General features: G+C 62.1%; 49 protein-coding genes, 3 tRNA genes and 1 pseudogene (1 of these 53 running past the window's edge). 40 read left to right on the forward strand and 13 right to left on the reverse strand.

The window, feature by feature from the left end; translation table 11 throughout:
- Positions 1-186: 186 nt before the first annotated feature.
- A complete protein-coding gene (locus AC1AV0_RS08390; RefSeq protein WP_476573004.1) occupies positions 187-1,200 on the reverse strand; it encodes a LacI family DNA-binding transcriptional regulator in 1,014 nt (337 codons plus the stop codon).
- A gap of 280 nt (positions 1,201-1,480) precedes the next feature.
- Here AC1AV0_RS08390 and AC1AV0_RS08395 point away from each other — a divergent pair, with 280 nt between their 5' ends.
- The 18 genes from AC1AV0_RS08395 to pstB all read left to right on the forward strand — a co-directional run bounded on the left by AC1AV0_RS08395 (position 1,481) and on the right by pstB (position 19,828).
- Entirely contained in the window at positions 1,481-2,503 is a 1,023-nt protein-coding gene (locus tag AC1AV0_RS08395; protein ID WP_476573005.1) for an L-rhamnose/proton symporter RhaT, read from the forward strand.
- 61 nt (positions 2,504-2,564) lie between these two features.
- Positions 2,565-3,662, forward strand: a complete 1,098-nt coding sequence (locus tag AC1AV0_RS08400; protein ID WP_476573007.1) for a Gfo/Idh/MocA family protein — start codon at positions 2,565-2,567, stop codon at positions 3,660-3,662.
- Positions 3,663-3,692: 30 nt separating this feature from the next.
- A complete protein-coding gene (locus AC1AV0_RS08405) occupies positions 3,693-4,574 on the forward strand; it encodes an amidohydrolase family protein (protein WP_476573009.1) in 882 nt (293 codons plus the stop codon).
- 63 nt (positions 4,575-4,637) lie between these two features.
- Positions 4,638-4,967 carry an L-rhamnose mutarotase gene (locus tag AC1AV0_RS08410; RefSeq protein WP_476573011.1) on the forward strand — a complete coding sequence of 110 codons (330 nt, stop codon included), beginning with the start codon at positions 4,638-4,640 and terminating at the stop codon, positions 4,965-4,967.
- Between the two features lie 54 nt (positions 4,968-5,021).
- Positions 5,022-5,894, forward strand: a complete 873-nt coding sequence (locus AC1AV0_RS08415; protein WP_476573013.1) for a dihydrodipicolinate synthase family protein — start codon at positions 5,022-5,024, stop codon at positions 5,892-5,894.
- A gap of 86 nt (positions 5,895-5,980) precedes the next feature.
- Entirely contained in the window at positions 5,981-7,120 is a 1,140-nt protein-coding gene (locus tag AC1AV0_RS08420; protein ID WP_476573015.1) for an extracellular solute-binding protein, read from the forward strand.
- A gap of 6 nt (positions 7,121-7,126) precedes the next feature.
- Positions 7,127-8,317: a CaiB/BaiF CoA transferase family protein gene (locus AC1AV0_RS08425; RefSeq protein ID WP_476573017.1), complete on the forward strand. Its 1,191-nt coding sequence runs from the start codon at positions 7,127-7,129 to the stop codon at positions 8,315-8,317.
- Complete coding sequence (locus AC1AV0_RS08430; RefSeq protein ID WP_476573019.1) at positions 8,314-9,441, forward strand: CaiB/BaiF CoA transferase family protein; 1,128 nt, start codon at positions 8,314-8,316, stop codon at positions 9,439-9,441. The genes AC1AV0_RS08425 and AC1AV0_RS08430 overlap by 4 nt, the downstream gene beginning before the upstream one ends.
- Positions 9,442-9,524: 83 nt before the next feature.
- Positions 9,525-9,974 (forward strand): MaoC/PaaZ C-terminal domain-containing protein, encoded by a 450-nt coding sequence (locus AC1AV0_RS08435; protein ID WP_476573021.1) that lies wholly within the window; start codon positions 9,525-9,527, stop codon positions 9,972-9,974.
- Between the two features lie 132 nt (positions 9,975-10,106).
- Complete coding sequence (locus AC1AV0_RS08440) at positions 10,107-11,237, forward strand: 3-deoxy-7-phosphoheptulonate synthase (RefSeq protein ID WP_476573023.1); 1,131 nt, start codon at positions 10,107-10,109, stop codon at positions 11,235-11,237.
- 159 nt (positions 11,238-11,396) lie between these two features.
- Positions 11,397-12,590: a 3-deoxy-7-phosphoheptulonate synthase gene (locus AC1AV0_RS08445; protein ID WP_476573025.1), complete on the forward strand. Its 1,194-nt coding sequence runs from the start codon at positions 11,397-11,399 to the stop codon at positions 12,588-12,590.
- Between the two features lie 32 nt (positions 12,591-12,622).
- Positions 12,623-13,330 carry a 5'-methylthioadenosine/S-adenosylhomocysteine nucleosidase gene (gene mtnN, locus AC1AV0_RS08450; RefSeq protein ID WP_476573027.1) on the forward strand — a complete coding sequence of 236 codons (708 nt, stop codon included), beginning with the start codon at positions 12,623-12,625 and terminating at the stop codon, positions 13,328-13,330.
- A 201-nt stretch (positions 13,331-13,531) separates the two neighbouring features.
- Positions 13,532-14,995 carry a sensor histidine kinase gene (locus tag AC1AV0_RS08455; RefSeq protein WP_476573314.1) on the forward strand — a complete coding sequence of 488 codons (1,464 nt, stop codon included), beginning with the start codon at positions 13,532-13,534 and terminating at the stop codon, positions 14,993-14,995.
- A complete protein-coding gene (locus tag AC1AV0_RS08460; protein WP_476573029.1) occupies positions 14,992-15,705 on the forward strand; it encodes a response regulator transcription factor in 714 nt (237 codons plus the stop codon). The genes AC1AV0_RS08455 and AC1AV0_RS08460 overlap by 4 nt, the downstream gene beginning before the upstream one ends.
- Before the next feature lie 103 nt (positions 15,706-15,808).
- Positions 15,809-16,930: a phosphate ABC transporter substrate-binding protein PstS gene (gene pstS, locus AC1AV0_RS08465; protein ID WP_476573031.1), complete on the forward strand. Its 1,122-nt coding sequence runs from the start codon at positions 15,809-15,811 to the stop codon at positions 16,928-16,930.
- Positions 16,931-17,080: 150 nt separating this feature from the next.
- Positions 17,081-18,034 (forward strand): phosphate ABC transporter permease subunit PstC, encoded by a 954-nt coding sequence (gene pstC / locus AC1AV0_RS08470; protein WP_476573033.1) that lies wholly within the window; start codon positions 17,081-17,083, stop codon positions 18,032-18,034.
- Positions 18,034-19,023 (forward strand): phosphate ABC transporter permease PstA, encoded by a 990-nt coding sequence (gene pstA, locus AC1AV0_RS08475; RefSeq protein WP_476573035.1) that lies wholly within the window; start codon positions 18,034-18,036, stop codon positions 19,021-19,023. The genes pstC and pstA overlap by 1 nt, the downstream gene beginning before the upstream one ends.
- 25 nt (positions 19,024-19,048) lie before the next feature.
- Positions 19,049-19,828: a phosphate ABC transporter ATP-binding protein PstB gene (pstB, locus tag AC1AV0_RS08480; RefSeq protein ID WP_476573037.1), complete on the forward strand. Its 780-nt coding sequence runs from the start codon at positions 19,049-19,051 to the stop codon at positions 19,826-19,828.
- Between the two features lie 693 nt (positions 19,829-20,521).
- On the opposite strand, the gene AC1AV0_RS08485 is transcribed toward pstB, so the two are convergent.
- The 3 genes from AC1AV0_RS08485 to AC1AV0_RS08495 all read right to left on the reverse strand — a co-directional run bounded on the left by AC1AV0_RS08485 (position 20,522) and on the right by AC1AV0_RS08495 (position 24,811).
- Entirely contained in the window at positions 20,522-21,904 is a 1,383-nt protein-coding gene (locus AC1AV0_RS08485) for an NCS2 family permease (protein ID WP_476573039.1), read from the reverse strand.
- A gap of 231 nt (positions 21,905-22,135) precedes the next feature.
- Positions 22,136-23,182 carry a LacI family DNA-binding transcriptional regulator gene (locus AC1AV0_RS08490; RefSeq protein ID WP_476573041.1) on the reverse strand — a complete coding sequence of 349 codons (1,047 nt, stop codon included), beginning with the start codon at positions 23,180-23,182 and terminating at the stop codon, positions 22,136-22,138.
- Between the two features lie 72 nt (positions 23,183-23,254).
- Positions 23,255-24,811 carry a glycoside hydrolase family 31 protein gene (locus AC1AV0_RS08495; RefSeq protein ID WP_476573043.1) on the reverse strand — a complete coding sequence of 519 codons (1,557 nt, stop codon included), beginning with the start codon at positions 24,809-24,811 and terminating at the stop codon, positions 23,255-23,257.
- A 406-nt stretch (positions 24,812-25,217) separates the two neighbouring features.
- Here AC1AV0_RS08495 and AC1AV0_RS08500 point away from each other — a divergent pair, with 406 nt between their 5' ends.
- Together AC1AV0_RS08500 and AC1AV0_RS08505 are read left to right on the forward strand one after the other, a co-directional pair.
- Positions 25,218-26,507: a family 43 glycosylhydrolase gene (locus AC1AV0_RS08500; protein WP_476573045.1), complete on the forward strand. Its 1,290-nt coding sequence runs from the start codon at positions 25,218-25,220 to the stop codon at positions 26,505-26,507.
- A 74-nt stretch (positions 26,508-26,581) separates the two neighbouring features.
- The gene (locus tag AC1AV0_RS08505; protein WP_476573047.1) at positions 26,582-27,550 is read left to right on the forward strand and encodes an aldo/keto reductase; all 969 of its coding nucleotides are present in this window, start codon (positions 26,582-26,584) and stop codon (positions 27,548-27,550) included.
- A gap of 199 nt (positions 27,551-27,749) precedes the next feature.
- Here the strand turns inward: AC1AV0_RS08505 and AC1AV0_RS08510 are convergent, their stop codons facing one another.
- Positions 27,750-28,793, reverse strand: coding sequence for a LacI family DNA-binding transcriptional regulator (locus AC1AV0_RS08510; protein ID WP_476573049.1), 1,044 nt, complete (start codon positions 28,791-28,793; stop codon positions 27,750-27,752).
- A gap of 63 nt (positions 28,794-28,856) precedes the next feature.
- Positions 28,857-30,416, reverse strand: a complete 1,560-nt coding sequence (locus AC1AV0_RS08515) for a glycoside hydrolase family 31 protein (protein ID WP_476573051.1) — start codon at positions 30,414-30,416, stop codon at positions 28,857-28,859.
- 280 nt (positions 30,417-30,696) lie between these two features.
- On the opposite strand from AC1AV0_RS08515, the gene AC1AV0_RS08520 reads away from it, so the two are divergent.
- The 4 genes from AC1AV0_RS08520 (at position 30,697) to AC1AV0_RS08535 (ending at position 35,635) form a co-directional block, all read left to right on the forward strand.
- Complete coding sequence (locus tag AC1AV0_RS08520; RefSeq protein WP_476573053.1) at positions 30,697-31,941, forward strand: ABC transporter substrate-binding protein; 1,245 nt, start codon at positions 30,697-30,699, stop codon at positions 31,939-31,941.
- A 175-nt stretch (positions 31,942-32,116) separates the two neighbouring features.
- On the forward strand, positions 32,117-32,980 hold the full coding sequence (locus AC1AV0_RS08525; RefSeq protein ID WP_476573317.1) for a carbohydrate ABC transporter permease: 864 nt from the start codon (positions 32,117-32,119) through the stop codon (positions 32,978-32,980).
- An 11-nt stretch (positions 32,981-32,991) separates the two neighbouring features.
- A complete protein-coding gene (locus AC1AV0_RS08530; RefSeq protein ID WP_476573320.1) occupies positions 32,992-33,825 on the forward strand; it encodes a carbohydrate ABC transporter permease in 834 nt (277 codons plus the stop codon).
- A 34-nt stretch (positions 33,826-33,859) separates the two neighbouring features.
- Positions 33,860-35,635: a glycoside hydrolase family 36 protein gene (locus AC1AV0_RS08535; protein ID WP_476573056.1), complete on the forward strand. Its 1,776-nt coding sequence runs from the start codon at positions 33,860-33,862 to the stop codon at positions 35,633-35,635.
- Positions 35,636-35,721: 86 nt separating this feature from the next.
- Here the strand turns inward: AC1AV0_RS08535 and AC1AV0_RS08540 are convergent, their stop codons facing one another.
- From AC1AV0_RS08540 to AC1AV0_RS08550, 3 genes are read right to left on the reverse strand one after another with little or no spacing between them, the layout of a single operon-like run.
- A complete protein-coding gene (locus tag AC1AV0_RS08540) occupies positions 35,722-35,979 on the reverse strand; it encodes a hypothetical protein (protein ID WP_476573058.1) in 258 nt (85 codons plus the stop codon).
- Positions 35,976-36,362: an addiction module antidote protein gene (locus tag AC1AV0_RS08545; protein ID WP_476573060.1), complete on the reverse strand. Its 387-nt coding sequence runs from the start codon at positions 36,360-36,362 to the stop codon at positions 35,976-35,978. Before AC1AV0_RS08545 ends, AC1AV0_RS08540 begins: the two co-directional genes overlap by 4 nt.
- The gene (locus AC1AV0_RS08550) at positions 36,359-36,703 is read right to left on the reverse strand and encodes a type II toxin-antitoxin system RelE/ParE family toxin (RefSeq protein ID WP_476573062.1); all 345 of its coding nucleotides are present in this window, start codon (positions 36,701-36,703) and stop codon (positions 36,359-36,361) included. The genes AC1AV0_RS08545 and AC1AV0_RS08550 overlap by 4 nt, the downstream gene beginning before the upstream one ends.
- A 402-nt stretch (positions 36,704-37,105) precedes the next feature.
- Here AC1AV0_RS08550 and rplJ point away from each other — a divergent pair, with 402 nt between their 5' ends.
- The 5 genes from rplJ (at position 37,106) to AC1AV0_RS08575 (ending at position 43,643) form a co-directional block, all read left to right on the forward strand.
- The gene (gene rplJ / locus AC1AV0_RS08555) at positions 37,106-37,627 is read left to right on the forward strand and encodes a 50S ribosomal protein L10 (protein ID WP_476573065.1); all 522 of its coding nucleotides are present in this window, start codon (positions 37,106-37,108) and stop codon (positions 37,625-37,627) included.
- 111 nt (positions 37,628-37,738) lie between these two features.
- On the forward strand, positions 37,739-38,119 hold the full coding sequence (gene rplL, locus AC1AV0_RS08560; protein WP_476573068.1) for a 50S ribosomal protein L7/L12: 381 nt from the start codon (positions 37,739-37,741) through the stop codon (positions 38,117-38,119).
- Positions 38,120-38,296: 177 nt separating this feature from the next.
- The gene (locus AC1AV0_RS08565) at positions 38,297-39,805 is read left to right on the forward strand and encodes an FHA domain-containing protein (RefSeq protein ID WP_476573070.1); all 1,509 of its coding nucleotides are present in this window, start codon (positions 38,297-38,299) and stop codon (positions 39,803-39,805) included.
- Between the two features lie 8 nt (positions 39,806-39,813).
- A complete protein-coding gene (locus AC1AV0_RS08570; RefSeq protein WP_476573072.1) occupies positions 39,814-43,428 on the forward strand; it encodes a helicase in 3,615 nt (1,204 codons plus the stop codon).
- 2 nt (positions 43,429-43,430) lie between these two features.
- Positions 43,431-43,643, forward strand: a complete 213-nt coding sequence (locus AC1AV0_RS08575) for a hypothetical protein (protein WP_476573074.1) — start codon at positions 43,431-43,433, stop codon at positions 43,641-43,643.
- A 528-nt stretch (positions 43,644-44,171) separates the two neighbouring features.
- Here the strand turns inward: AC1AV0_RS08575 and AC1AV0_RS08580 are convergent.
- From AC1AV0_RS08580 to AC1AV0_RS08590, 3 genes and pseudogenes are all read right to left on the reverse strand, one after another.
- Positions 44,172-44,513 (reverse strand): annotated as a pseudogene (locus tag AC1AV0_RS08580) (SAF domain-containing protein); the annotation flags it as partial.
- A gap of 115 nt (positions 44,514-44,628) precedes the next feature.
- Positions 44,629-44,826 (reverse strand): FmdB family zinc ribbon protein, encoded by a 198-nt coding sequence (locus AC1AV0_RS08585; protein WP_094637341.1) that lies wholly within the window; start codon positions 44,824-44,826, stop codon positions 44,629-44,631.
- 49 nt (positions 44,827-44,875) lie between these two features.
- Positions 44,876-45,619, reverse strand: coding sequence for a 5-formyltetrahydrofolate cyclo-ligase (locus tag AC1AV0_RS08590; protein ID WP_476573076.1), 744 nt, complete (start codon positions 45,617-45,619; stop codon positions 44,876-44,878).
- 131 nt (positions 45,620-45,750) lie between these two features.
- On the opposite strand from AC1AV0_RS08590, the gene AC1AV0_RS08595 reads away from it, so the two are divergent.
- The 5 genes from AC1AV0_RS08595 to AC1AV0_RS08615 all read left to right on the forward strand — a co-directional run bounded on the left by AC1AV0_RS08595 (position 45,751) and on the right by AC1AV0_RS08615 (position 53,944).
- Entirely contained in the window at positions 45,751-46,365 is a 615-nt protein-coding gene (locus tag AC1AV0_RS08595) for a GNAT family N-acetyltransferase (protein ID WP_476573322.1), read from the forward strand.
- A gap of 331 nt (positions 46,366-46,696) precedes the next feature.
- The gene (locus AC1AV0_RS08600) at positions 46,697-47,662 is read left to right on the forward strand and encodes a magnesium transporter (RefSeq protein WP_476573078.1); all 966 of its coding nucleotides are present in this window, start codon (positions 46,697-46,699) and stop codon (positions 47,660-47,662) included.
- Between the two features lie 268 nt (positions 47,663-47,930).
- Positions 47,931-48,224, forward strand: a complete 294-nt coding sequence (gene groES / locus AC1AV0_RS08605) for a co-chaperone GroES (RefSeq protein WP_476573080.1) — start codon at positions 47,931-47,933, stop codon at positions 48,222-48,224.
- Between the two features lie 188 nt (positions 48,225-48,412).
- Positions 48,413-49,372: an AAA family ATPase gene (locus tag AC1AV0_RS08610; RefSeq protein WP_476573082.1), complete on the forward strand. Its 960-nt coding sequence runs from the start codon at positions 48,413-48,415 to the stop codon at positions 49,370-49,372.
- A 156-nt stretch (positions 49,373-49,528) separates the two neighbouring features.
- Complete coding sequence (locus tag AC1AV0_RS08615) at positions 49,529-53,944, forward strand: transglutaminaseTgpA domain-containing protein (protein ID WP_476573084.1); 4,416 nt, start codon at positions 49,529-49,531, stop codon at positions 53,942-53,944.
- 40 nt (positions 53,945-53,984) lie between these two features.
- Here the strand turns inward: AC1AV0_RS08615 and AC1AV0_RS08620 are convergent, their stop codons facing one another.
- The gene (locus tag AC1AV0_RS08620; protein ID WP_476573086.1) at positions 53,985-55,238 is read right to left on the reverse strand and encodes a trans-sulfuration enzyme family protein; all 1,254 of its coding nucleotides are present in this window, start codon (positions 55,236-55,238) and stop codon (positions 53,985-53,987) included.
- A 117-nt stretch (positions 55,239-55,355) separates the two neighbouring features.
- On the opposite strand from AC1AV0_RS08620, the gene AC1AV0_RS08625 reads away from it, so the two are divergent.
- The 6 genes from AC1AV0_RS08625 to AC1AV0_RS08650 form a co-directional block, all read left to right on the forward strand.
- Entirely contained in the window at positions 55,356-56,435 is a 1,080-nt protein-coding gene (locus AC1AV0_RS08625; RefSeq protein ID WP_476573088.1) for a histidinol-phosphate transaminase, read from the forward strand.
- A 101-nt stretch (positions 56,436-56,536) separates the two neighbouring features.
- A tRNA-Tyr gene (locus tag AC1AV0_RS08630) sits at positions 56,537-56,618 on the forward strand.
- Between the two features lies 1 nt (position 56,619).
- A tRNA-Thr gene (locus tag AC1AV0_RS08635) sits at positions 56,620-56,691 on the forward strand.
- Between the two features lie 4 nt (positions 56,692-56,695).
- Positions 56,696-56,769, forward strand: a tRNA-Met gene (locus AC1AV0_RS08640).
- Positions 56,770-56,821: 52 nt separating this feature from the next.
- On the forward strand, positions 56,822-56,989 hold the full coding sequence (gene rpmG, locus AC1AV0_RS08645) for a 50S ribosomal protein L33 (protein ID WP_476573090.1): 168 nt from the start codon (positions 56,822-56,824) through the stop codon (positions 56,987-56,989).
- Between the two features lie 246 nt (positions 56,990-57,235).
- Positions 57,236-57,671 carry the 5' end (the start) of a UDP-N-acetylmuramate dehydrogenase gene (locus tag AC1AV0_RS08650; protein WP_476573092.1) on the forward strand. Its footprint extends 836 nt past the window's final position, so the window shows 436 of its 1,272 coding nt (coding positions 1-436); it begins with the start codon at positions 57,236-57,238; the stop codon falls past the right edge of the window.

Consider the following 57,671-nt stretch of genomic DNA (forward strand, 5'->3'; position numbering starts at 1 on the left):
CTGGCCACGCCCGGGATCTCCTGGATCGCGCCGCGACCGAAATACGCCGTCTGGTTGAAAATCATCCGATAGACCATTACATGCTCTCCTTTGAAGCTAGTGGTTGTGTGACTACGGCTTATGCCGCTAACTTCAAGCATAGCGCATGGATGGAAAATTGAAGAAGAAAAATGGAAAATATCTTCCTTATCGCGTCGGCGTCATTGTGCTTTCGCGGCGAACGATCTGCGTGGGGAGAATGATGTAGCGGTCCTCAAGCGCGTTGTCGCGGGCCTCGCAGACCATCTTCAGCGCCTTGCGGGCGATCAGGTCGAAAGGCTGCCTCACAGTGGTCAGCGCCGGAGAGAGGTAGGGGGAGGGGTAGGTGTCGTCGAAGCCGATGACGGAGAGGTCGTTGGGGATCGAGATGCCTCGCTCCTGCGCGGCCTTGTATAGGCTCACCGCCATCAGGTCGTCGAAGCAGAACACAGCCGTGGGCGGCTCGTCGAGTTCGAGCAGTTGGATGGCCGCGTGATAGCTGGTCTGCGAGGTGTAGTCGCCCTCCACCACCAGCCGCCGGTCCACCGGCAGTCCGGCCTTGCCCAGCGCGGCCTCGTATCCCGACAGTCGCGCGGTGGAGGACTGGCGGTCGGAGGGGCCGGTGATGGCCGCGATGCGGGTGTGCCCCAGATCGATGAGGTGTTGCGTGGCGTCGAACCCTCCTCGCCAGTTGTCGATGTCGATGCCCAGCAGGTCGTCGTTGATCTGTCCGTAGGAGTTGATGATCACATAGGGGATATTGCGTGATTCCAGCAGTTTCGCCCCCTCCTGCGGCATGGTGGACAGCAGTGTGATCACGCCCATGGGGTTGCGGTCGATGATGTCGCGGAAACACTCGTTCACATCGCCGCTTCCCTCGAGGCGGGTGACGGTGATGCCCACATGGAATTCACGCGCTTGGTAGACCAGTTCTTTGGCCAGTTCGAAGGATCCGTTGTTTTCCAGCGAGGCGATAACGAATTCGATGGAACGCGAGGTTTTGGTGCTGGCGAGGGATTTGGAATAGCCGTACTTGTCCAGCAGCTTCTCGATGGTTTTCCGCGTCTGCTCGGCGACGCCGCTTCTGCCGTTGACCACTTTGGAGACGGTGGAGAGCGAGACGTCGGCCTCTTCGGCGATCTGCGCCAGTTTGGCTTTGCGTGTGATGGTGTCCGTGCTCATATCCTCATCCTCTTCTCGTCTGCCGGTGCCGCATTGCTGCCGGAAGCTTTCGGATCGTGATGGGCGGATGCGGTGCCGTGTGGTTCCCTGTGAGTCTGGGAGATGTTCACATCATACCCGAGATTTGCGACACGCGCTTGAAAGTTTCTAAAATTGTGTATAAAGTTTAGCTGTGACCTGGCTCACACTTGGGCAGCAAGGAAGCTACGCCTCTGAAGCAAGAAAAGAGGAGCCAGGAGCAAGCGACAACTGAGTACCACACTTACACAAGGAGAAAGCAATGGTAGCTGTCGGTTTTCTTGTGCTTCTGATTGCAACGGTGTTCCAAGGAAGCTTCGGAATCTGTTTCAAGAAGTACCAGCCATTCTCATGGGAAGCCTTCTGGGCCTTGTTCTCGATTATCGGCGTGCTGCTGATGCCGCATATCTGGTGCGCCATTCTAGTGCCCGACTACTTCTCGTACCTGACCTCGACCCCGATGGTCACGCTGGTCACCGGAGCGGCCTGCGGCTTCTTCTGGGGAATCAGCTCCATCTGGTACAGCCTGGCCATCAACTACATCGGCGTTTCGCTGGTCACCGGCATCAACCTGGGCCTGTCGAACCTGCTGGGCTCGCTGATTCCGATGTTCGTGCTGGGCACGTTCCCCTCCGCCTCCTCGCTTATCCTGCTGCTGGTCGGCCAGGCCATCCTGCTGGGCGGCGTCGCCGTGCTGTCCAAGGCCGGCTTCATGAAGAACGACACTGTCAAGGTTGAAGACAAGCAGGACGCGAAGTCCAAGACGAAGTCGCTGTTCATGGTCGGCTTCATCATGGCGCTCGCATCCGGCGCCGGCTCCGCGGCCATCAACATCGGCGGCTCCTTCTCGAATTATCCGGTCAACCTCGCCACCGAGGCGGGCGTGACCCCGATGTACGCCAATCTGCTGCAGTGGCCCGTCGTGTTCTTCGGTGGCTTCCTCGCCAACTTCGGCTACGCCGTCTACAAGCTCATCAAGAACAAGACCTACACCGACTACACCAAGCCCGGCTGCCTCAAGGCGTACGGCAAGGTGCTGCTCACCTCCTTCGTCTGGTTCGCCGCCCTCGGCGTCTACGCGATGGCCACCGCCCTGCTGGGCGACTTCGGACCTGTGGTCGGCTGGGTCGCGTTCAACGGTCTTGCCCTGATCATCGCCAACCTCTGGGGCTTCAAGGACGGCGAATGGAAGGGCCATCCGAAGGCGCGCAACGTGGCGCTTATCGGCAACGCGATCATCATCGTCTCCCTGTTCGTCGTAGGCATCGCCAACGGCATGGCCTAAGCGCCGCGGCGACGCATCATCCAAACGCATACAACGCAGTATCCAAGAAAGGACCATCCACATGGCAGTCGATAACGTCTCCGCCCTCGAAGAGCTCAACTACGTTCCCGAAATGCCCGCCCATCCGCGCCCGATCGTATCCATCGCCACCGGCGGCATCGTCACCGGCTCGCATTATCCGGCCTACAAGCTCGCGGGATATCCGGTGATCGGCACCTACGACGTCAATAAGGAGGCCGCCGTCAAGGCCGCCGAAATCGCAGGCGCCGACTTCGTGGCCGACACGCTGGAAGAGATCATCGAATACGGTGAGAAGCACGACGCGGTCTACGACATCGCCGTTCCCGCCAACGCCACCGCCGACATCCTCGAGAAGCTGCCCGATGGCGCGGGCGTGCTCATGCAGAAGCCGATGGGCGAAAGCATCGAAGAGGCCCGTCGCATCCTCGAGATCTGCCGTCGCAAGAACCTCACCGCCGGCGTCAACTTCCAGCTGCGGCAGGCCCCCTACATGCTGGCGGCGCGCAAGCTGGTCAACGACGGCGTGATCGGCGAAATCGTCGACGTCGACCACCGTCTGGTCGGCACGCAGCCGTGGAACCTGTGGCCCTTCCTCTTCCCGAAGGACCGCGTCGAGATCAACTACCATTCGATCCACTACATCGACAACATCCGCAGCTTCGTGGGCGACCCGACCACCGTGTACTGCAAGACCATGCAGCACCCCAAGATGCGCGACCTCGCGCAGACCCGCACGTCGATCATCATGGACTACGGCCCGGATCTGCGCGTCAACCTGCACATCAACTTCAACCATGACTACGGCAAGAAGTACCAGGAGTCGATCCTCAAGCTCGAAGGCACCAAGGGCGCGATCCGCATCAAGCTCGGCCTGATGTACGACTATCCGGATGGCGAGCCCGACAAGGTGGAGCTGTACACCTACGAGACGGGCGAATGGCAGGACGTCCCCGTGCGCGGCAGCTGGTTCAACGAGGCCTTCATCGGCACGATGGGCGGTCTGATGAAGAAGCTCGACGATCCGTCGTACGAGTACATGAACTCCGTCGAGGACGCCTACCACACCATGTGCGTGGTCGAGGCGGCCTACCGTTCCAGCGCCGACGGCGGAGTGGCCGTGGCCGACTACGAAATCTGATCCCCTCACCACCCGCGAAAGGCACATGACATGCGTATCGTCGACACCCACGTCCACGTTTGGAACACCGATGAGTACCGGCTGCCTTGGCTCGACGGCGAAGGCCCGACGCTGAACCGCGTCTGGTCGGCCGCCGACTACCAGGCCGAGCAGCAGGGCCAAGGCGACTATTCCATCGACAAGGCCGTCTACATCGAGGTCGATATGGCCGCCGACGAGAGGCCTCGCGAGAACGCCCTCGCCGTGGAGCTCGTCGACGATCCCGTCACACCTTTTGCGGGCGCCTGCATCAGCGGCGACCTGAGCGATCCGGGATTCGCGGACTACATCCGCCCCTGGGCCGAACATCCGCAGATCAAAGGCGTGCGACAGGTGCTGCATGTGCCCTCCGCGGCACCGGGCACCTGTCTGGGAGAGACGTTCACCGACAACGTGCGTCTGCTCGGCGAGCTGGGATTGGTGTTCGAGGGATGCGTGCGCAATCCCGAACTCGCCGATCTGGCCACGCTGGCCCGCCGTTGCCCGCAGACCACGGTGATCGTGGACCATATGGGCATCGTCGATGCCGACATCGCCGGACTCGAACATCCCCAAGACGGCGACGCGGCGTATCTGGACGCTTGGAAGCGCAATATGGACGAACTGGGCAGGCTGGACAACACGGTGTGCAAGGTGTCGGGACTGAACCCGGCGCAGCCGTGGAGCGTACAGACGCTCGGCAGGGCCGTGAATGTGGCGTTCGCGTCCTTCCCCTCGGACCGGCTTATGTTCGCCTCCAACTTCCCCGTGCTGAACGTGGCGCTCACGCTCGATGAGTGGATCCGCGCCATGCTGGACATCACCGCCGATCTGGAACCGGGCGCGCGCGAGGCGTTCTTCGCATCCAACGCCGAGCGCGTCTACGGCCTGTAACCTCGTCACCCTTCCCTCCCCACCACCCATTCATCACACGACAACATCCACAAGGAGAACCCCATGAGCAACACCATCCAACGATTCGGCAGCGTGTCCCGAGCCGACGGCCCCGAAGGATACGCCAAATACAAAGCCTTCCACGCCAACCCCTTCGCGGGCGTCAACGAGATGATCAAGGCCTGCAACCTGCAGAACTACTCCATCTACTACTACGACGGTCTGCTGTTCTCCTACTACGAGTACGTCGGCGACGACTACGAGGCCGATATGGCCAAAATGGCTGCTGACCCCACCACGCAGGAATGGTGGGCGGCCGTGGTGCCGTGCATGAAGCCGTTCACCGAAGACGGGCCTTGGGTCGATATGGAGCAGGTGTACCACCTCGACTAGGTCCGCGGGCGGTAAGGACATCATTGCGCAATGTGCAAGAAAGGAGCGCACGACATGGAAGGGCTGTATGTGGCGGCCATCGTGCCATACGACGACAACGGCGCCATCGACGACGAACTCATCCGTCGGCTGGTGGAAAGGAATCTCGATGAGGGGGCGGCGGGCTTCTTCGTGGAGGGATCGAGCGGAGAATGCTTCCTGCTAACCCCCGAGGAGCGACTGCACCTGTTCGAGGTGTTCGCCGAATACAAGGACCGGTGCACACTGTTCGCCCATGTCGGCTCCTGCGGCACCGACGAAGCCGTGCGATACGCGACCGCCGCCAAGCAGATGGGCTACCAGCGCGTGGCCGCGACTCCGCCGATCTATTTCGGCTACTCGCCGGCCGCGGTCGCCTCGTACTACGACGACATCGCGTCGGCCATCGGCGAAGGCGTCTACTACTACAACATTCCGATGAACACCCATCGCACGTTGGACTTCTACAACGCGGACACCCGCGCGATGTTCGCCAGCGGGTCGATCGCCGGATTCAAGCACACCAACCTCGACCTGTATGAGATGGACCGCCTGCGCGCCATCAACCCGGATCTGAAGATCTTCGGCGGGTTCGAGAACCTTATGGTCGCGTTCCTGGCCATGGGCTGCGACGGATTCGTCGGGTCGACCTTCAACTTCACGCTGCCGCACTTCAACGCCATCATACGGGCCTTCGAATCCGGCGACCTCGACACCGCGCGCGACCTGCAGATCAGAGCCAACAACTTCATGGAAGTCATCATGCGTGAGGGACTGTTCCCCTCGATCAAGCACGCGATGACGGCGCGCGGATTCGACGTGGGCGAAGTGCGCAAGCCGTTCCTGCCGCTCGGCGCCGAAGCCGCCGCCCGAGTGGACCGCGCGATCGCCGACAACCTCATCGGCTGACCTCGCGACCATCATCAACCATCCGCGCCGGCGGAGTCCTGGCTCCGTCGGCCTCCAACCCACAGACATCCAAGAAGAGAGGCGATATGTCTGTACAACTCAAAGGCATCACGTGGGGCCACAGCCGTGGCTTCACCTCCATCGTGGGCATCACCCAGCGCTACGCCGAACTGCACCCCGGATTCGACATCACCTGGCACAAGCGGTCCCTGACGGAATTCGAAAGCAAACCCATCGACCAGTTGGCCGCCGAATACGACCTGCTGATCATCGACCATCCATGGGCGGGATTCGCCGCGGCACACAATGTGCTGCTCCCGCTCGACGAATGGCTCGACGCCGACTACATGGCCGACCAGCGCGCCAACTCGGTCGGCCAGTCGTGCGCCAGCTACGACTTCGACGGATTCCAAAGCGCGCTCGCCATCGACGCCGCCTCGCCGGTGGCCGTGTGGCGACCCGACCGACTGCCGGCCGGCGATGTTCCGTCGACCTTCGACGACGTGCTTGAGCTGGCGAAGCAGGGCGTCGTGGCCTTCGCCGGCACCCCGCAATACCTGCTGATGGATTTCATCGGATTGTGCAACACCGCCGGCGGCCGTCTGTTCGCGCCGGGGGAGGAGCATGTCGTGGACCGCGCCACCGGTGTTCAGGTGCTCGAGGACATGCGCCGTCTGGCCAGGCTCTGCGATCCGGCCGTGTTCGAATGGAGCACCATCGAACTGCACGAGCAGCTCGCCAAGTCGGACACGCTCAGCTACTGCCCGTGGGTGTACGGCTATGTGAACTATTCGCGCCGCGGCTACGCCGACCATGCGCTCAAAGCGGGCAACGTGCCGACATACGCCGGCAGGCTGGTCACCGGCGTGCTCGGCGGCACCGGCCTGGCCATCTCCGCCGGCACCCAACATCCGCGCGAAGCCGCCGATTTCGTCGCATACGCGGCGTCCGGCGAGGTGCAGCGCACCCTGTTCGCCGATAACGGCGGCCAGCCCGGGCACCGCGCCGCATGGCTGGACGAGGAGTGCAACCGCACGACGCTCGGTTTCTTCGCGGACACGCTGGAAACCTTGGACGCGAGCTACATGCGTCCACGCTACAGTGGATATCTCACCTTCCAAGACAACGCGGGCGGGTTCATCCAGGACTTCGTGCGCGGCGACGGCGCCGCCGAGGCCGTGCTCGACCAGTTGGATGCCTTGTATGTGCGTTCGCGCGAGCAGTAAGGAGCAATGATGAAACCGCTTGAGGGCATGGTGGTCCTCGACTTCTGCCAGTATCTCGCCGGCCCGTCCGCCGCGATGCGTCTGGCCGACCTCGGCGCGCGCGTGATTAAAATCGAGCGTCCCGGAGTGGGAGACGGATCCAGGCGTCTGGCGTTGGAGGGACTGTGGTCGGATGGCGACGCGGTCAACTTCCACGCGATCAACCGCAATAAGGAAAGCGTCGCGCTGAACACGAAAGATCCGGATGACCTCGCCAAAGTGAAGCGGCTGATCGCCCAGGCGGATGTGCTGATCGAAGCCTTTCGTCCCGGTGTGATGCAGAAGATGGGACTGGGTTACGACGATGTCAAGGCGTTGAATCCGCGTCTCGTCTACGGTTCGGTCAGCGGCTACGGCGCGGTGGGCCCTTGGGTGGGCAAACCCGGACAGGATCTGCTGGTGCAGTCGCTGTCCGGTCTCGCATGGCTTAACGGCGATGACGGACAGCCGCCTATGCCCTTCGCTCTGTCCCTCGCGGACTCCTACACCGGCGTGCATCTGGTCGAAGGCATCCTCTCCTGCCTGATTCGCCGTGAGACCACCGGCGAGGGCGGTCGCGTGGAAGTCAGCCTGCTGTCGTCGATTCTCGACATGCAGTTCGAAGTGCTCACCACCTACCTCAACGACGGACGCCGCGCGCCCCAACGCAGCGCCTACCACAACGCGCATGCCTATCTGGCCGCGCCGTACGGCATCTACGAGACGGCGGACGGCTATCTGGCGCTCGCCATGGGGTCGGTGAGCCGTATCGGCGAGCTGATCGGCTCCGCCGCGGTGGCAGCCCGCACCGACGAGGCCGAATGGTTCACCAAACGCGATGAGATCAAACGCGAGATCGGCGAGGCGCTGCTGGGCGACACCACCGACCATTGGCTGTCGCTGCTGGAGCCGGCCGGCGTCTGGTGCTCCGACGTGTACACCTGGGAGCGGCTGGTCGCCTCCGATGCGTTCAAAGCTCTCGACTTCATCCAGGATGTCGCGCGCGAAGGCGACCCCTCGCTGTTCACCACACGCTGTCCGATACGCTTCCTCGGCGAGGAGCGTCCGTCCTCGAAGCCGGCTCCGCGGTTGGGCGCCGACACCGAACGGATCGTCGCCGAATTCGGACTCGACACGAACGTGAAGGACGCGAACGCGCAGGAAGGAGCGGTGCGATGAAACCGTTGCAAGGCGTCAAAGTGTTGGATCTGAGCCAGTTCCTTTCCGCGCCCTCGGCCACCCTGCGACTGGCCGACCTAGGTGCCGAGGTGCTGAAAATCGAACGGCCCGGAGGCGGCGACATCTGCCGATCGCTGTATATCTCCGACTGCGTGATCGACGGCGACAGTTCGCTGTTCCACGCGATCAACCGCAACAAGAAGGCCATCGCGCTCGATCTGAAGGATCCAAACAGTCGACCCGTGCTGGAGAGGCTGGTGCGCGAGGCCGACGTGATGGTCGTCAACTACCGCCCGGGCGTGGCCGACCGCATCGGCGTGGGATACGACGCCATGACGGCAATCAATCCACGTCTGGTGTACGGCGAGGTGAGCGGCTATGGCGAAGACGGGCCGTGGAACAGTAAACCCGGGCAGGATTTGCTGGCCCAAGCGCTGTCGGGAATCTGCTGGCTGAACGGCAACGCCGACCAACCGCCAACCCCGATGGGACTGTCGGTGGCCGACCTGTTCGCGGGGCAGCTGCTTGTCCAAGGCGTGATGGCCGGCCTGTTGCGCGCCAAACGCACCGGCATCGGCGCGCATGTGCACGTCAGCCTGTTGGAGGCGTTGCTGGACATGCAGTTCGAGGTGCTCACCACCTACCTCAACGACGGACGTAAGCTGCCGCAACGCAGCGCCGTCAACAACGCCAACGCCTACATCAGCGCCCCATACGGCATCTACGCCACGGCGGACGGCTATCTGGCGCTCGCCATGATCCCCATTCCCCGGCTCGGCGAGCTGATCGGATGCGAGCAACTGCTCGGATACACGGATCCGGACGACTGGCATCGCAAGCGCGACGAGATCAAACGGGTGCTGGTCGATCACCTCGCGGGCGAAACCACCGCCCATTGGCTGTCGATTCTCGAACCCGCGGATGTCTGGTGCGCGGATGTGTACACCTGGGACACACTGATGGGCACGGAGGCGTTCCAGGCGCTCGACATGGTGCAGGAGGTGCGTCGTCCCAACGGTGTCACCATCGCCACCACCTGCTGCCCGATCCGCATCGACGGCGAACGATACAAGGGCGGTCCGGCGGCTCCGACCATCGGGCAGAACAACGCGGAATACCTGTGACGGCGCGGCATCGCCGCACAGCATCCCAATAGAACGCATGGGCGGGGTGTTCCCGCCCACACCATTTTAAGAAAGGAAGCATCATGGCAGAACAGACATTGTATTTCGAGGATTACGAGCTGGGCAGCACGCGCGTGACCGGCGCCCGCACCATCACCGAAGCGGATTTCGTGATCCACGCCGGGCAGACCGGCGACTTCTTCCCCCACCATATGGATGCCGAATTCGCCAAAACCACCGAATTCGGGCAGCGCATCGCCCACGGCACACTCACCTTCAGCGTGGGCGTCGGCCTGACCGCATCGTTCGTCAATCCGGTGGCCTTCTCCTACGGCTATGACCATTTGCGCTTCATCAAGCCGGTGTTCATCGGCGACACCATCCACACGGAGGTGACCATTCACGAGAAGAAGGACTCGCCCAAGCACGCGGACCAAGGCGTCGTGACCGAGCGTCTCGCCATCATCAACCAGCGTGGGGAGACCGTGATGGTGGCCGACCATCTGCTGATGTGCCAGAAGAAAGCCGCCTGACGCCGCGTGCAGCTGGGCGACGTTCCACGTAACGGGCACCGGTTTCGCGTATCGCACCCCATCCATTAAGGTGGGGTGTTCGTATACGCCCGTGCGTATTCCATACATTCGCAAGCAGAGAGGAGAGTCGGCATGGCAGCATTGCGCGGTCCGGATAGTTCCGAAGACGATCGTCGCTTGGGGGAGCAGGCCGTCTTTCCGGAGACGGTGGACGTCAACATCCGTCAGCTCGACCCGATTCCCGCGCCCCGCGCGTTTCTGAAGGAGCTGCCGCTCACCGACGAGATGAGCGAGCTGGTGCTGCATTCTCGCCAGGAGATCCGCGATGTGCTGCACGGCCGCGACGACCGTCTGCTGGTGATCGTCGGCCCCTGTTCGATCCACGACCCCAAGGCGGCGCACGAATACGCCGAAAAGCTCGCCGCCGTCAAGCGCGAGCTTGAGGATCGTCTGGTCATTGTGATGCGCGTGTATTTCGAAAAGCCGCGCACCACCATCGGTTGGAAGGGCCTGATCAACGATCCCGACCTCGACGGCCGCTTCAATATCCGCAAAGGCATGTGGATGGCGCGCAAAGTGCTCACCGACGTGCTCAGCCTGGGCCTGCCGACCGCGACCGAATGGCTCGACCCGATCACCCCGCAGTACATCTGCGATCTGATCAGCTGGGGCGCGATCGGCGCGCGCAATACGGAAAGCCAGGTGCACCGCGAGCTCGCCTCCGGCCTGTCGATGCCGGTGGGATTCAAGAACTCCACCGACGGTTCCATCAAAGCGGCGGCCGATTCCTGCTTCGCGGCCGCGTTCGAGCATCATTTCCTGTCGATCAACCTCGACGGCCGTGTGATCTCCGCCGAAACCAAGGGCAATCCCGACTGCCATCTGGTGCTGCGAGGCTCCAGCCACGGCCCCAACTATGACGCCGCGTCCGTGGCGGAGGCCTTGGAGTCGCTGAAGGCTTCGAAGGCGGGCGGTCCCAGCGAGCATGGTTTGGTGATCGACGCCGCGCACGGCAACTGCGGCAAGGATGAGGTGCGCGAGGCCGAGGTGGTCGAGGAGATCGCCGAGCGCGTCGCCACCGGCGAGCGGGGCATTCTCGGCGTGATGATGGAAAGCTTCCTGGTCGCCGGCAATCAGAAGCCCGCGCCGCTCGACCAGCTGGTGTACGGCCAGTCCGTTACCGACTCCTGCGTGCCGTGGGATCGCACGTCCGAACTGCTGTACAAGCTGGCCGACGCCGTCACCGCCCGTCGCGCCCTCTGATCTGCGGTTCTCCACCGAAAGCGCTCCGGCCCATCCGCCGCGCCCTATGCCGGCCTGCGGATGATGATTCGCCGCCTGGCTTGAGTTTGAAAACCGACCCCGTTTCCCGCGCGGAACGGGGTCGGTTATTCTTGGGAGAGAACCAAGGAGAGTAAGACTATGCAGCCGAACGACAAGCCTCGCGACATCGCCGAGGACCTTCGCGTCATCAAGCAGGCGATGGACGAAGGCAAGAATCCGCTAGTCGCCACCGACGTGCCCCGCTGGGAGGATATGGTCGGCGTCAACCGCATTATCAACCGCCGCGTCATCGAGCTCGAGCCGCTGCCCACGCCCGCGCAGGTGCTTACCGACATGCCGTTGGACGAGGCCGCGCAGCAGATCGTCTCGTATTCGCGCGACGAGATCCGCGCCTGCCTGACCGGCATGGACGACCGCCTGCTGGTGATCGTCGGCCCCTGCTCCGTGCATGATCCGGCCGCCGCGCTCGACTACGCCCGCCGGCTGGCCAAGCTGAAGGACGAGCTCGACGAGCATCTGCTTATCGTGATGCGCGTGTATTTCGAGAAGCCGCGTACCACGGTCGGTTGGAAGGGTCTGATCAACGATCCCGACATCGACGGCAGCCACAATATTCGCAAAGGCCTGTTGCTGGCCCGCCGCATCCTGCTCGATGTGCTGGGCTGCGGGCTGGCCGCCGCCACGGAATTCCTTGAGCCCACATCGCCGCAGTTCATCGCGGACGCGGTCAGCTGGGGTGCGATCGGTGCGCGCAATACGGAAAGCCAGATCCACCGCCAGCTCGCCTCCGGCCTGTCGATGCCGGTGGGATTCAAAAACGCGACCGACGGCTCGGTCAAGGCCGCGGTCAACGGTTGCTATTCCGCCGCGCAACGGCATGCGTTCTTCGGCATCGACCATAAGGGACGCGCCTGTTCGATCCAGACGCTCGGCAATCCCGACTGTCATGTGGTGCTGCGCGGCTCCATCCACGGTCCCAACTACGACGCCGCGTCCGTGGCGGCCGCGATGGACGACATCCGTGCGATGATGCCGGCCGACTGCGCCGCCTCGCATGGCGTGATCGTGGACTGCTCGCACGGCAACTCCGGCAAGGACGAGCATCGTCAGGCCGAAGTGGTGCGCGACATCGCAGGCCGCATCGCCGCCGGGGAGCGCGGCATCACCGGCATCATGATGGAAAGCTTCCTCGAGGGCGGCAACCAGCCCGCCGCGCCATTGAAGGAGCTGGTGTACGGCAAGTCGATCACCGACAAATGCATCAGCTGGGCCGACACGGCAGACCTGCTGCGCGAACTCGCCGAAGCCGTCGCCACCCGCCGCTGGAGCTGACGTTGCGCGATTACATGGAAGGAGCACAGAGTATGAAGACGATCGCGATTATCGGCGCGATGGATGAGGAAGTGGCGCTGATCGCCGGCGCGCTGGATAACGTCGAAGTTGACAAAGCCGCGAGCCTGACCGTCTCCCGCGGCACCATCGCCACGAACGCGGGCGAAACCGTCGCCGTGGCGGCCACCGTCGGCGGCATGGGCCTGGTGAACGCGGCCGCCACCACGCAGCATCTCATCGACGTCTACCGCCCGGACGCGCTGATCTTCACCGGCATCGCCGGCAACCTCAACCGCGACCTGCACATCAACGACGTGGTGCTCGGCGGCACCCTGCGCTACCTCGACACCGACATGCGTCTGGTCGGCCAGTGGAAGCCCGGCACCGCCACCGAACCGGTCGAGGAATTCCACTCCGACGAGCATCTGCTGCGCGTGGCCGATGAGGCGCTCACCGCCGCGGGCGCCACGCATATCACCGGTATCATCGCCTCCGGCAACTACTTCGTCGACAGCCCCGCCAAAGTGATGGAGGTGGTGAACGCCACCGGCGCCGACGCCGTGGAGATGGAGGGCGCGGCCGTGGCCCACGTCGCCGCACGCAACGATGTCCCCGCGCTGGTGATCCGCGCCATGAGCGACAACGCCGACACCGACTACGAGGTGTTCAAGGAGTTCGACATCTCCGAATACGCCGACACCGCCGCCCGTCTCGCCGTCGACATCGTCAAACGTCTGTAGCGAGCGTCCGCGAGCCAGTTGTTCGTGGAATCCGCCCCTCACCTGCCCGCCGCAAGGCAAGACGCCGGTGAGGGGCGTTGCATTTCGCACTGGTACGTCCGGAAGCCAAAGTGAATTCCAGTTGAACTTCTGCGGTCCAATGGCCATGTTTTGCGTGACCGGCGATAGTCTGGGAGGGCGAATGGACGAAAGGATCGCATGATGCAATGGTGGCAGATCGCACTGCCGGCGCTGGTCGCCGTGGCCGTGCTGGCGATGGCGGTCGCGCTCGCCTATATGCGCGGCCGTGACGCGGGCGAACGCGATGCCCGTTCCCGATACGCCGGCGGGGGAGCGGTCGGTCCGATTGGCTCGACTGGTTCGGCTGGTGCCGGCTCGCCACAGAACGCCGACGCATCGCTGTTCGGGCCCAATCTGCCTGTGCGCGCCGCCGAGGAAGGCTTTATCCAAGTGATGACGGACGCCGTGATTATCACGGACGCCCACGGCCGCGTCCACTATGCCAGTGCCGATGCGATGCCGCTCGGTCTGGTCGAGGCGTCCCGTCTCGTCTCGCCGGAGGTGGGGGACATCCTCGCCCAAGTTGTGAGCGACGGCGAAACCCGCGAACGCGAGGTGCGCATGCCCATCGACCCTGCCGCCGCCGAAGCCGCCGAACCCAGCAGCGGTCGCGGCGTGCGGGCCGGGCAATCCGCCCCCTCGCATACGCGATACCTCAACGTGCGTGTGGGCGCGATCTCTCCCACGCGCTTCACGATCCTCTTAAGCGATATGAGCGAGCAGCGCCGCTTCGAGGCGATGCGCCGCGACTTCGTCACCAACGTCTCCCATGAGCTGAAAACCCCGGCGGGCGCGATCGCCCTGCTTGCCGAAACCATCGCCGACGCGGCCGACGATCCGGACGCCGTGCGTTACTTCTCCGGGCGCGTCTCCAAGGAATCCGAACGGCTCACCGAACTGGTGCATCGGCTGATCGACCTGCAGAAAGCGCAGGACAACACCGCCCTGCCCGCAGCCCAACGGCTGTCGGTGCTCGCCGTGGCGCGCGAGGCCATCGCTGAGAACCGTGTGCAGGCCGCGGCCAAACATATCGACCTGCGGCTTTCCTGCGCGGGCAAGCCCGTACCCACGGACGCTGGAATCGCCGGCGAAGACCTGCGGAGCGCGGAACCCACGGGTGCTTCGGATGGCACGGAACTCGATACAGACATCGCGCGCGATTCCGCGGACCTCGCGCAAGGCATGGCGGATTCCGACGCGCAACACGACGTGATGGTGACCGCGGACGAGGAATCCCTCACCACCGCGGTCAAAAACCTCATCGAAAACGCGATCCGATACTCGCCCGAACACACCACCGTCAACGTAGCGGTCTGCGAACAGAACGGCACGGCGACCATCCGCGTCATCGACCAAGGCATCGGCATCCCGCAGGCCTCGCTCGGCCGCATCTTCGAACGTTTCTACCGCGTGGACCCGGCGCGCTCGCGGGCCACCGGCGGCACCGGACTGGGGCTGGCGATCGTCAAGCATTGCGTTCAGGACTGCGGCGGCACCATCAACGTGTGGTCGCGCGAAGGCGAAGGCTCCACATTCACCATCGAACTGCCAGCCGCCGAAAGGCAGGGGCAAGCCACCCAAGAGATTCAAGAAAGGGCGAAATGACACGCATTCTGATCGTCGAGGACGAGGAATCCTACCGCGAGCCGCTGGTCTACCAGCTCACCCGCGAAGGCTACGACGTCTCCGCCGCGGCCACCGGCGAGGAGGGACTGGAGCTGTTCACCCAAGGCGGCATCGACCTGGTGCTGCTCGACCTGATGCTGCCCGGCATCGACGGCACCTCGCTGTGCCGTCGTATCCGCGAGCAAAGCCACGTGCCGATCATCATGCTCACCGCCAAAAGCGCGGAGATTGACAAGGTCGTCGGGCTGGAAATCGGGGCGGACGATTACGTGACCAAGCCGTACTCCTTCCGTGAGCTGCTCGCGCGCATCCGGGCCGTGCTGCGCCGCAACCAAGACGTCGCGCAGGCTTCGGGTAACGCGGACGCCGACCTGCCGCTGGTCTGCGGCGATATCGCCATGCAGATCGGGCAGCATGAGGTCACCGTGCGCGGCGAGAATGTGTTCTTCCCGCTCAAGGAATTCGAACTGCTTGAATATCTGATGCAGCACAAGGGGCGCGTGCTCACCCGGCATCAGCTCATCGACCGCATCTGGGGCTCGGACTATGTGGGCGACACCAAAACCCTCGACGTGCATGTCAAGCGCGTGCGCGCCAAAATCGAGGAGGATCCTGCGCATCCGCAGTATCTGACCACCGTGCGCGGTTTGGGATATAAAATTGATGATTGTTCATCTTCCGTTCACTGATTTCGGCGCGGAACCCCGCTGAAATCCCATAGGCTGGTATGTGTCAAGCAATGACACAGCGGCTTCGGCCGCGAAAAACATTGATAGAGGGAAAATAAGAATCATGCGTAAGAATGCTCTCGTGCGCTCCCTTGCCGCGCTGTCCGGCATCGCCATGCTCGCCTCCGTCGCCGCCTGTGGCGACAACGTCGCCATCGACGACGGCTCGAATTCCGGTTCCTCCACCTTGTCCGGCGAATTCGCCGGCGCGGGTGCCTCCTCTCAGCAGGCCGCCGTCGACGCGTGGATCTCCGGCTTCACCTCCGCCCACCCCGGCGTGACCGTGGCCTACAATCCGACCGGATCCGGTGCCGGCGTGAGCTCCTTCCTGACCGGCGCGATCGCTTGGGCCGGCTCCGACAAGGCCCTCTCCGACGACGAGGTCGAGCAGTCCAAGGACGCGGCCTGCGCCGACGGCACCACCGCCTTCGACGTGCCCGTCTACATCTCCCCGATCGCCGTGGTGTTCAACTTGAAGGGCGTCTCCGACGAGGGCGAGCACATCAATATGGACGCCTCCACCATCGCCAAGATCTTCGACGGCAAGATCACCAAGTGGAACGATTCGGCCATCGCCGACCAGAACCCCGACCTCGACCTGCCCGACACCGCGATCACCGTGGTGCACCGCTCCGACAAGTCCGGCACCACGCAGAACTTCGTGAGCTATTTCAAGGACGTGGCTCCGAACGACTGGACCTACGACCTGTCCGAAAACTGGCCCAACGAGGTCGGCCAGGGCGCCAAGGGCACCTCCGGCGTGATCAGCACTGTCAAGCAGGCCGACGGCACCATCGGCTACGCCGACTTCTCGCAGGTGGGCGACCTCGGCACCGTGGCCGTCAAGGTGGGCGACCAGTACACCGAAATCTCCGCCGACGCCGGCTCCAAGGTGGTCGAGGATTCCGAGCTCGACGAAACCGTCACCGGTGAGAACCGCGTGGTCGTCAAGCTCAACCACAACACCGAGGCCGACGGCGCCTACCCGATCGTGCTGGTCTCCTACGACATCGCCTGCCCGGCCTACGCCGACGCCGACACCGCCGAATTCGTCAAGGAATGGCTCACCTACGTGACCTCCGACGAAGGCCAGCAGGCCGCGCAGAACGCCGCCGGCACCGCTCCGCTGCCGAGCAGTCTGAGCGAGAAGGTCGCCGCGTCCATCGAGGCCATCCAGACCAAGTAGGACCCCAAGTAGTGACCGCCATCCATCAGACGAACCCGAGCGGACGGGCATAGGCGCTGCAGGCACGGGCCGGAATCATCCCCCGTGCCTGTGGCGCGCCCGCCTCTTGGGTTACGATGGTTGCATCAGATTCGCAATGAAGGAGAACCTGTGAGTTCGCAACGCACAACGGCCGAACAGGCGGCCGGCGGCAAAACCGCGGATAAGGTGTTCAAAGGTGTGGCCTACGCCTGCGGCATCCTGATCCTCGCGGTGCTCGCCGCGGTGTTCCTGTTCCTGTTCTTCCGCGCCTGGCCGCTGATCGGCGGCGACCAACAGGCCAACAGTGAGACCATCGCCAGCTTCACCGGCGGCAAGGCCACCAACTTCTGGCAGTATGTCGGGCCGCTGCTGTTCGGCACGGTGCTCGTTTCGCTGCTGGCGCTGGTGATCGCCTTCTTCATCTCCATCGGCATCGCGCTGTTCATCTCGCATTACGCGCCGAAGAAGCTCGCCACCGCTTTGAGCTACGTGGTCGACCTGCTCGCCGCCATCCCGTCGGTGATCTACGGCCTGTGGGGCGGCCTGATTCTGGTGCCCGCCATCTACCCGTTCTGGAATTGGGTGGCCACCTATCTCGGCTGGATTCCGCTGTTCGAAGGCCCCGCCGCCAACCCCTCGCGCACCGTGGCCACCGTGGCCGTGGTGCTCGCCGTGATGATCCTGCCGATCATCACCTCGCTGTCGCGCGACATCTTCCTGCAGACCCCGCGCCTGCATGAGGAGGCGGCGCTGGCGCTGGGCGCGACCAAATGGGAGATGATCAAGCTTGCCGTGCTGCCGTTCGGCAAGTCCGGCATCGTATCCGCCTCCATGCTGGCGTTGGGCCGCGCGCTGGGCGAGACGATGGCCGTGCTGATGATTCTCTCGCCCGGACTCAACTACTCCATCAAACTGCTGCAGGCCTCGCAGAACCAGACCATCGCCGCGAACATCGCCGCGCAGTATCCCGAAGCCAATGATCTGGGCGTCTCCACGCTGATCGGAACCGGTCTGATCCTGTTCCTCATCACCTTCGTGGTCAACTTCATCGCCCGCAAGATCACCGAGAAAGCGAGTGCGTGATGAGTGCCGCTGAGAAAACCCCGATGAGCGGCGCGCCCGTCATCGACTTCGACAAATTCAAGCCCACCCGTTCCTCCGAGCAGGCGCGCAAAACCAAGGACCTCGCCATGCGGGTCATCATCGCGCTGGCCTTCGTGGTGGCGCTGGTGCCGCTGATCTCCGTGCTGTGGACCACCATCGCCAACGGCGTCAAGCGGCTCAACCTCAACTTCCTGAGCTACAACATGACCAACGTGATCGGCGGCAACCAGACGCCGTCCGGCGGCTACGGCGGCGTGCAGCACGCCATCATCGGCACGCTGGAGATCACCGCGGGCGCGATGCTCATCTCCATCCCCATCGGCCTGATGTGCGCGGTGTATCTGGTGGAGTACTCCAACCGAGGCAAGCTCGCCCAGGTGATTTCGCTGCTGGTCGACGTGATGAGCGGCATCCCTTCCATCGTGGCCGGCCTGTTCGCCTTCTCGATGTTCACGATTCTGCTCGGCCCCGGCACCATCAACGGTTTCGAGGGATCCGTGGCCCTGTCGCTGCTGATGATCCCCACCGTGGTCAAGTCCAGCGAGGAGATGCTCAAGATCGTGCCGAACGATCTGCGCGAGGCCTCCTATGCGCTGGGCGTCACCAAGCAGCGCACCATCACCAAAATCGTGTTGCGCACCGCGCTGCCGGGCATCGTCTCCGGCGCGATCCTCGCCATCGCGCGAGTGATCGGCGAAACCGCGCCGCTGCTGATGACCGCAGGCTTCATCTCCTCGACGAACTTCAACCTGTTCTCCGGGCAGATGACCACCCTGCCGGTGTACGTCTACCAGGAGTATTCGAAGCTGAACGCCAACTGTCCGGCGGGCGCCGACGCCACCTGCGTGACCACCATCCCGATGGAGCGCGCCTGGGCCGCCGCCCTCGTGCTCATCATCATCGTGCTGCTGCTCAACCTGATCGGCCGCGTCGTGGCGAAGATCTTCGCCGTCAAGTCGGAACGCTAGACCCTAGGAATCAGAAGGAACCATCATGGGACAACGTATTGACGTCATCCACGAGAACATCTACTACGGCAACTTCCTGGCCGTGGAGGACGTGAACATCAACATCGAGCCGAACAAGGTCACCGCGTTCATCGGCCCCTCCGGCTGCGGCAAGTCGACCGTGCTGCGCACGCTCGACCGCATGCACGAGATCATCCCCGGCGCGCGCGTCGAGGGCGAGGTGCTGCTCGAAGGCAAGAACCTGTACGGCAAGGACATCGACCCCGTGGCCGTGCGCCGCGACGTGGGCATGGTGTTCCAGCGTCCGAACCCGTTCCCCACCATGTCGATCCGCGAGAACGTGCTCGCCGGTGTGCGCCTGAACAACAAACGCCTCGCCAAGTCCGACGCGGATGACCTGGTCGAGTGGGCCCTGCGCGGCGCGAACCTGTGGGAAGAGGTCAAGGACCGTCTTGACAACCCTGGTATCGGTCTGTCCGGCGGCCAGCAGCAGCGTCTGTGCATCGCCCGCGCCGTGGCCGTGCACCCGCAGGTACTGCTGATGGACGAGCCCTGCTCCGCGCTCGACCCGATCTCCACGCTCGCCGTCGAGGATCTGATCAACGAGCTGAAAAGCGACTACACCATCGTGATCGTGACCCACAACATGCAGCAGGCCGCCCGCATCGCCGACTACACGGCGTTCTTCAACCTGAAGGCCGTGGGCCAGCCGGGCCATCTGGAGTATTTCGCGGACACCGTCACGATGTTCAACAACCCCCAAAACGCCGAAGCCGAACGATATATCTCTGGACGCTTCGGCTGATCCATCAGCCGAAGCGTTGCGACAGCCCAGTGGGCTGTCGCAGCCGAGCTTCAGCTCGGCAGGAACTTGAGCCCCGCCCTTGGCGGGGCTTCCTGTTTTGATCGGCTGATCCAGCCGAAGCGTTGCGACAGTCCAGTGGGCTGTCGCAATCGGGCTTCAGCTCGGCAGGAACTTGAGCCCCGCCCCATGGCGGGGGTTTCCTTGTCTGAGTCGGCTGATCCAGCCGAAACGTAGCGGCAGTCCAGTGGGCTGTCGCAATCGGGCTTCAGCTCGGCAGGAACTTGAGCCCCGCCCCATGGCGGGGCTTCCTGCTTTGGGCGGCGCAAACCATCAGCGTGGATGATTCGCCCCCAACTAGCAATTCGTCCACGTTTAGGCACCTCTCAGCGTGGACGATTCGACGGTAACAGTCAATCCATCCACGCTCAGAACAGTCAGCGTGGATGAATCGCCACCAACTATCAATCCATCCACGCTGAGAGGTGTCTAAGCGTGGATGAATCGCCGCCAACCAGCAAATCATCCACGCTGAGAGGCATCTAAGCGTGGATGAATCGCCACCAACTGGCAGATCATCCACGCTGATGCCGCATTCCGACGGCGCACAGTCGAAAAAGGACCTCGCCCAATGTGTGGACGAGGTCCTTATATCAGTAGAGCATCCCGCGGCGAATCGCCGCGTTCAGCCAAGTGTCACAGCACGGCCATCAGCACGAAGTCCAGAATGAACAGCACGGACACGGTCCAGATGATCGGATGGACGTTCTTGGCCTTGCCCTTGCAGGTCATCACGATGCAGTAGGTGATGAAACCGCCGGCGATGCCGTAGGAGATGGAGTAGGAGAACGCCATGAACACCGCGGCGAAGAACGCGGGAATCGCCTCGGTGATGTCGGCCCAGTCGACCTCCTTGAGGGAGGCGGCCATCATGCAGCCGACGATAACCAGCACGCCGGCGGTCGCGGCGGAAGGCACGGCGGAGATCAGCGGGGCGAAGAACGCCGACAGCGCGAAGCAAGCGGCCACGACCACGGAGGTCAGGCCGGTGCGGCCGCCGGCTGCGATGCCCGCGGAGGACTCCACGTAGGTGGTGGTGTTCGACGTGCCGCAGATCGCGCCGATCGAGGTGGCGACGGAATCGGCGAACAGCGCCTTGTCCATCTTGGAGGAGAAGCCGTGGCCATTCTCCAGAGCCTTCTCATCCTCGGCGGAGAAGATACCGGTACGGCGGCCGGTGCCGATGAAGGTGCCGAGCGTGTCGAAAGTGTCGGACATGGAGAACGCGAAGATCGTCACGATCACCAGCGGCAGCTTGGTCGGGTCGGAGAACAGCGCGGGGAAGCCTTCGGCGGAGAAGATCGCGCCGAACGTGGTCGGCAGCTCGCTGAAGGTCTGGGCGATGGACTGAGAGTCGGACCAGGTGGTCACGCCGAACGGAATGCCGACCACGGTGGTGATGGCGATGGCGAGCAGCATGCCGCCCTTGACCTTAAGCACGGTGAATGCGATGGCGAGCACCAGTCCGATGAGGAACACCCACAGCACAGGATTGTTGAACGTGGCCAGACCGGGGGTCGCGCCGGTAGCGGCCGTGGTCTCCTCGTCGGGGGTGAAGGTGATGAGGTCGACGTTCAGCATGCCGACGTACGCCACGAACAGGCCGATGCCGCCGCCGATGGCGTGCTGCAGCGGCTCCGGGATGGCCATGATGATCATCTTGCGGATTTTGGTGACGGTGATGAAGATGTTGATCAGGCCGCACAGGAACACCATGCACATGGTCTGCTGCCAGGTGAAGCCCAATCCGAAGCACACGGTGTAGGTGAAGAACGCGTTGAGGCCCATGCCGGCGGCCTGGGCGTACGGCACGTTGGCGAACAGGCCCATGATGAGCGTGCCGATGATGGCCGCGATGATGGTGGCGAGGAACACGCCGCCCCACGGCATGCCCGTCTGCGACAGGATCTGCGGGTTGACGACGATGATGTACGCCATGGCGAAGAACGTGGTCAGGCCGGCCAGCACTTCGGTTGACACGGTGGTCCCGTTCTCCTTGAGATGGAAGAACTTCTCCATTAATCTCTTCTTTCCTGGGTTGTGCGGGGTTTACGATCCCCGGCGAGAATTGCGACTCGCCCCGCCGGTGCCGCCAGATGCGGCATGCCGGCCAGAACACAGGCGATTATAGCGCGCGCCAGGTAAGTCGCTCCGGGGCAGGCGCGAGGCAGGCGCGAGGACGCGCGGATGCGCGGATGCGCGGATGCGCGGATGCGAACGGTCGGATACGTGTCGAGGTGGCGGATGCGATTAGCCCCGCGTGTTCCAGTCGATGGTGGTGCCGCGCCTCACCACACCGTTCGGTTGGATGAGATCGAAATGCGCGGGGGAGTCGTCTCCCTCCAAGCGGTTGAAAAGAATTGTTGTGGCGGCACGGGAAAGCTGTTCGGGCAACGTGGAAATATTGCTGACCGGACGGCGGAATGATGTGGCGGTGTCGTCCGGGCAGTGCGACACCAGTGAGACGTCGCGCCCCGCGACCAGTCCACGCTGTTCCAGCAGCCGTATGATCCATTCGGTCATACGCGGCTGCCTGACGACGATGCCAAGTCGGTCGTCGGCATGCGCCAGCAGTTGATCGCCGATGGCGGCGAGCCCCTGCCAATCTCCGGTGACACGCGGCACTATCGTAAGATCGATGCCAATCTCCTCGGCGCGGCGGCGGGCGCCATTGTAGAAATCCTCTACGAATTGAAAGCGTTGCGGACTGGGAAGCGTGGCGTCTCCGACCACGACGATATGGTGGTGTCCGGTATCAGCCAGTTCGTCGACCATCAGAGCCGCTGTGGTGGCGGTGTCGAAGTCCACCACGTCGAGTCCCATGGGATCATTAGGGCGGCCGACGAGCACCGATGGGATGCGCAATGATGCAGCGACCGGCACTCGGGCGTCATCCGGTTTGACGTCCATGAGAATGAACGCGTCGCAAATGGATTTGCCCGCCATGCGGTTCAATCCTTCCGCTCCCTCGTTCATGGTGCTGAGGATAACGTCGTAATCGTGGTTGCGGGCTTCGGTCACGACGGTGTCGATATATGGGGTGGCTTCGTTGGCGTCGGCGACTTTGTGGAGTTCCACGAATAGGGAGATGATGTTGGTTCTGCTGGTGCGAAGCGTGCGTGCTCCGGCGTTGGGCCTGTAGTTCAGCTTGCGCATGGCGTCTTCGACGCGTATGCGGGTGGATTCGGAGACGCTTTGTTTGCCGTTGATGACGAATGACACGGTGCTTTGCGAGACGCCAGCCAGTGCAGCCACGTCTTTGCTTGTGGGAGGCTTGGTGGTGGTTTGTCGTGTCATGGAGCTTCCTGTGGTGACGGCGGGTATCCCCTTAAGAATACCCGCCATGGTTGCGTTTGGGTGCCGTTGCCACTATTCCATCTTGTGGAATCGGGGAATGCGGTCAATGGGCGTATCCACTTCGACGGTGGCTGGTCCCCGAACGATTTCGCCTAGGTCAGACCGCCATATGCCGTCTGGAATGGCGATGGTGCGCGAAGTGGCGCCGCGTGCGGTCGCCGGCGCTACGATGATTTCGTTTCCCAGCATGAACTGATCGGTGATGTCCTCGAGGTCGCCATTCTGATATGACATCGGTCGGATGATGGGCTCGCCGGTGGCCGCCGCTTGCCGCGCGAGATCAACGATGGTGGGCAATAGCGATTCCCGGATGCGTAGAGCCTCTCGGACCGCATGCAAATGAACATCGTCAAGCACTCGCGACGGCGCTATGGAAAACTGCATCATTGGGGAGAGCGCGGCGATTTGGGCATAGCGGACGAAGAACTCCTGGTCGACGCCGTCGTGATTGGTCGAGTTGACCTCTCCGCCTCCAATCATGTCAGGGCAGGAGAACGCGTGCCCGATCATGCCTTGGGCCAGCATCTCGGGGATGAGCGAACCGATGCCGTACTCGTTCCATACGGGTGGTTTGTCTTGCAGTCGCTGCGCCAATGGCTGAGCGCCCATTTTCCAACAGGCACGGAACTCGTTAAACGGATAAGCGGAACCGATGTGTGCCCACTGTTCGCACATGTCGTTTGAGTTCATCGGGTGCAGGGGCCGGTCATCGGGGTGGAAATCGTACAGATCGGCACCGTCGAATTTGAATCCATCCACACCCATCGCAAGAAGAGCGTCAAGCTGTTCGTGTATCCAGTCGTGGGTATCGGGGTTGCTGAGGTCGAGCACCGCGCTCAGACCATTCCACCAACGGCGGATGGCTATGCGCCCGTTCTTGTCTTTGAGGAGCAGATTGCGTGCCTCGAGCCTGCGAAAAGTGGGGGAATCGGGGCTGACGAAAGGCACAAGCCACAACATCACGTTGAATCCCCAATCGTGGAGCGTGTCCAGCATCTGCCGAGGATTGGGGAACTTCGCCGTATCGAATGTCCAATCGCCGTAATCGGGGCTCCACATGTCGTCAATCATCAGCACGCCGGCGGGCATGCCGGCGTCCAGCATGCCTTGGGCGTAAGCGAGCACCTTCTCCTGCGTGGGGCGGTACGGCATCTCAATCCAGGTGTTGTATTGGGGCTTGGTGACCATCTCCAACGCGGGAGTGCGGTGCGAAGGCGGGAAAAACCGCAGGCATGCCTCCTTGTAGGCGTCGCGCAGCGATCCTCCGGTTTCTCCCGATATGAGCTGGCTGCCTTTGACGAGAAGGGTGCCGTCGGCAAAGGAGAATTCGAACGGATTGCGGCTCCAAACATAACGACCTTTGGTGGATACGAGCAAAGGGGAGCTTTGATTGGACGCCTCATCGAGGTCGGGGTGATGTTTCCAGGATGACAGGTCTCTGGCGAAGGGTTCCTTCCCGTACGGCATGAGCCGTCCATCCGCGACATTGCCTCCCCACCAGCGTTCGTGTTCGAGCAGGGGGATGGTCAAAGTCGTGGTTTCCGGGGTGGGCGCGTGCTTGTCGGTCATAGGTCCTCCTTTGGATGAGAGCGACGCGGCGGCATGTCAGCACATAGTAACTAATACGTATTAGTAAATCAAAAATTAATGGATTGCAAGGAGGTCTTTCTCTTTCGCGTGTCGCGTGGCTGATGTGGCTATATTGATGGCGAAATGTTGCCTTTGTTGCGTTGTTTTGATGCAACGCGCCGTGTTATTTGCATGGTTGGCATATGGGGCGCATTATGATGGCGTGCATTACTAATACGTATTAATTCAAGAAAAGGTCTGCGGCGAATGCGACTCGCATTTGTTGATGCCTGCCCCGAGGAAAGGAAGGATTCGCATGACGAACGTAAGAAAGACCTGGTCGCCGCGTTTGCTGCCGTCTCCTGCCTGCTCACGGACTATGTAACTCTACGGCGAGGTGATAGGAATGTCATTGATCATCAACGGTGTTCCTTGGTTCGACGACCAAGGCCATACGGTGAATGCCCACGGCGGATGTCTCGTCCAAGAAGGCAAGACGTATTATCTTTTCGGAGAATACAAAACCGACGATGAGAACCGGTTCGACGGATTCTCCTGTTATTCGTCGCAGGATTTGGAACACTGGACGTTCCGGCGCTTTGTGTTGCCGCGTCAGGATTCCGGGCTCATGGGACCCAGTCGTATCGGCGAACGCGTCAAAGTCATGCGATGCCCGGCTACGGGCAAGTATGTGATGTTCATGCATTCCGACAACCTGTCGTACACCGATCCTCACATCTGCGTGGCGGTTAGCGACGCCATCGACGGCGCGTACACCTTCCTAGGGCCGCTGACGTACGGAGGCGAAGCTATTCGACGCTGGGATCTGGGGGTATACCAAGACGATGATGGTTCCGGATATCTGCTGGTGCATGAAGGGGATGTCTACCTGCTGTCGGATGACTACCTGTCGATAGACCGGCAGGTGTGCGCATCGATCGCGCATGGAGGCGAGGCGCCTGCCGCGACAAGAATCGGTGATCGATACTGGATGATGTTCTCGGGGAAGACAAGTTGGGATGCCAATGAGAACTATTGTCTTTCCGCGCCGTCGATGGCTGGTCCTTGGGCATATCAGGGACTGTTCGCGCCGGACGGCTCCCAGACGTGCAATTCGCAGACCCTGTTCGTTCTGCCGCTGCATGACGCTGGCCGTGAGACGAGGATGTTCATGGGCGATCGTTGGAGTTTCCCCCACCAGCGTTCGGCCGCCTCCTATGTGTGGCTGCCGTTGAGCGCGCACGGGGAGCGGTTGGCTCTTGATGAGTACTGGAACGCTTGGAATCCGGCGACTGCCGAGCAGGTTGATGTTGAACGTATCGCCGTGGATGAGATTCCGGTGAATTTCCTTGACGACCGCCCCGGGGTATCGGCTGAGGCCCGGTTCTCCATCCGTAAGGACGGTGGCAGGGCATTGCTTATGGGGCGCGCCGATCCGTCAGGTGGATACGCGAGGGTTTCCCTTCGGCGCGGCGCGACAGGCGACGATGTGGTCGATCCGATTTGGGTCACGTTCTACTCCAAAGCCCCGGATGAGGGGTGCCGCTACGCCACCCCGTCGCTTCCCGAAGGTGAGTATTCGATCGTGGTCGAGTCGACCGGCGAAGCGTCGCAATGGGATGATAAAACCGGTCAGCTGTTCGGAGGTCGTGGCTCGAATGTGAAGGTCGAGAAGCTGCTTGTGTTGGAGCGCTAGCGCGATTTATCGGGGTTGGGCGTATCGTGGTTGAGGAAAGACGAGTGTTGATCTGCGAATAAGGAGCGTCGTCAATGAAGACCATCGAAATCGGAACGTCGGGAGTGAACGCGTCGCAGGCGGCGCTGGGCGTGATGCGCATGGATGCGCTGAACCCGGGAGCGGCGGCCGAAACGGTGCGTGCCGCGGCGGAGCGGGGCGTGAATTTCTTCGACACGGCGGATATCTACGGTTTCTCCGCCGGTGCTGCCCACGCCAGCTCGCGCGCATTCGGCCGCGCGTGGCAGGACGCCGGACTCAAGCGCGAGGACATCCTCATCCAAACCAAATTCGGCATCGTCATCGACTACGACGACCCGCAGGGCGTGCATGCGCTGCGCTACGACTTCTCGGCCGCCCATCTCGTCGAGATGCTCGACCGTGAGCTTGAGGCGTTGGGAACCGATTATGTGGACTTCGCGTTGCTGCACCGCCCCGATACGCTGATGGAGCCCGACGAGGTGGCCGAGGCCTTCGATATTCTGCAATCCAGCGGCAAGGTGCGTCATTTCGGCGTAAGCAATATGGGCCCGTGGCAGGTCGAGCTGCTGCAGGCGTCGCTGGGGCAGAAGCTGGAGGCTAACCAGCTGCAGTTCGGGCTGATGCACGCGCAGATGGTCAGCGACGAGATGATGGTCAACTCCACGGCCGAGGGGCTGGTTCCGGCGAACCATTCCGACAGTCTGCTCTCGTATTCTCGCCTGCGCAGGATGACGATCCAGGCGTGGAGTCCGTTCCAATCGGGCACCGAGTTCGGCCCGTTCGTCGGCAATCCGCATTTCGCCGAGCTTAACGCCGCGCTGGACGCCAAGGCCGCCAAGTATGGGGTGAGCGCCAACGCCATCGCCACCGCATGGGTGCTGCGTCACCCCGCGAACATTCAGGTCGTGCTCGGCTCGATGAGTCCGAATCGCCTGAACGAGATGCTCGACGGCGCCGACATCACACTCGAGCGTCAGGACTGGTGGGATCTCTACGTCGCAGCCGGCAACCTCATCCCGTAGTCTCCCGCCGCGCGCGACTCCGCTCGTGGCGGTTTTCGCCATGTATTAGGAGTGCGGTGTCGTATGCCGCCGCGAGTGAGGTGTCTTACGCGAAAGTGTCGAGTATAGTCGACACTTTTGAGGTTGCGTCGGCAAAGTGTCGGTTATACTCGACACTTTTATGGGCTGGATGAGTCCCGATTGGAGTTCGTGATTCGGGTTAGTTGTTCCATACGACGGTGCTTTCTCGGCGAGTGAGTTGATGAGGTTTGATGAGGTCAAAGTGAGCCGGTCCGTCGTCGCCATTAAGCCGGTCAAAGAGTATTGCCGCAGCTTGCTGAGACATTGTTTCCGGTCGCGTTGAGATATTGGATATTGGGCATAAATAGGAGATGGCGGCGCTATCTGCGCAGTGAGCCACTATCGATACGTCTTTGCCGGGGACGAGTCCGCGTGTTCTCATCAGTCGGAGGGTCCATTCGATGGTATGCGGCTGTCGAAGAATAATGCCCAGCCTGTCATCGGCATGTTCGAGCAGTTGGTCGGTCAATGTGAGATATTCCTGCCAATCGCCGCTGACGCGCGGCACTACGGATACGGGAATGCCGTAATGGCGGGCTTCGTCAAGAATGCCTGTATGGAAATCCCCGACGAAGCGATAGCTGCTGGCATCGGACTGCATTGGTTCGCCGGCCATGACGATATGATGGTGGCCTGTTTCTGCAAGTTCCCGAACCGCCATCCGTCCGGCTTCGTCGGTATCAAAGTCAACCACGTCTAATCCCATTGGATTTGCGGGGCGTCCGACTAGGACGGTGGGGGCCTGTGATGCTGCCGCCACGGGGATGCGTTCGTCGTTGGCGCTGATGTCAAGAAGGATGAACGCATCGCAGATGGATTTGGATATCAGCCGTTGTATGCCATCTGCGCTGGGGGATGCGGTATTGATTAACACGTCGTAGTCTCGTCGTCGTGCCTCGCTGACCACTGCATCGATATATGGCGCTGTCTCATTGGCGTCTCTGCCGGCGTGGATCATTGCGAATAAAGCAATGATCCCTGTCTTGTTGGTGCGCAGCAGCCGAGCTCCGACATTGGGCTGATAATTCAGCCTATGCATCGCGTCTTCGACGCGTCGTCGTGTCTCATCCGAGACGTTTGCTTTGCCATTGATCACGAATGAAACTGTGGTGCGGGACACTCCTGCCAGCGCTGCAACGTCTTTGCTGGTGGGTGGTTTCACTGTACGCCGTGAACTGGGCATGACACTCCTGATACGATGAGGTGATGGTATTACTAACGATACTCGCTGAAGCCTATTGCGTGTTCACTGTATCCTGTCGAACCGCGGCAGTCGGTTCAAAGGGGCGGGGGTCTCGAACGTTATAGGTCCTTCGATGATGTCGCCGTTGTCGGCATGCCATCTGCCGGTGGGTAGGGTCACGGTGCGTGTGTCGCATCCCTGAGTGGTGATGGGGGCGACGATGAGGTCGGGGCCGAGCATAAACTGATCGGTTACGTCTTCGCAATCGTAATAGTGATATGACAGTGGTCGAATGATTGGTTCGCCCGAGTCCGCCGCATGTTTTGACAGCGCGATGATATCGTCAAGATATTGCTTTCGGACGTTTAGCGCCTCTCGGACCGCAGCCAGATGCTGTTCGTCAAGCACTCGGGAAGGAGCGACGGAGAACTGCATCATAGGCGATAGGGCTGCTACCTGCGCGTACCGGACGAAAAACTCTTGGTCGATGCCGTCGCGCAGGGTATTGTTCACTTCGCCGCCTCCAATCATGTCGGGGCAAATGAATGCGTGGCCGATCATCGATTGGGCGAGCATCTCTGGAATGAGGGATCCCAAGCCTTCCGGACCCCAGGAAGCGGGTTTATCTTGCAGACGCTGTGCCAGCGGCTGACAGCCCATCTTCCAACAGGCGCGAAACTCGTTGAAGGGGTAACGTGTGCCGATTCTGGCCCATTGTTCGCACATCTCATTCGGGGTCATGGGATGTAAGGGTTGGTCGTCGGGGTGGAAATCGTATAAATCCGCGCCGTCGAATTTGAATCCGTCCACTCCGAGCTCGCATAACCTATCGAGGTTTTGGTGAATCCAATTGTGCGTTTCGGGGTTGCTGAGATCGAGCACGGCGCTTAAGCCGTTCCACCAACGTCGTATGGCGATGCGACCGTGCTTGTCTTTGAGCAGAAGATTCTGCGCCTCGAGTGAGCGAAATACTGCGGAGTCGGGACTGACAAAGGGAACAAGCCAAAGTATCACGTCGAATCCCATGTCGTGCAGCTGTTCGAGCATGGCTTCCGGATTCGGGAATGCGGATCTTTCGAAAGTCCAATCGCCATAGTCAGGACTCCATTTGTCGTCGATCATGAGGACGCCGGCCGGCATCCCGGCGTCCAGCATTGACTGCGCGTATGCGAGTGTTTTCTCTTGCGTGGGGTGGTATGGCATTTCAATCCATGTGTTGTATTGAGGTTTGGAGAACATCTGCTGCGCAGGTGTGTCTCCGCTCGGGGGAAAGTGTTTTGCGCAAGCGGCGCGATAAGCGTCTCCCAATGTTCCGTCGGTATCTTTGCAGACTATTTTTTGCCCATCAACATCAAGTTGTCCTGCCTCGAACGTGAAATGAAAAGGGGTCTCGCTCCATACATATCGCCCTCTGGTGGAAATCAGCAGAGGGGCGCTTTGATTGGAGCTTTCGTCAAGTCCGCTGTCCGTATGCCGCCAGGAAGAGAGGTCTCGGCTGAATTCATGTGCCCCAAACGGCATGTAGCGGCCATCTGACACGTTGCCTCCCCACCAGCGTTCATTAGGAAGGATTGTAAGAGAAAGTCGATTGCTGATGATTTGAGTGCTGCCGTATGTGCCCATTGCTTGCCTCCTTTGGCTGACTGCGCAATTGCGAACTGTGTTAACACGTATTAATACATGATTGCCTCGTGTTGTGCAAGCATCCCTGTGTTGAGGGTGTTGAACTATGTTGCAATGCTAAAAATGCTTAAAATAAGCCCTTTTTGGTGACAACACGCCGTGATTTGTAGCTAAGTATATGTGGTGGCATACTGAATGCAACACGGTGAACACGTGTTAACAATCAGTGAAGATTGATTTGGTGGGTAATGGGATACCCACATGGCGAAAGGAATCCGAAGTGAAGATCAGGAAGACGGCGATTGCCGCGTGCGCTGCGGCTGCGATGTTGATGCCTCTTGCCGCATGCGGAAACGATACGGCCGGTGACGCAGGCGTGACCACGATTACTTATTTCGCATGGGAGAATGAGAAGCAGGTCAAGCCGATCGTCGAGGCGTTCGAAGATGCCAATCCCGATATCCACGTGGATATCAGCACGGCTCAAGGTGAAGCCAACGATTACGCGCAGACTCTAACTACGCGAGCGGCCGGGGATCAATTGCCTGATGTGTACCACATCTCGATCGAAACCCGTAACGAGATTCTTGATGCTGGATTGGCGAAGGATCTCACGGATGAGCCGTTTGTTGAAGGTCTGCCGGAAATGTCAAAGACGCTCTACACCCGTGACGGCAAGTTGTACGGCATGTCGGTTACCGCATGGGTGGGCGGCGTTGTCTATAACAAGGATCTGCTCAAACAGGTTGGTTACGACACCGTGCCTGAGACGTTGGAGGAATTCATCGAGCTTGGTGAGAAGCTGCAGGAGGCCGGCATCACTCCATACATGGAGGATATGAGCGTCGTTTCCGGTTCCTTCCAGCCCATGCTCGGTGGATACTATGCCACTCAGGGAACTGATTCCTCGTTGTGGCCGGAGATGGATGAGGGCGGCACTTTTACGGAACAGTGGACTCCGGTTCTTGAACAGTGGGTTGAACTTGTCGAGTCCGGAACCTTGCCCCGAGAGACCGTCAGCGTTAGCGCGGATCAAATCAAGTCGAACTTTATGACGGGGCAGTTGGCTATGTACCGATCCGGTCCTTGGGATTTCGCTGATCTGGATACCACGGGCATTGACTATGGTATGGCTGCGATGCCCGCTGTGGAAGGCGGCGAGCCGTATGTCGGCGGTGGTCCGGATGCCCCTTACGTGATCAGTTCCAAAATCGACGGTGAAAAACTTGAGGCGGCTGAGAAGTTCCTCTCTTTCATCAACAGTGAGGAAGGCCTCAAGCTCAAGGAGGAATACATCAATCAGATCTCGATTTCCCCCAACTACAAGGCGGATGTGGCTCCTCAAATCGCCGATCTTTACGACGAATACATCACCAATGGTGCGTTCTACTGGGTTAACTGGGTACGTAACGGCAGTGTGATGGGACAGGAGATGGCTTCTCAATTCCAGCTGCTCGCCCAGGGGCAGGCAAGCGTTGAGGACGTGACCAGCTATCTCGATGATAAGTGGACGTCATCCAAGTGATTTTTAGCCAAAACGGGTGGCTGCGCCGGGCTATTGCCGCTGGTGGATCAGCTCGGCGTAGCCACCCGATTATAAGGAAAGGCAGGCGTTTGTCGTGACTGTGCATCGACATATTCGGCCGGGCAACGGTTCCAAGGGCGAAACACCTTGGTACAAATCCAACAGCATCGCAGAGATGCTGGCCTCGACAGGATTCCTTCTTCCGATTCTTGTTGTGTTTGTTGTACTTACTTTGGTTCCGCTCGGGCAAACGGTCTACTATTCATTCACGGATTTCAACGGTTTGCAGCCTCGCCCCAATTTTGTCGGACTATACAACTATCAGAAAGTGTTCAGCGATCCCTCTCTGCTGGTTGGCTTGGGATTCACCATTGTGTATGCCGTCTCCACAACAGTAATCACCACGCTGTTGGCCATCCCTCTGGCGGTGGCGCTGAATTCCCAGTTCTACGGACGGTCTTTTGCTCGCTCTCTGTTCTTTTTCCTTGGAGTGCCCTCGCTTATTGTGCTGGGACTCGTATGGCAATATATTCTTTCTCCGCTGAAGACGGGCGCACTCAATAGTGTGTTGGTGTCCTTGGGCTTCGATTCAGTGCCGTGGCTGTCCGATAGCAATTTGGCCCGATGCTGTGTGGTCTTTGTGGCGATTTGGGCGGGCGTCGGTTGGCATGCCACCCTATATCTCGCCTATCTGCAGGCCATTCCGAAGGATTTGTATGAGCAGGCGGCCGTCGATGGTGCCAATGGGTGGCAGCAATTCGTGCATATCACGCTTCCTCAGCTGGTCCCTGGCGTTGTGGTCAGCAGCTTCCTTCTGATTACCGGTGGTTTGAAAGTCTATGATCTGCCATACGGCATGACGAAGGGTGGACCTGGCTACGCCACGAACACCATCACTCAATCCATTATCGTGCAGGGTATTTCGCAGTCTCAGTATGGCCTTGGGTCCGCTCTTGCCGTGCTGTTCACCGTTGCCTGCCTCGTCGTCGTGCTTGCGCAACAGGCGCTTGCCGCAGTGATAGCAAGGAGATTCGCATGATGTTATCCCGTATGACCCCGTCGCAGCGCGCGAAAATAGGTAAAATCGTGCGCACTGTTCTCATCAACGGACTTGCGGTCATTATGGCCATTCCTCTGTACTATATCGTGATCAATACGTTCAAGACCACGATGGAGATGGCACAGTCGCCATTCGGTTTGCCGGAACGGTTCAGTCTGCAGCGGTACTTCGAGGTTTTCGATACGTTGCCTATTGTGCGTAGCTTCATCAATTCGCTGATCGTCACCATTGCGGCGGTGTTCTTCGAAGTGCTGATTGGTGCACTCGCCGCGTACGGCATGATTCTCAAGAATAGCCGGTTTACGGCAGGGGTGGGTGCGGTTCTTATGATCGCCTTTTGCATTCCCGTGCAAGCGACCTTGATTCCTTGGTATCGCATGGAGGCGTCGGTTGGTTTGACCAATTCCTTATTGGGACTGATCACTCTGTATTTGGTCAATTCGATTTTCTGCTACATGCTCATCATCGGGTATATGAGAAAACTACCCATGGAAATCATTGAAGCGGCGCGTATCGATGGCGCAGGTCCATTGAAAATCTTCCGTGTCATCGTGCTTCCCATGGTTACGCCGATTTTGGCGACGGTCGTCGTGTTCCAGACGCTTTCCACATGGAATGATTTCCTGTTGCCGAACATCTTCTTGACCTCCACTGACCTGCGAACTGTGATTCTGCAGGTATACAACGCGATGGGGCAATTCACCACCGACTGGCCTTCCTTTATGACCATTACGGTTATAGCGTTGGTACCTGTCGTCATCTTCTTCGTGTTCTGCCAGCGCTGGATTGTCTCCGGCTTGGTGGGCGGTGCTGTAAAGGGCTGATGTTCCAGACATCGAGCAGGAGGGAAGTCTCGTTATGCTGTTGGAATCGTTGTCGAGCGTTTTGACGAACAGCGTCGAGATCGGTGGCGTTCGCGTGCTGTCCTCTATGGATATGCGCCTTGTGCAGGCTCCCGATGGCATCGACGGGGAGCGTCTTGTCGAGCTGGTCTCCGCTTCGGAGACGTCCGCGGTCATCGCAATCGTCAGGCCATTAGGACGTATCCGAATGTTCTGGAAAGCCGGAGGCCGAGGGAATGATCCTGCGATGCCTGCGGATTGGGCCGGCCGTGTGGATCTGTCTTTGGTGAATTCCGCGCCTTTGGGATGCATGCTTGATGGCAATGACCGCAATGTGCTCTCTTTTGCTTACTCCGTTGCCGGGGACGAAATCGCCATGCGCTATGGTGTCGATGAAGAGAACGCATGGTTTGTCGTGACGATGGAGATCCCGCGTATTTCTCGAGAAAGTCGACTGCTGCTCATAGACGCCGATATGCATGTATCGGACGTATGCCCGCGGCTCGTCTCCTGGATGTCTGAAGGACTGACGGCATTCCCTATGTCCCCGCTTGCCTTGGAGCCGGTGTTCTCCACATGGTACGCCTACACGCAGCGGGTGGATGCCGCGGAGCTTGAACGACAGGCCCCGGCTCTGTCGGAGATGGGATGCGCGTCGGTGTTCATCGACGATGGCTGGCAGGAGTTTGGGCATGGAAGAGGCTATGCGGGATGTGGCGACTGGATTCCCGATACAGAGAAATTCCCTGATCTGAGCGGCACTGTCGGGCGTCTGCGCGATCAGGGAATAGGTACGGTCCTATGGTTTGCCCCATTGTTGTTGGGGAGAAAATCGCGGGTGTTTGAACGCTTGGAGCCATACGCGCCTTACTATCGAGGTGATTTTGGCGCGGACTGCTATACGCTTGATCCGCGTCGCCGGGCGGTGCGGGAGTATATCGCCCAGACCTGCGCGCGGCTGATGAATGATTACGGTATCGACGGACTGAAGATCGACTTCTTAGAGCAGGCGGTGGTTTACCAGGGGCAGCCAATCGAGTCTCCTGAAGACGGCGACTGCGAGGATGTGGGGCAGGCGATGTGCCTGTTGCTCGATGAGATACGCGATGCCATGCTGGGAGCGACGCCCGAGCGTGTTCCTCTGGTGGAATTCCGGCAGCCGTATTCCGGTCCGGCGATTGCACCCTACGGTAACATCATCCGCGCTTGCGATTGCGCCGCGGACGCGATTGCCAATCGCGTCCGTATCCTTGACGAACGTCTGATTTGCGGCAATCGGGTGGTTCATAGCGATATGCTGCTCTGGGATGCCGGCGCCGACATGCGCGCATGCGCCGAGCAACTGTTCTCTGCGTTCTTCTCAGTACCGCAGCTTTCCGTACCGCCCAGTCGTATGGCGGAGAACCAACGCAAGGTTTGTGATTTTCTGCTGCGCTTATGGCGCAAACATCGTCGGACGTTGTTATGTGGTCAATTGGATCCGGTGGGAGTCTCCGCGGGATACCCAATGGTTCATGCGTACGAAAATGGCAGTCAGGTTACTGCCGTGTACGAGCGCAATATGATCGTCGATGTGGATATCTCGTCCGTTGACGAACTCGTAGTGCTCAATGGCAGTTATGACAGTGTCGTGACTGTGCGTGTGGTCGGAGGCCAGGCGTTTGCGGCGGGAACCGCGCGCGATTGTACGGGGGTGGAACGTCTGGTTTGGAATCGTGAACCGTTGAAAGGACTGATGGAAATCCCCGTTCCGTCATTTGGTGTGCTCGAACTGACGATTCGTTCATGCTGAGAGCGGGGTGCACAGGGCATGGAAGCAGGCGTACATGTCTAAGGCGGCGGCGAGCTTCGCGATTTGCGGTGACCGGATGCCAGCGGTCAGCCGCGTTTTGAACCCTGCCTGCTGATGCCGCCTTTGTGGCCGGTGGCTTTGAACGGCATCGCGCCTTTGCCTAGCGATTTGTTGCCGCCCTTGCCTTTGATTCCCTGCGCTCGCAGATTGACGGCAAAAGGATTGCGTGATTGACGTTCCTTATGCGGCCATGTTCGAGTGCCGTCACTTTGGGTGGCTTTTTTGGGCGGGTTCTGCGGGTCGTCTGGCGTTCGGTGGAGTGTCGGTTCTGTGGTTTGGCTCATGCCAGGCTTCCTGTTGCGGTGACGGGGACGGTTGTTTGCTCGGTGGTGCGCTGTTTTACTTCTTCGATGGCGTTGTGGACCGCCTCCATGTCGATGTCTTTGGGGAGGAAGTACAACTGCGCTCCCAAGGCGTCGGCCACGCGCATGATGGTGTCGAACGAAGGCTTGGAATCGGGGCGCAGCGCCTTGTACAGTGATTCGCGGCCCAGTCCGGACGCCCGGGCGATGCCTGTCATTCCACGGGCGCGCGCGACCACACCGAGCATGTCCTGCAGCGAGGCCGGGTCCCGCTCTTCAAGTGCTGCGTTGAGATATCCGATGGCATCCTCGTCGGATTGAATGTCATCTTCGATATGCCAAGTGGAAAACGTGGTGTCCGTCATCGTTCCCTCCGTCTCTGCGCTAGAAGTTGCCTGGCTGTGAAGATATCTCGGCTTTGGCTGCCTTTGTCCCCTCCGGCGAGCAGGAGGAGCAATTCGTCTTCCTCGAGTGCCGCGTAGACCCGGTAGCCGGGGCCGAAGCCGAATCGGAATTCGATGATGCCGTCGAAAATCTTCCAATCTCCCAGAAGCCGTCCTTCGCGTTCCATGCGGCGCAGCGAAGAGCCGATCCTTTTCTTTGCGCGGGCATCCTCGAGTCTCCTCCACCACTTGTCGTAGTGGCTCGACTGTTTAATCGTCCACTTCAGAGTGTATCCGATTGGATACGGAAAGTCAATTGGCATAACAGCCTCCCGTCTCGCATGTGATAGTTCGATGGTGAGCGTAAGAAGGCGGCGATGTCCAGCCGAACGGACTTGTGTGGTTCGAGCCTTCGAGTTATCCACAAAGGTGATGTGCCGCCGGTGCGGTCGGCGCTGTCACCAAGCGCGACACGCCCGGATTGGGTGCGGGTCCGCGCGGGTGGGTATAGTTATCGACTTGTAAACCACAGACCGTTGGTTGGAGTGTGCAAGCATTCCCGAAGTTTGGTTCGCCAAGCCAGCGCAGGTTGAGAGATATAAGCCCGTCAAGGGTGCGCAAGTCCGCTTGCGAGATTATGTTGCTCTGCCTGTGCGCAGGGCTTTTTTATTGCCCGGCGAGACGAATCCTTCTTCAAGTCAACGGCCGACTTAGGAAGGAACGCCATGAAGAGGCCCGAAAAGGAAGTGGTGGTCGCCCAGCTTACGGAGCAGTTCCGTAACGCTGACGCCGTCTACCTGACCGAGTACCGCGGGCTTACCGTTCCGCAGATCTCCGATCTGCGCGAGAAGCTAGGCCGCGATACTTCCTACACTGTGGCTAAGAACACGCTGGCACGCATCGCCGCCAAGGAAGCGGGCATCGAAGGTCTCGACGAGATCCTCTCCGGCCCGACCGCCGTCACTTTCGTGAAGGGCGACTTCATCGAGGTTGCGAAGATCCTGCGTGACTTTGCCAAGGAGAACAAGGCTCTGGTTGTCAAGGGTGCCGCCGCTGACGGCATCGTGTACAACGCCGAAGCCGCTCAGAAGCTGGCGGACCTCAAGTCCCGCCCGCAGCTGCTCGCCGAGTTCGCCGGCGACGTCAAGGCTACGATGGCCAAGGCCGCGTACCTGTTCAACGCTCTGCCGACCAAGGCCGTGCGTACGATCGACGCCCTGCGCGAGAAGCAGGAGAAGGCTGCCTGATTCACCTGCGGCTCGCCGCATGAATCATGAAGCTTCATAACTAAAAACAAACAAGGTTTATTCGGTTGCGGAATCCACTTCATCCGCGACCAAGATGGAAAGGAAGCCATTATGGCTAAGTACACCAACGAAGAGCTGCTGGAAGCCTTTGGTGAGATGACCCTCGTCGAGCTCTCCGAGTTCGTCAAGGCCTTCGAGGAGAAGTTCGACGTCGAGGCTGCCGCTCCGGCCGCCGTCGCCGTTGCCGCCGCTCCGGCTGCCGCCGCCGCTGAGGAAGAGAAGGATGAGTTCGACGTCATCCTCGCCGCCGTCGGCGACAAGAAGATCCAGGTGATCAAGGCCGTGCGCGGCATCACCAACCTCGGCCTGGCTGAGGCCAAGGCTCTCGTGGACGGCGCTCCGAAGCCGGTCCTGGAGAAGGCCAAGAAGGAAGACGCCGAGAAGGCCAAGGCTCAGCTGGAAGAGGCTGGCGCCACCGTCGAGCTCAAGTAATACGTGCGGGTGTGAAACCCGCCTATTGCAACGCTTGGGAGAACCCCGCAGTTCCTTGTGGACTGCGGGGTTCTCCGCATAGACGGCCGCAACGAGCCGCATGGCCGAGATGCGCAAATAGGCGGAAGTTGTCAATCCTTGAGGGTAATCCGAGAATTCTCAAGGAAGCATGACACAATGGCTCGTAGTGTGTTTTTTGCAGGAAAGGAAGGCTGCGCGGTGCAGTGGACGGTGAGAATCAATGGGATCGACCATGTCAGCGTCAAACCGGGCGAGCGTGTGGAGATCGGCCGTAAACCGTTGCGTCCGTTGGTGGATGACGGCAACACGCGTATCGATGTGGTCGACGGCACCAAGTCGATGTCGAAAAGGCATGCGGTGTTCGAGGTGCAGCAGTCCGGTGGCGCGAGCATCTGCGACTTGGGGTCGACCAACGGCACCTATGTGGTGCGTGATAACGGCGACCTGTTGCGACTGCCCGCGGGCGTCGATTTTCTGCTGCCCACGTCGCCGATGCGCATGCAGTTCGGTGACGTGCCGGTGGATCTGATCCGCGTCGACCAGCAGGTTGAGGATGAACCCGAGGAGACTCCCGTGCCCGACCTGTTCGGCTTCGCGGTCGAGCCCGCCAAGCAGGAGCCGGATGCAGCCGACATGTCGGTGGACGATATTCTCGACCTGCGGGCCGGTGAACCCACCAGCATGTTCAATGCCGCCAGCGTGAAGCGCAAGGTGAGCGAACTCGATCTGTCCAATCCGCTGACCCAGCTTAACCGCGAGCCCGAGCAGCCCCGCGATCTGTTCGCCGACGCGGTGGCCACCGCGGCCGAAGACACCATGGCCGCGCCGCAGCTGGTGCCGCTTTCCGTTGAGGATGTCGCCGCGCAGCCGAATCCGGTGGATCCCTTCGAGCCGGCGGCCGTTGTTGAGACGCCGACCGATGCCGCTGCGTTTGATGTACCGGCCGATGCCGGCCAGCCGGCTGCCGAACCGCAGGACGCCGACGTTCCCACCGACGTCGAGAACGCGCAGTCCGCCGAGATGCCCGCGTTCGCCGAGCTGGCCGAGTCCGTCGAGCCCGTCGAGCAGGCCGCGCCCGCCGGCCAGAGCGAACCGGACGATTGGTTCGCGCCGGCCGAGGCGACGCCTTCCGATTCGCATGCGGTCGAGACGCAGTTCATGGCCGAGCAGCCGGAGGCTCAGGTGACCGAGGCACCGGTCGCTCAGATGGGCGAGCCGCAAGCGAACGATTCGCAGCAGATTGTGTTCACTCCTATGGAGACGTCGCCCGCGATCGAGCAGGCGGCTCCTGCCACCACGGCCGCCGCAGGCGCCCAGCTCGCGTTCGCCGCGATGGAATCCGGCACCGACGTGGAGACGGGCGGCTATACCCCCGCCTTCGAGCCCGGTTCCGTGTTCGACCGCGTGTCCAAGGGAGAGTTCAACGCCCAGGAGCAGGTGGTGCAGGTCGATGGACTGACCTCCGATGACGCGCGTCGCACCGAGGACTTCGCCATGCAGTTCGAAATGGCGCGCCACCCCGAACTCTTGCCGTTCCTCGCGATGAACCCCTCGCTGTACGACGACCTCTATGCGTGGCTGTCCGCGCAGGGCAACAGCGACATCGATGAGGCGCTCGCCCGCAACCAGGGATATCAGGACTACCGTGAGGCAGTTGGAAAGTGAGCCATAGCATGAGCGAAAACACCAATAGCCGTCTCAACACGATTCGTCAGTGGCGCGAGCAGTATCGCGCGGCGCTGCCGCCGTCGCCTCTGGAAGACATCAAACAGCTGGCCGCGCAGCTCGATCTGACGCATGCCCACCCCTCGGGCATCGCCCAACTCTTCGCCAGCGGCCACGCGAATCTCGCCGCGCTGTTCCGCGACAGCGGCATGCTCAAAGCGTCCGGCCGCCATATCTCGCGCGTGATCGACGACCGCAACGCCAAACAGCGCGTCAGCGGCGTGGCCGAACTCTCGCTGGCCGTCGGCGTCGCCACCTGGCATGGCAACGCCCTGCCGGTGCTGCTGTATCCGGTGGACGTCGCGCTGCCGCAGGTGGGCGAGTCGGAAGGCAACACCACGATCCGTTTCACCGGGCATGTGGCGCTGAACGATGTGTTCGTCTCCGTGATGCACAGCCAGGGCGTCATGCTGGACGAGGCCGCGCTGTTCGACGGCGCGAACTACGAAAGCGGCACGCCGGAGACCTCCGCCATGTTCGCGAAGATCGCCGCCGAGGCGGAGTCGAGGATCGCCGACTTCACCATCGAACGACGCATCGTGCTCGGCTGCTTTATGGAACCCTCCGCATTGACGCTTAGCGAAAGCCAGCGTCTGATCGACCAGCTTGAGGATGGTCCGACCGGCAACGTGCTGCTGGACGCGCTGGCGGGCAACGAGGCCGCGACGGCCACGCTCACCGACACCGACCTGCCGCAGTTCAGCCCCTTCGACGCCGACCCCCACGGCGAGTACGAGGTCGGTGATGTGGACAATGCCGTGCGCTACGCCGCCAATGTCGCCGCTTCCGGACGTAGCATCGTCGTCGACGGCGAAGTGGCCAAAGACACGGCGGAACAGGCGGTCGCCATCGCCACGCGCTGCGTGATGAGCGGACGCTCCGTGCTGTATGTGCCCGGCGTGGCCGAGCAGAAGCGCCGTTTCTCGCAGGCCATGAACGCCAACGAACTCGGCGGACTGATGCTTGACGTGGCCGACGAGGGGATGAACGCCTCCATCGACCGCCAGCTCATCACCGCGGTCGGCTTCCAGCCCGGCGTCGCCACCCAGCGCTTCGACCAGCTGGCCGACGAACTGGTCGGCGTGCGCTCGCGCCTGACCCGCTATCTCGGCGACCTGCACGGCCTCAACGAGGAATGGGGCGTCTCCGCCTATCAGACCATCCAGAATCTGGCCCGCATCGCGGTGCTGCCCACGCATCCCGCCACGCGCGTGCGTCTGAGCAAGGAAAGCGCGCAAAGCATCGGCGGACAGATGGACGAGTGGATCGGCAAGCTCGAACGCGCCGGAGAACTCGGCGAATTCGTGATCGGCCCCGACGACACCGCATGGTTCGGCGCGTCCATCACCACCGAAGACGAGGCCGTCGCCGTCTATCAGCGGGTGTCCGACCTGCTGGGCAAGCTGCTGCCCGCCACGCGCGAGCAGGTGACCCGAACCGTGGAGACCTGCGGATTCCCCGTGCCTCCCACCGCCCGTGAGTGGGGGCGTCAGGTTACGGTGCTGAAGAATCTGCGTCGTGTGCTTGACGTGTTCCAGCCGGAGATCTTCGAACGCGATATCGACGCGATGATCGAGGCCAGCAAGCCCAAGGCGCAGCGCAAGGCCGAAGGCACGTCGATGGGCTTCTGGGAGCGCAGGCGGCATGTCAAGGAGGCCCGTGGTCTGCTGCGCGCCGGCGCGCAGGTCGAGAACCTGCACGAGGCGCTGAAAGTGGTGTCCAAGCAGGCCGACCAGTGGCGCCAGTTCGTGCCGCATGGCGGCTGGCCCGTGCTGCCGAGCAAACTGGACGAGATCATCGCCACGCAGGAGGCGGTGTCGCAGCATATGACCGCGTTGGACGCGGTGCTCGCCACCACCCCGCAGGGCGGTAACTTCGAAACCTCGGACTTCAACGATGCCGAGCAGCGACTGACCATGCTGTTCGACGACCATATCGCGCTGGACACCCTGCCGGAGCGTTGCCGCCTCGAGCAGGAGTTCACCGCCTCGGGCCTTGGCGAATTCGTCGAGGATCTGCGCGCGCGCCGTGTGGACAGCGAGGCCGTGCGCGGCGAACTGCAGCTGGCGTGGTGGACCACGGTGTTCGAGGATATCGTGCGCTCATCCGCCATCATCTCCAACCAGGACGGTTCCGCCCTGCAGACCGCCTCCGATCGTTTCGCCCAGGTGGACGTCGAGCATGTGCGTTCGGTCGGCCCCATGGTGGCGCAGGAGTCGATGCGTCGCCTGTGCGATATGCTGTTCTCCCGCACGCAGGAGGCGAACCAGCTGCATACGGTGCTCGCCGGCCGCGCCAACGTGCCGATCAGCCGTATCCGCCGCGACCATCCCGAGATCCTCGCCGCCGCCAAGCCGGTGCTGATGGCCACTCCGGGCACGCTGGCCGCGCTCACCGATCCTTCGGAGCTCGCCGATGTGGCGATTCTCGACGCGTGCGCGCATATTCCTGCCGTGCAGATGCTTTCCATCGTGTGCCGCACCCGTCAGATCGTCGTGCTCGCGCATGGCGCCACGGTGACCTGCTCCAGCCTGAAGCTGCTGATGGATATGCTGCCGCATGTTGACGTGAGCTCCCGTCCGACGCGCCGCGACCCGCGTTTGAGCGCCTTCCTCGAATCCGAAGGCTATGGCGTGGTGCGTCATGACACCGCCGCCGAAGCCATGCGCGGCCATGTGCGGCTGCATGCGCTCGATGCGACGGGCGTGCCGGTGATGATGACTGGTCTGGTGGAATCCAGCCAGCGCGAGATCGACGAGGTGGTGCGCATCATCACCGAACGAGCCGCGAGCTTCACCATCGTGCCTGCCGGCTACATGCTGTCCGTCGTGACGCTTACCGAGGTGTTCCGCACACGTCTGGGCTCCGAGCTCAAATCGCTGGCCGCGAAGAACAAGTCGATGGGACGATTCCTGCGTCATGTGCGTCTGGTCTCCCTGCGTGAGGTGGCCGGTTCGCACGCCACCGACGTGATTGTGTCGCTGTGCTACGCGAAAACCTCGCATGGCCGTCTGCTGCAACAGTTCGGCGTGCTGGAGGATGAGGGCGGCCGCGGCATGCTGCTGGACGCGTTGGCTTTGGCCGACCGTCATCTCGACATCGTCAGCGCGTTCACCGCCGATGATCTCGACGATGAGCGTCTGCACCAGCCCGGCCCCAAGCTGCTCAAGTCCATGCTGGCATGGGCCCAGCAGCTCGATGATCAGCAGATGCGCCCTGCCGCGCAGGATTCCGGTGACAACGTGCTGTTCGCCGATCTGGCCGACCGCATCCGCGCCCGTGGCCTCGAAGCCACGGTGGGATACGGCTTCGAACGCGGCACGACGATTCCGCTGGTTGTCGGCCTTCAGGGCAAGCCCTACGCGTTGGCCGTGCTGACCGACGACGCGGGATTCATGGGCATCCAATCCACCAGGGAACGCCATCGTCTGCTGCTGCAGAACCTGAACACGCTTGGATGGAACGTGATGGTCGTGTGGAGCGTGGCCGCGTTCGTCAACCCCGACAAGGAGGTCGACCGCATCGTGGCGCGCATCGCCGAAATCTATCGGGAGGTCAAGTAGCCATGGCCGAACAGCGCGAGCCGTATTCGGCCGAACGTCGGACCCCGCGCAAGCATAAGCGCGTGGTCCGGCAGGGCACCGAACTGTTCGACGCGGACGGCGTCAAACTCGAACCGGGCGATATGCTCACCGACCGGCAGCGCTCCGCCGATGACGACAAGCGCATCCTCGGCGAGCTGCCACCGCATTGGGCGGTGTTCAACGGCAAGCGCTGACGGTCCTACTGTGTGACGACTCTGACGCGTAACTGCCACGATGGCTCCGGCCTCCTGCGAAGCCATCACCCGCAGCGCGTCGCGTGGCGGCATGGCGAACGGCACCACCCGTCCCGTGGCATCCGAGGATTCGTCGGCATGGGGACTTCCCATCGCCATGGCGGATTTCGCCAACACGCACGCGCCCTCCCAAAGGCCGTTCTCCTCACCGGATTCGCCTCCGGCTTCCGAATCGTCAGACGATTCGCTAATCGAGCCAGTCGCCGAGTTGTTCCTGTTACTCGAGTCGTTCCTCGCACTCGTGTCGATTCCGTCACTTACGCCAATTCCGTCATTTACATCGTTCCCGTCACTCGTGCTTGTGTCGCTTGTGTTTGCGCCACTTGCGTCGCAACCCGTGGCGGACACCAACGTAACCGTGTCTCCGGCGATAAGTCGCTCCGTATCACTGGACAGACGCACCTCAATCACCGTATGTCCAGTCGGCGTGACCGGGGAATCCCGTGCCATATGCGTGGTGAAGGGCTGGCCGGCATCGATGTCGATCTGAGCCACACGTCCCACCACCGACGCGGTGGAGTCGACCAACAGGCGGCTGGTCGCCGATACTGGCATATCCGCCCACTCCACATCCGTTTCGGTGATCGTCTCACCGCGCTCAATCGCCGTGCGCGCCACCACCACCGGTATGGTCGCCACCGTGGAGAGGATCGCGGAGATCACGGCGTATACGGCCATCGCGGCGCAGCATGCCGCAAGCCACCGTCGCAGCCGTGCCATCACGCGCCGGTGGGCCAAGGAACCCCGCTGGGGGATTCTCATACGAAAAAAGGTCAGCATGCTCGCATGATGACCTAGAGAAGAATGCATACGCAAGCCGGAACGGGTTATGTGGTTCCAGCCTTAGAGTTATCCACCGAAAAAACTCGAGGCGACTACAACAACCGCGCCATTGTGCGGTTCGGGTTATGCTGTGCGGCTTGGCTTACTTCGTGGAACCGCCGGACGCGCCGTCCGTGCGGTAGAAGCCGCTGCCCTTGAACGTGACCGGAACGGCGGAGAAGACCTTGCGCACCTGCGCCTCATGGCATTCGGGGCATACGGTGATCGGGTCGTCGTCGAACGACTGGTGTTCGGTGAAGTCATAGCCGCAGTTCTTGCAGCGATAATGATACGTGGGCATGGAATCCTCCGCTACGACGTCTGTTTCAAGTGTTGCAACCGTTCATATCCTAGTCATGGGGCTGACAGCCGGCATCGCGCCGGGCGAACGGAACAACGCCGTCCACGCTTATCACCCCATCAACCGGCACGTCATGGGCCTCGTGGGGGAGCGGGCCGTCGACGACCTCCCACGGCCACACCACGGCGAATACCGGCGCATCGGCGCGACGATGCGCCAGCGCGCGATCGTACCATCCGCCGCCGCGGCCCAAACGCACGCCCTGACGGTCCACCGCCAAGGCGGGCACCACAATCAGATCGGCCTGAGCCAACGCCTCGGGCGGCAATACCTCGCCATCCGGCTCTTGCGGGCGGCGGGGATTGTGCGGCCGGGGGCGTGATTCGGACGTCTCAGACGATACGGACACCTCAGATGATACGGACACCTCAGACGATACGGGCGTCCCGTCGGCCATGGCGGCGTCGCCAGCAGGCCGAGCGAGAGGCGTGCCGTCGTCGGACACCTCCCGCAGCCGCCCGATCGCAGGCAAAACGCTCCATCCGATTTGCAACCCCGAGCCCAGACGCGGCACCAGCACGCGCACGCCCGCGTCAAGCCAAGCCCGCAATGTGGGGTCCAGCGGAATCTCGCTGCCCATCGACACATACGCCGCCACCGTCGCCGCGGCCGGCAGCTCGCCGATCCGGGCAGCCAGCGCGGCACCCGCATGCTCGCGCTCCTCGATGGGCACGGCCTTGCGCCGGGCGAGAACGGCTTTGCGCAACGCCGATTTACTCCGCAGATCTTCCATACCGGCCGTTCTACCACGCCGGTCGGTCTTTGCTCCGCGCGACTTGTCTGCGCTGATGACACAATGGGGGCGTGTCCGTTTTTCAAAGCCTTCGTGAGGCGTTCGCGCCCTCCTCACCCAACGCCATCCGCATGCCGTACCAGTTGCATGCGCCGGCGGGCGGCGTGCCGATTATGCTGCGACCGCTGACGGCGGACGATGCCGACGAGTGGAACGATGTGCGCTGGGCCAACGACGACTGGCTCAAGCCTTGGGAATCCGGCGACCCTATGCACGGACCCGGCCTGACCTACAACCAGTGGATGCAGCGCCTGCGCCGCAACGAACAGCAGGGCACTGGCGCGGTGTTCGCGATCGAATACCAGACCCGCATCGTCGGGCAGATCTCTCTGGGCGCCATCTGCTATGGGGCGATGCGCACCGGCGTGATCGGCTATTGGGTCGACCAGCGGCATGCGGGGCGGGGTATCGCGCCCATGGCCGTCGCCCTGCTGGCGGATTGGGCACTCACCGACTTCACCGGCCCCGCGCTGCATCGCGTGGAGATCGCGCTTCTGCCCGAAAACGAACGCTCCCGTCGTGTGGCGCGGAAACTAGGCGCGCGTTTCGAAGGCGTGCGCGAGCGGTATATGTATGTCAACGGCCGATGGCGGGACCACGAGACCTACGCGCTGCTGGCGGAGGACGCCGGCGAGGACGGCTTCGCCGCCCGTCTTGCCCAGCGGGGAACGAACGAGTCCTTATAGGGGTCATCGATCCGCGAAAGCACCCTTATAGGGGTCGGCCGTACCTTTGGCGTGGTGCTTTCGGGTCGACACGCCCAGAAATTATTCACACAGATGGTCAAGGCATCTCCTATTCTTGGAGCTTATGGGTTATGAGTCGCTGAGTACGGTTGTCGTGCTGGTGATCGTCGTGATCCTCATCGCCGTATGGCTGCCCACCCGGACGGTCAACGGCATGAAGCGCGTGGCAGAACATCGGCAGGACCGATTTTCCCCCTCCCTGCATCTGGTTGATGCCGAGAGCGGGACTCGGTTCACGGATGCGCCACCTCAATGGGCGAAAGGGACGACCGTGCAGACAGAAACATCGCAGGTCAGGCTGAACGACGAGCATATTGCCCGCGTGCGCGGGTTGCGTCGTGCGGCCGCGCGGCGTCGTCGTATCGTGGTGCTGACGTTGGCCGCCGCGACCGTGCTGGTGCTGGTGTTGGCGATCGCGCTGCGCTTCAGCCCGCTGTTCGCGCTGATTCCGGCGGCGTTGTTCGTCGGCGCGTTGGTGTTGGGCATCAACGCGGCGAAGCAGGCCCGCGAGTGGGAGAACAAGGTGCGTCTTGCCAAGCGCTCGCAGGCGAGGGCCGGCCAGGCCGTCAAAGCCCCGGCTCAGCCGGTGGCTGGCGACGAGCTCGCCGATGAGGTGGTGGTCGCTAGCGGTGAGACCGCCACCGATGTGATGGAACAGCGTGAGATTCGCCGCGTGCTGCGTCAGGCGCAGATCGCCAAAGCGCAGGCGATGGCGTTGCGTGAGGCCGCCGATTCCGCCGAGGCTTCCGAATCCGTCTCGTCCGATGCCGATAATCAGTCCTTCGATGCCGCGAACGAACCGCAGGCTTCGGTCGTCGAATCCGCAGTATCCGTCGATTCCGTTGAATCCGTCGAATCCATGGCGCAGGAGAACGAGCAGGACGACCACACCGCCCAGCTTGACCAGATCCGTCCCTCGAAGGCTCTGGACGCGTTCGAAATGGCCGTATCCCAGGATCTCATCTCCTTCTCGCTGGGCTCGCCGCGCAATACCCTCGAAGAGGGCACCGCAGAGCCGCAGAGTCTGGAGATCAAGTCGATGCGTCAGGTCGCCAAGGCCGAGCCGGTGGGCGAGGAGACGGGCGAGCTGATCTCCGAGCAGGCCCGCAAGGTCGCCGAGCAGGATGCCGCCGCGTTCCACGCGCGTGAGGAGCATACGGATATCGATCCGCCGGCCGCCACGTCGGATTCGCTGGGTGTGGGGCTCGAATCCATTCTTTCCCGCCGCGTCGCCTGATCTGGCATCTCCTAAGCCAGCGTCGCCTGACCTAGCGTCATCTGAGCTAGAGTCGCCCGACTTGATATCGCCTGATTCAGCATCTCACCGTTTCCCGTCTTGCGAAGCGTGCTTTTTTCTCTCTCAGCGTTAGCACTCAAGTTGGCAGAGTGCTAAAAACCGCGCTACGATGTTCCCTAGTGCAAGGACGACGCAAGTGATCGTCAGCCTCTTGGGTCTGGTCCTGGCGCGGTAACTATCGGTATCGAACAATAAGAGGTGACCCACAGTGGCGATCAAGCTCACACCGTTGGAAGACAAGATCATCGTCAAGCAGGCTGAGGCCGAGACCCAGACCGCTTCCGGCCTGTACATTCCGGACAACGCCAAGGAGAAGCCGCAGCAGGGCGAAGTCCTGGCCGTCGGCCCGGGCCGTCGCGACGACAAGGGCGAGCGCATCCCGATGGACGTCAAGGTCGGCGACAAGGTGCTGTACTCCAAGTACGGCGGCACCGAAGTGCACCACGAGGGCGAGGACTACCTGATCATCGCCTCCCGCGACGTGCTCGCCATCCTCGGCTGAGCGCCAATTCTGCGCGAATAGCGCGAATAGCGAGACATCACGAACCCCGCTTCCCGCCTCGGCAGGAGCGGGGTTCTGCTATGCGCGGCGGGTATGGAAGCTCCTCCAATCCAGGTATTGGAACGGCGGGAGTCCTGCGCGTACACTGGTGGGCGAGGGGAAGCGGGGTCACCTGAAACGAGGTCGTGATGACATCCACTCCAGAAACCGCCGTGTTGGGCAGTCTTACCGAGGCGCTGGCCTCCGTGCTGTCATGCTCGCGTGAGGTGATCGAACTCGCCGTATGCACCATGGTCGCGGGCGGGCATCTGCTGCTTGAGGACGTGCCCGGCGTGGGCAAAACCACACTGGCCCGGGCGATGGCGCGCGGTGTGGGCGGCACGTCGAAACGCATCCAGTTCACGCCCGACATGCTGCCCGGCGACCTGACCGGCGTAAGCGTCTACCAGCAGACCACCGGACGATTCGAATTCCATCCGGGCCCGCTGTTCGCCAACATCGTCATCGCCGACGAAATCAACCGCGCGAACCCCAAAACCCAGTCCGCCATGCTGGAGGCCATGGCCGAGGGGCAGGTCAGTGTGGACGGCGGCACCTACCCGCTGCCGGACCCCTATATGGTGATCGCCACACAGAATCCCATCGAATTGGAGGGCACGTACGCGCTGCCCGAGGCGCAGCTCGACCGATTCATGACCTGCGCGAGTTTCGGATACCCCACCGCGGCGGCGGAATCCGCCATGGTGGCCAACGACCATACGGATTCCCCTCTGGCCCATCTGGAACAGGTGTGCTCCGCCGAACATATCGCACGGTTGCGCGCGCAGGTCGGACGGGTGCGTATCGCGCAGCCGATCGCGGACTATATCGTCGCGCTGGTGGCCGCCACGCGCCATTGGGAATCCGTGCGCTACGGCGCCTCCCCGCGAGGCAGTCTGGCTTTGGGCGCCATGGCGCGCGCCCGCGCGATGATGCTCGGGCGCGAATTCGTGCTCGCCGATGACGTGCAGGCGGTGGCCGCGCCCGTGCTGGCGCACCGTCTGGTGTTGGACCATGGCGGATACGGCACGAGCGTGATGGAGCGGTCGCGCGCGTTGATCGCCGATATTGTCGCCGCGACGGCCGCGCCCCGGGTTGCCAACGCGTAACCGATGCGTCCACAGGTCGGCGGGATCGATATGGCGAACAGCGTGAGAGGAAGTCGGCGAGACGGCGGCCGGAAGCGTGCGCGACGGTCGTGGCCGTGGCGTGTGAATCGGGTGTTGCGCTCACGTGGGCATACTCGCGGCTGGCATGCCCGTGGCATGGCACGCCCCACATTCGCTGGGGTGCTGGTGCTGCTGTTCGACGAGCTGGTCTGCTATGGCGGCCTGCTGCTGGATGACCGCACCCTGATGGGTATGTTCGTGGCCGTTGCGCTCGCTGTAGTGGCCTCGATGGCCATGGCTGTGGCCCAGTTCGTCATCGTGCCCTTGCTCCACGCCGGCGATGCGTCCGTGCGTGCGCCGCGCCGGTTCTCCCGATTGGCTCGACTGCTTGCGCCGCGGGATATGGTCGTGCGCGACCAATACGAGCAGTGCGATGCGGATGGCGTTCCGGTCGGCCGATTCGTGGGCTCGCTGCCACGTAGGCGCGGACTGTATCGGCTGGTCTCCACATCGCTCGCCTGGCGCGATCCTTTCGGTCTGATCGCCATGCGCCGCGTGGTGCGCGGGCAGGCGCGAATCGCCGTTCTGCATGACGTGGCTGCCGAGGATGACGCGCGTCGGCTGGCGGCGAATCTGCGGATGCAGGGGCTCAACAGCGACGAAACCGCGGGAAGCGTGCGCGGCTATGCGCCCGGCGATCCTCCCAAAACCATCTCATGGCGGCACAGCGCGCATCGTGGCACGCTGATGACGCGCGAAACCGAACGCGAATCACGCGTCAATACCGTAATCGTCGTGGACACAGCCTGCCCGTCGCACACACTTGACGCGGCCGCCGCGCAGGTCGCGGCCATCGCACGCGCCTCCCATGAGGCGGGCTTGCGACTCACCGTCATCACCGGCGCGCATGTGGCCGATGATGTCGAATCCATACTCGCCCTGCTCGCCGCCATACGGCCGGATGGAGAACTGGTTGATGAGCCGGTTGGTGGGCCGCTCGCCGTGTCATCGCCGGATGCCGTCGTACCTGCGGCATCGCGGGCATCGCAGCCATCGTCTTCGGCCAGCGCATGCGAGACGACAGTGGATCGCTGGCTTGCCGCGCACCGACATGACACGACGCATGTGACGCTGTATTCCGCCGATCCTCACGGTACGCTCGCCACGGCGCTGCACGCCGTCGTGCCCGCAGAACGTCTGCACGTCGCCTCGATCGCACCGCTACCCGACGATGCCGCGCTCACCGCCACGACCTTCGGACGTAAGCCAACCCAATCCCAATCGCAAACCCCCTCCCTGGCGATGCTTGACATCATCGGGCGGGCCGTAACCGCGGCGGCGCTGCTGGTGTTCTTCGGCGTGACCATCCACGCGCTCACCGGACTGGCCTCCACCAGCGGCGTCTACTGGCCGTGGTTCGCGGCCGGAACATTGGGCTGCGTCGCCATCGAATCGCAGATCCCCTCGAAAACCGCCGCACGCGGCACATGGCGCGCGGCCGGTCTGGCATTGGCCATACTCGCCGCCACCGTGCCGTTGATCGTCCTGCGGGTGCATGACATCGCCGGCGTCTGGCTATACGAGCTGGTGGGAGCGCGAGGCGAATCGGCCAACATCACCGCCTCCGACGGTGTGATGCAGATGGACGCGGGTGCCGCCGGCCTCTGGCAGACGCTGGCCGACAGCGTGCGTGCCGGCTTCGACCAACTCAACCTGCAATTGCCGCCGCTGAACGTCGACGCGTCCGGAGACCTGTTTCTCATCCTGATCTTCGCGTTCGTCGCCATCCTCCTGCGCGGTGTGCTGTTCGAACGGGCCACCGCGCCCGTTTTCGTTGTTCTGCCGGTCGCCGCGCTCGCCGCCGACTACGCCTTCGTCGGACGTCTCGCGCCCTGGTGGGAACTCGCGTTGGTGATCGTGGTCTTCTTGTTAAGCCTGTGGGCCGTGCGTCCGCGGAGCATCGCCCCGAGCCTACCGGTCGCAGCCACCGCCGTCATCACCGCGATCGCGCTGGCGTTCACTCCGGCGGCCGCCGACTGGGCCTACCGCGTGCCCCTGTCCATCGGCAGCAACGCGGGACTGTTCTCCGCGAACACCATCAACCCGATGATCGACCTCAGACGCACGCTGCAGACCGGCTCCGAATCGACTGTGCTCAGCTATCAGGCGGAGCGGCGGCTGTATCTGCGCATGACCACCCTCGACGATTTCGACGGCGACACATGGAGCTTCGACCGGTCGCTCGCCATCGACGGCGGCTTCTACGGTTCCGGCATCCGCCTCGGCGCCAACGAGGAGGACGAACTGAGCTGGTGGCAGCGCGAAAGCCTCAGCCCTTTAAGCGCCTATCTCAACATGCTGGGATATAGCGACTATCTGGGGTACAACGCCTACGACATGTCGGACGCCGAACGCAATGCGATGGACCGCCTGCAAGCCGGGGCCCAAGTGAACATCACCACCTTGGGCTCGCGGTTCCTGCCGGTGATTGGCGACGCCGCATCCGTGACGGGCGTGAACAGCAACTGGGTGCAATACGAGGACGGTTCGGTATACAACCGCACGGGCGGCACCGACGAGAACACCAACTATCGCGTGTACGGTTCGTATATCACGCCCATCGGCGGCGACTCCGGTTTCTCCCAACTCGACGACGTCATCGCCCTGGGGCAGCTTGTGCGCGGCGAAGTGGCCGACAGCGAGGCGGACGCGGATATGGAGCGGCGTCTTGCGGCCCGCGCACAGGCCGTCTCCGACGGGTATGCGGAACGCGTCAGCGGCGTCATCCTCGCGCATTTCACCCTTGACCGCGAATCAGGCACTCTGGTGGACGCGCAAGGCGAGGTGGTGGCCACGGCTTCGGGCGGTGCGGGTATCGTCCAAGGGGTTGACGACGGGGCCGGAACGAACGGCATTGCCATGTCCGGATTCCCATCCGACTACACCTTCACCGACGCGCTGAAGGAACGGCTGGGAATCGCCGACGACGATGCCAGAGCGCTCGCATTCTCCGGAGACGACCAAGTGACGCTCGCCCTGCTGGCGGTCGACGCGAACGATCTGCAGGTGGCGCAAGACGAGCAAGGCATGGAAACGATCGTCGACAGCGCCACCGGCGAAAGTCTATGCCGGCAGGAATCCGTGAACGGAACATGGCGGTTCAGCACCATCGAGGAGCAGGAAGGGGCGGAAGGACTGGCCCAAATGCTGCTGTGGGCTGTGACGGACCAGTTGGGTTACGCCGAACACGGAGCGACATTCGGCACCGGCGCGGACAGTAGCCGTTACTTCACCGAGCAATACCAGCAGCTGCTCGACGCGGTCGACGCGCGCGAAAACGAAATCCACGAACGGTATGCGGGACTGCCCGACGAACTGCCGGAACAGGTGGCCGCGGTGGTCGAGCGGGCTCAGGCGGACGGAGTGGCCACCGACGGCGAAGACTACGACCAACAGGTCGCCGCGATGCGCTGGCTGGTGGACTACTTCACCGATCCGGCGAACGGCTTCACCTACACGCTGGACGCGCCCGACGGCGACGGCCGCAACAATATGGAAGTGCTCAACGACTTCCTCAACCCCGACGGCGGCCACGCCGGCTATTGCGCGCACTACGCCAGCGCTTTGGCCGTGCTGGGCCGCGCGATGGGCGTGTCCACGCGCATGGTGCTCGGCTACAACGCCGGCGTGGGCGAGCGCGATTCGGCGGGCCGGTACAACGTCAGGGCGCGGCAGTTGCACGCTTGGGTTGAAGCGTATATCGACGGCGTGGGCTGGGTGCCCTTCGACGTGACGCCCGCCACCAGCGAGAACGGCAGCGCCGCTTCCGACACCACAGAAGAGACGGGAGGCGACGATACGACCGACGCCGATGCTTCAGGAGCCGACGATCTTTCCGTTGACATCACTCCGGATGACGGTTCCTCCGACGATGCGGCCGTGGACGACGACGTTTCGGACGACGACGCCTCAGGCGATGGGCCTTCGGATGAGGAAGCCGCCGATGATGGTGCCGCTTCCGATACGTCGGATGATGCCGACGCAGGTACGTCTGGCGCGTCGTTCTGGTCGCGGCTGCCGGCATGGGGTCGGGTGACGCTGCTTGTGGGCGGCGCTATGCTCTGCGTGAGCGCGCTCGCATCGCTTCCCGCCGCAGTGCGTGCCCTGCGACGCCGCCGGCGGTTCGCCATCGTCGAGGAGGCGTCCGCACAAGGCGACATGCGCTGGGAGCGGGCTTGGCGGGCCGCATGGTCCGAATTGCGCGACAGCGCATGGGATGCCGGTGTGCGGTGGAAACCCGCCGACAGCGATGCCGCGATCGCCGAGCTGATCGTCGACTATCTGACCGCCGACGCTGACGGAGCCGCGGCTTGCGACGAAGTCTCATCCGAAGCCGCGAGGATTGTGCGTCAGGCCGCCGATCAGGCCATGCTCGCCGCGTTCAGTGACGGCAAAACAGCCTGCGACGCGGAACTGGCGAGGAAACTCGACCTCGCCGTCCGCGCGCTCGCGGCCAGAAGCGGGAATATCCTGCGCCGCATCCTCCCCGCCTCGCTTATGCCGTCATCCTGACCGGACGTCTGGCCGGACGCGGCGTTGGTCGAGACTTTCCTCAGGCGGAGGGAACGTCGAAACCGGCTTCGACCAGCGCGTGGTCGATGTCGCGAATCAGATCGGCCGTATCCTCCAATCCGACCGCCAAGCGGAAGAAGCCGCGGTGGAAGTCGTTCGGATACAGGTACTGGCGTTCGTCGTCCTCGCCGAGGAACACGATCAGGCTTTCGTCATGGCCGAGCGAAACGGCCGACGTGATCACATTGAGCTTCGAGACGAAGCGGTTATGCCCCTCATGGTCGGTGTCCAAACCGAAGGAGAGCACGCCGCCGAAGCCGGAATCCTCACGCGCCAGCTGCGAGGCGGCCATCGCATGGCCCGGATGGCTTTCCAAGCCCGGATACGCCACGAAACGCACTGCCGGAATCGATTGCAGATGCCGGGCGATCGCCTGCGCCGAGGCGTTGTGCTGGCGGATGCGCAGCGGCAGCGTCACTGAGCCGCGGTTGATCAGCCAGGCGTTGAACGGCGATATGATGCCGCCGTAGTTCACCTGCGCGGTGAATCGGATCGCGTCGGTACGAGCCTTGGTGGTGGCGATCAGGCCGCCCAGCGCGTCACCGTGACCGTTGATGTACTTGGTCAGGCTTTCAATCACGATATCCGCGCCCAGGTCCAGCGGACGCACGTTGTAGGGCGTGTTGAACGTGTTGTCCACGCTGACGAGCACCTCATGGCCAACCGCGTCACCATGTTCGTGCGCGATGCGTGCGATGGCCTCGATATCCGAAACCTTCAGCGTCGGATTCGCCGGCGTCTCGATATGCACGAGCTTGGTGTTGGGCTTGAGCGCCGCCCGCACGTTGTCAGAATCGGAAGTGTCCACAATCGAGGTCTCGATGCCGTACTTCTCCGGCAGAATCTCGTTAAGCAGACGGTAGGCCGCGATATATGTCGTATCCGAGAAGATCGCATGGTCGCCGCGGCCCAGGAAGGTGGTGAACGTCGCCGACAGCGCCGCCACGCCGGAGGCCAGCGCCACCGCGTCCTCGGCACCCTCCAGCCGGGCCAGCTTCTCCTCGAGATAACGCTGGTTCGGATGCCCGTTGCGCGTGTACAGGTTCACGTCGGAACTCGACCAGTTGATGTCGGAGGGGTCGTACGGCAGCGCGTACGCGTTGGCGAGGGTGATCGGCCTGCGGATCGCGCCCGTCTCGGCGTCCACTCCGTTGCCCAAGTGGACGCTCAGCGTGCCGAAACCCAACGGCTGATCGTCGAATGATTGCCTATGATGTACCAGTTGTGAAGTCATGCTGCCCAGCATGCCAGCGCCGCCAATCACACGCAAGTGGGGCGAAAGAGGCGAAAACCGCTCCACAATGCGGTTTTTGAACACGATATAACAAGAACCGGTATTAGGATATGGGGCATGACTTTCCAACATCGCGCCATCATCGACACCATCCCCGGCTACAAGCAGGGCAAGCCCGCCCCCCAGGTCGAGGGCCAACGCTCCTACAAGATCTCCAGCAACGAGAACGCCTTCGACCCGCTGCCCAGCGTCGTCGACGCCATCAACGCCAACGCGCTCACCCGCCTCAACCGCTATCCCGACATGCGCGGCTGGGCGGTGGTCGAACGTCTGGCCGCCAAATACGGCGTGGAACCGGAGAACATCGTGCTCGGCTGCGGCTCCACCGAAGTCATCACCATGCTGGTGAATCTGGTGGCCGGGCCCGGCGACGAAATCGTCTACCCGTGGCGCAGCTTCGAGGCCTATCCGATCATCGTCACCGGTGCGGGTGCCACCAACGTGCAGGTGCCGAACCTGCCCGACGGCGGCCATGACGTCGACGCGCTGATCGCCGCCGTGAACGAGCGCACCCGCCTCGTCATCGTCAACAATCCGAACAATCCCACCGCCACCTCCATCTCGCAGGAGGATGCACGCCGCATCATGCAGGCCGTCCCCTCCGATGTACTCGTGCTGTTCGACGAGGCGTACATTCAGTTCAACACCGCCGAAGGCACCAGCGTGGCGATGGATCTGTTCCGTGAATACCCCAACGTGGTCGTCGCCCACACCTTCTCCAAAGCCTACGGACTCGCGGGCCTGCGCATTGGCTACGCGATCGCCCCGGAAGACGTGATCGACGGCATGCGCAAGGTCGCCCTGCCCTTCGGCGTGACCGACGTGGCCCAGTCCGCCGCGCTCGCCAGCCTGGACGCCGAAGACGAGCTTGCGGCCCGCGTCGAGTCGATCGTGGCTGAACGTGACCGTGTGGTCGCGGCGCTTAAGGCCCAGGGATGGGATTTCCCCCAGCCTTACGCGAACTTCTTCTGGCTGCCGTTGGGGGAGCGCACCGAGGCCGCCGCGGCCGAATTCCTCAAGGCGGGACTCTCCACGCGTGTGTTCCCCGGCGAGGGCATCCGCATCTCCATCGGAGAGCCCGAGGCGAACACTGCGGTGATCGACGTGTGCGAGGGGCTGAAAACCGCCGGTTTCTAGCGCGACACACGGTGACGCGACACGCGACTTGCGATTGTCTCAAAGCCGTGGCATACTAACCAAGTTGCCTGACGGGCCCCACGGTCCGGAAGGAAACGGCTGGCGGATTTCCCAAGCGGTCAAAGGGACCTGACTGTAAATCAGGCGCTTCGTGCTTCAGTGGTTCGAATCCACTATCCGCCACGCCCCGATAGCTCAGTGGTAGAGCACTTCCTTGGTAAGGAAGAGGTCGTGAGTCCGATTCTCACTCGGGGCTCTCTGGCGGGGTAGCTCAGCTGGCTAGAGCGTACGACTCATAATCGTAAGGTCAAGAGTTCGAGCCTCTTCCTCGCTACAAATCGCGCCTGTCAACCGGCAGGCGCTTATTACGACTAGAGGTGAATGAAATGGCTAAGAGCGCCGACATCCGTCCCGGCATCACGCTGGCATGCACCGAGTGCAAGGAGCGTAACTACATTACGACGAAGAATCGTCGCAATACGCCCGACCGTCTCGAACTGAACAAGTTCTGCCCGCGTTGCGGCAAGCAGACCGTGCATCGCGAGACCCGCTAAGCATTAAGCTTCATGAAAGCCCGACCATCCGGTCGGGCTTTTTGCGTATTTCGTCCATCTTGGTCCGCGCGCTTCAGCCCGCCGTCCCCTAGAAGCCCGCGTAAAAACTATCGCTGGCTCGCGCTCAGCGTCAGTTGTTACGGAAGTATGCCGTCCGCCGCGTAATTTGCGCCGCTGACTCACACTCAGCGATGGTTTTTACGGAAGTGTTGTCCCTCATGGAAGCCGTGGAGTAATGTATCTGGGATGACGAGTTTTGCAGACATCACCACCATCGGTGTGGGCGGAACCATCGCCCGTTTTGTCGAACCCACCAGCCGTGTCGGCGTGATCGAAGCCATCGAAGACGCCGACGAGCGCGGACTACCTCTGTGCGTGATCGGCGGCGGCTCCAATCTGCTGGTATCGGATGAGCCCTTCGAAGGTATCGTCGTGCGTGACGCGCGCCGGCAGATCACGGTGCCCGACGAGGCCGCGCCGGTCGAAGGCAACGACACCACCGTGCATGTGAACGCCGAAGCCGGCTGCAATTGGGACGATTTCGTCGCGTTCACCGTGGAACTCGGACTCGAAGGCGTCGAAGGCCTGTCGGGCATTCCCGGAACGGTGGGCGCCAGCGTGGTACAGAACATCGGCGCGTACGGCCAAGAGGTGGCCTCCGCGGTCGAATCCGTGGAGGTGT

The organism is Bifidobacterium sp. LH_558 (assembly GCF_056356295.1).

Bases quoted from the DNA above. Each gene is read 5' to 3' on its own strand.
- AC1AV0_RS08445 (WP_476573025.1), top strand. From the start codon at position 11,397: ATGCAGCCGAACGACAAGCCTCGCGACATCGCCGAGGACCTTCGCGTC.
- AC1AV0_RS08610 (WP_476573082.1), top strand. From the start codon at position 48,413: ATGACATCCACTCCAGAAACCGCCGTGTTGGGCAGTCTTACCGAGGCG.
- AC1AV0_RS08405 (WP_476573009.1), top strand. From the start codon at position 3,693: ATGCGTATCGTCGACACCCACGTCCACGTTTGGAACACCGATGAGTAC.
- AC1AV0_RS08575 (WP_476573074.1), top strand. From the start codon at position 43,431: ATGGCCGAACAGCGCGAGCCGTATTCGGCCGAACGTCGGACCCCGCGC.
- AC1AV0_RS08400 (WP_476573007.1), top strand. From the start codon at position 2,565: ATGGCAGTCGATAACGTCTCCGCCCTCGAAGAGCTCAACTACGTTCCC.
- AC1AV0_RS08615 (WP_476573084.1), top strand. From the start codon at position 49,529: ATGGCACGCCCCACATTCGCTGGGGTGCTGGTGCTGCTGTTCGACGAG.
- AC1AV0_RS08485 (WP_476573039.1), bottom strand. From the start codon at position 21,904: ATGGAGAAGTTCTTCCATCTCAAGGAGAACGGGACCACCGTGTCAACC.
- AC1AV0_RS08525 (WP_476573317.1), top strand. From the start codon at position 32,117: ATGCTGGCCTCGACAGGATTCCTTCTTCCGATTCTTGTTGTGTTTGTT.
- AC1AV0_RS08460 (WP_476573029.1), top strand. From the start codon at position 14,992: ATGACACGCATTCTGATCGTCGAGGACGAGGAATCCTACCGCGAGCCG.
- AC1AV0_RS08410 (WP_476573011.1), top strand. From the start codon at position 4,638: ATGAGCAACACCATCCAACGATTCGGCAGCGTGTCCCGAGCCGACGGC.
- AC1AV0_RS08425 (WP_476573017.1), top strand. From the start codon at position 7,127: ATGATGAAACCGCTTGAGGGCATGGTGGTCCTCGACTTCTGCCAGTAT.
- pstB (WP_476573037.1), top strand. From the start codon at position 19,049: ATGGGACAACGTATTGACGTCATCCACGAGAACATCTACTACGGCAAC.
- AC1AV0_RS08540 (WP_476573058.1), bottom strand. From the start codon at position 35,979: ATGAGCCAAACCACAGAACCGACACTCCACCGAACGCCAGACGACCCG.
- AC1AV0_RS08535 (WP_476573056.1), top strand. From the start codon at position 33,860: ATGCTGTTGGAATCGTTGTCGAGCGTTTTGACGAACAGCGTCGAGATC.
- AC1AV0_RS08625 (WP_476573088.1), top strand. From the start codon at position 55,356: ATGACTTTCCAACATCGCGCCATCATCGACACCATCCCCGGCTACAAG.
- pstA (WP_476573035.1), top strand. From the start codon at position 18,034: ATGAGTGCCGCTGAGAAAACCCCGATGAGCGGCGCGCCCGTCATCGAC.
- AC1AV0_RS08440 (WP_476573023.1), top strand. From the start codon at position 10,107: ATGGCAGCATTGCGCGGTCCGGATAGTTCCGAAGACGATCGTCGCTTG.
- AC1AV0_RS08505 (WP_476573047.1), top strand. From the start codon at position 26,582: ATGAAGACCATCGAAATCGGAACGTCGGGAGTGAACGCGTCGCAGGCG.
- AC1AV0_RS08495 (WP_476573043.1), bottom strand. From the start codon at position 24,811: ATGACCGACAAGCACGCGCCCACCCCGGAAACCACGACTTTGACCATC.
- AC1AV0_RS08510 (WP_476573049.1), bottom strand. From the start codon at position 28,793: ATGCCCAGTTCACGGCGTACAGTGAAACCACCCACCAGCAAAGACGTT.
- AC1AV0_RS08415 (WP_476573013.1), top strand. From the start codon at position 5,022: ATGGAAGGGCTGTATGTGGCGGCCATCGTGCCATACGACGACAACGGC.
- AC1AV0_RS08570 (WP_476573072.1), top strand. From the start codon at position 39,814: ATGAGCGAAAACACCAATAGCCGTCTCAACACGATTCGTCAGTGGCGC.
- AC1AV0_RS08590 (WP_476573076.1), bottom strand. From the start codon at position 45,619: ATGGAAGATCTGCGGAGTAAATCGGCGTTGCGCAAAGCCGTTCTCGCC.
- AC1AV0_RS08395 (WP_476573005.1), top strand. From the start codon at position 1,481: ATGGTAGCTGTCGGTTTTCTTGTGCTTCTGATTGCAACGGTGTTCCAA.
- pstS (WP_476573031.1), top strand. From the start codon at position 15,809: ATGCGTAAGAATGCTCTCGTGCGCTCCCTTGCCGCGCTGTCCGGCATC.
- AC1AV0_RS08530 (WP_476573320.1), top strand. From the start codon at position 32,992: ATGACCCCGTCGCAGCGCGCGAAAATAGGTAAAATCGTGCGCACTGTT.
- AC1AV0_RS08490 (WP_476573041.1), bottom strand. From the start codon at position 23,182: ATGACACGACAAACCACCACCAAGCCTCCCACAAGCAAAGACGTGGCT.
- mtnN (WP_476573027.1), top strand. From the start codon at position 12,623: ATGAAGACGATCGCGATTATCGGCGCGATGGATGAGGAAGTGGCGCTG.
- AC1AV0_RS08390 (WP_476573004.1), bottom strand. From the start codon at position 1,200: ATGAGCACGGACACCATCACACGCAAAGCCAAACTGGCGCAGATCGCC.
- AC1AV0_RS08455 (WP_476573314.1), top strand. From the start codon at position 13,532: ATGCAATGGTGGCAGATCGCACTGCCGGCGCTGGTCGCCGTGGCCGTG.
- AC1AV0_RS08420 (WP_476573015.1), top strand. From the start codon at position 5,981: ATGTCTGTACAACTCAAAGGCATCACGTGGGGCCACAGCCGTGGCTTC.
- rplL (WP_476573068.1), top strand. From the start codon at position 37,739: ATGGCTAAGTACACCAACGAAGAGCTGCTGGAAGCCTTTGGTGAGATG.
- AC1AV0_RS08620 (WP_476573086.1), bottom strand. From the start codon at position 55,238: ATGACTTCACAACTGGTACATCATAGGCAATCATTCGACGATCAGCCG.
- AC1AV0_RS08585 (WP_094637341.1), bottom strand. From the start codon at position 44,826: ATGCCCACGTATCATTATCGCTGCAAGAACTGCGGCTATGACTTCACC.
- AC1AV0_RS08435 (WP_476573021.1), top strand. From the start codon at position 9,525: ATGGCAGAACAGACATTGTATTTCGAGGATTACGAGCTGGGCAGCACG.
- AC1AV0_RS08430 (WP_476573019.1), top strand. From the start codon at position 8,314: ATGAAACCGTTGCAAGGCGTCAAAGTGTTGGATCTGAGCCAGTTCCTT.
- rplJ (WP_476573065.1), top strand. From the start codon at position 37,106: ATGAAGAGGCCCGAAAAGGAAGTGGTGGTCGCCCAGCTTACGGAGCAG.
- AC1AV0_RS08595 (WP_476573322.1), top strand. From the start codon at position 45,751: ATGCCGTACCAGTTGCATGCGCCGGCGGGCGGCGTGCCGATTATGCTG.
- AC1AV0_RS08500 (WP_476573045.1), top strand. From the start codon at position 25,218: ATGTCATTGATCATCAACGGTGTTCCTTGGTTCGACGACCAAGGCCAT.
- AC1AV0_RS08565 (WP_476573070.1), top strand. From the start codon at position 38,297: ATGGCTCGTAGTGTGTTTTTTGCAGGAAAGGAAGGCTGCGCGGTGCAG.
- rpmG (WP_476573090.1), top strand. From the start codon at position 56,822: ATGGCTAAGAGCGCCGACATCCGTCCCGGCATCACGCTGGCATGCACC.
- AC1AV0_RS08515 (WP_476573051.1), bottom strand. From the start codon at position 30,416: ATGGGCACATACGGCAGCACTCAAATCATCAGCAATCGACTTTCTCTT.
- AC1AV0_RS08550 (WP_476573062.1), bottom strand. From the start codon at position 36,703: ATGCCAATTGACTTTCCGTATCCAATCGGATACACTCTGAAGTGGACG.
- AC1AV0_RS08545 (WP_476573060.1), bottom strand. From the start codon at position 36,362: ATGACGGACACCACGTTTTCCACTTGGCATATCGAAGATGACATTCAA.